Source organism: Streptomyces sp. NPDC055749 (genome assembly GCF_053617235.1).
The window spans coordinates 151715-208690 of the sequence record NZ_JBSHFH010000006.1; the positions used below are offsets into that span (position 1 = coordinate 151715).

At 68.1% G+C, this 56976-nt stretch carries 49 protein-coding genes and 7 pseudogenes (2 of these 56 only partly in view); 25 read left to right on the forward strand and 31 right to left on the reverse strand.

Going from position 1 to position 56976, the window contains the following annotated elements:
• The 11 genes from ACWGO0_RS06725 to ACWGO0_RS06775 all read left to right on the forward strand — a co-directional run.
• On the forward strand, nt 1-98 hold the 3' portion of the coding sequence (locus ACWGO0_RS06725; protein WP_453529061.1) for an FG-GAP-like repeat-containing protein. 2794 nt of this gene lie to the left of the window's left edge; only the last 98 of its 2892 coding nucleotides appear in the window; the start codon falls outside the window, past its left edge; the stop codon is at nt 96-98.
• 174 nt (nt 99-272) lie between these two features.
• Nucleotides 273-1196, forward strand: coding sequence for a TauD/TfdA dioxygenase family protein (locus ACWGO0_RS06730; protein ID WP_453529063.1), 924 nt, complete (start codon nt 273-275; stop codon nt 1194-1196).
• A 47-nt stretch (nt 1197-1243) separates the two neighbouring features.
• On the forward strand, nt 1244-2593 hold the full coding sequence (locus tag ACWGO0_RS06735) for an MFS transporter (RefSeq protein ID WP_453529066.1): 1350 nt from the start codon (nt 1244-1246) through the stop codon (nt 2591-2593).
• A gap of 54 nt (nt 2594-2647) precedes the next feature.
• On the forward strand, nt 2648-4366 hold the full coding sequence (locus tag ACWGO0_RS06740; RefSeq protein ID WP_453529069.1) for an aldehyde dehydrogenase family protein: 1719 nt from the start codon (nt 2648-2650) through the stop codon (nt 4364-4366).
• A gap of 54 nt (nt 4367-4420) precedes the next feature.
• Complete coding sequence (locus ACWGO0_RS06745; protein ID WP_453529072.1) at nt 4421-5905, forward strand: long-chain-fatty-acid--CoA ligase; 1485 nt, start codon at nt 4421-4423, stop codon at nt 5903-5905.
• Nucleotides 5906-5981: 76 nt separating this feature from the next.
• Entirely contained in the window at nt 5982-6584 is a 603-nt protein-coding gene (locus ACWGO0_RS06750; RefSeq protein WP_453529075.1) for a TetR/AcrR family transcriptional regulator, read from the forward strand.
• A gap of 27 nt (nt 6585-6611) precedes the next feature.
• Complete coding sequence (locus ACWGO0_RS06755; RefSeq protein WP_453529078.1) at nt 6612-8270, forward strand: acyl-CoA dehydrogenase family protein; 1659 nt, start codon at nt 6612-6614, stop codon at nt 8268-8270.
• A 40-nt stretch (nt 8271-8310) separates the two neighbouring features.
• Entirely contained in the window at nt 8311-8448 is a 138-nt protein-coding gene (locus ACWGO0_RS06760; protein WP_453529081.1) for a hypothetical protein, read from the forward strand.
• 186 nt (nt 8449-8634) lie between these two features.
• Nucleotides 8635-9348 carry an RNA polymerase sigma factor gene (locus tag ACWGO0_RS06765; protein WP_453529084.1) on the forward strand — a complete coding sequence of 238 codons (714 nt, stop codon included), beginning with the start codon at nt 8635-8637 and terminating at the stop codon, nt 9346-9348.
• A 1-nt stretch (nt 9349) separates the two neighbouring features.
• Complete coding sequence (locus ACWGO0_RS06770; RefSeq protein ID WP_453529087.1) at nt 9350-9970, forward strand: hypothetical protein; 621 nt, start codon at nt 9350-9352, stop codon at nt 9968-9970.
• Nucleotides 9971-10275: 305 nt separating this feature from the next.
• Nucleotides 10276-11034 carry a hypothetical protein gene (locus ACWGO0_RS06775; protein WP_453529090.1) on the forward strand — a complete coding sequence of 253 codons (759 nt, stop codon included), beginning with the start codon at nt 10276-10278 and terminating at the stop codon, nt 11032-11034.
• 1166 nt (nt 11035-12200) lie between these two features.
• Here the strand turns inward: ACWGO0_RS06775 and ACWGO0_RS06780 are convergent.
• Both ACWGO0_RS06780 and ACWGO0_RS06785 read right to left on the reverse strand, forming a co-directional pair.
• Nucleotides 12201-13178: an ATP-grasp domain-containing protein gene (locus ACWGO0_RS06780; RefSeq protein ID WP_453529093.1), complete on the reverse strand. Its 978-nt coding sequence runs from the start codon at nt 13176-13178 to the stop codon at nt 12201-12203.
• A gap of 93 nt (nt 13179-13271) precedes the next feature.
• On the reverse strand, nt 13272-14546 hold the full coding sequence (locus ACWGO0_RS06785) for an MFS transporter (RefSeq protein ID WP_453529096.1): 1275 nt from the start codon (nt 14544-14546) through the stop codon (nt 13272-13274).
• Between the two features lie 789 nt (nt 14547-15335).
• On the opposite strand from ACWGO0_RS06785, the gene ACWGO0_RS06790 reads away from it, so the two are divergent.
• The gene (locus ACWGO0_RS06790; protein ID WP_453529099.1) at nt 15336-16544 is read left to right on the forward strand and encodes a GNAT family N-acetyltransferase; all 1209 of its coding nucleotides are present in this window, start codon (nt 15336-15338) and stop codon (nt 16542-16544) included.
• Between the two features lie 298 nt (nt 16545-16842).
• On the opposite strand, the gene lepB is transcribed toward ACWGO0_RS06790, so the two are convergent.
• Entirely contained in the window at nt 16843-17538 is a 696-nt protein-coding gene (lepB, locus tag ACWGO0_RS06795; RefSeq protein WP_453529102.1) for a signal peptidase I, read from the reverse strand.
• A 158-nt stretch (nt 17539-17696) separates the two neighbouring features.
• Between lepB and ACWGO0_RS06800 the strand changes: the two genes are divergently transcribed.
• Nucleotides 17697-18317, forward strand: coding sequence for a hypothetical protein (locus ACWGO0_RS06800; protein ID WP_453529104.1), 621 nt, complete (start codon nt 17697-17699; stop codon nt 18315-18317).
• Between the two features lie 84 nt (nt 18318-18401).
• Here the strand turns inward: ACWGO0_RS06800 and ACWGO0_RS06805 are convergent, their stop codons facing one another.
• The gene (locus tag ACWGO0_RS06805; protein WP_453529107.1) at nt 18402-18671 is read right to left on the reverse strand and encodes a hypothetical protein; all 270 of its coding nucleotides are present in this window, start codon (nt 18669-18671) and stop codon (nt 18402-18404) included.
• 551 nt (nt 18672-19222) lie between these two features.
• Between ACWGO0_RS06805 and ACWGO0_RS06810 the strand changes: the two are divergent.
• Nucleotides 19223-19513 (forward strand): annotated as a pseudogene (locus ACWGO0_RS06810) (GmrSD restriction endonuclease domain-containing protein); the annotation flags it as partial.
• 45 nt (nt 19514-19558) lie between these two features.
• Nucleotides 19559-19906: a hypothetical protein gene (locus tag ACWGO0_RS06815; protein ID WP_453529110.1), complete on the forward strand. Its 348-nt coding sequence runs from the start codon at nt 19559-19561 to the stop codon at nt 19904-19906.
• Nucleotides 19907-19981: 75 nt separating this feature from the next.
• On the opposite strand, the gene ACWGO0_RS06820 is transcribed toward ACWGO0_RS06815, so the two are convergent.
• The 4 genes from ACWGO0_RS06820 to ACWGO0_RS06835 are packed head-to-tail and all read right to left on the reverse strand — an operon-like array spanning nt 19982 to nt 24343.
• Nucleotides 19982-20314 carry a hypothetical protein gene (locus ACWGO0_RS06820; protein WP_453529113.1) on the reverse strand — a complete coding sequence of 111 codons (333 nt, stop codon included), beginning with the start codon at nt 20312-20314 and terminating at the stop codon, nt 19982-19984.
• A 26-nt stretch (nt 20315-20340) separates the two neighbouring features.
• Nucleotides 20341-21189 (reverse strand): glycoside hydrolase family 16 protein, encoded by an 849-nt coding sequence (locus ACWGO0_RS06825; protein ID WP_453529116.1) that lies wholly within the window; start codon nt 21187-21189, stop codon nt 20341-20343.
• On the reverse strand, nt 21186-23012 hold the full coding sequence (locus ACWGO0_RS06830; protein ID WP_453529119.1) for a chondroitinase family polysaccharide lyase: 1827 nt from the start codon (nt 23010-23012) through the stop codon (nt 21186-21188). The genes ACWGO0_RS06825 and ACWGO0_RS06830 overlap by 4 nt, the downstream gene beginning before the upstream one ends.
• On the reverse strand, nt 23000-24343 hold the full coding sequence (locus tag ACWGO0_RS06835) for a chondroitinase family protein (protein ID WP_453529122.1): 1344 nt from the start codon (nt 24341-24343) through the stop codon (nt 23000-23002). The genes ACWGO0_RS06830 and ACWGO0_RS06835 overlap by 13 nt, the downstream gene beginning before the upstream one ends.
• 166 nt (nt 24344-24509) lie before the next feature.
• Between ACWGO0_RS06835 and ACWGO0_RS06840 the strand changes: the two genes are divergently transcribed.
• Nucleotides 24510-25595, forward strand: a complete 1086-nt coding sequence (locus ACWGO0_RS06840) for a GntR family transcriptional regulator (RefSeq protein ID WP_453529125.1) — start codon at nt 24510-24512, stop codon at nt 25593-25595.
• 105 nt (nt 25596-25700) lie between these two features.
• Here the strand turns inward: ACWGO0_RS06840 and ACWGO0_RS06845 are convergent, their stop codons facing one another.
• The 4 genes from ACWGO0_RS06845 to ACWGO0_RS06860 form a co-directional block, all read right to left on the reverse strand.
• Nucleotides 25701-26672 carry a hydroxyacid dehydrogenase gene (locus tag ACWGO0_RS06845; protein ID WP_453529127.1) on the reverse strand — a complete coding sequence of 324 codons (972 nt, stop codon included), beginning with the start codon at nt 26670-26672 and terminating at the stop codon, nt 25701-25703.
• Nucleotides 26673-26748: 76 nt separating this feature from the next.
• Nucleotides 26749-27600: a carbohydrate ABC transporter permease gene (locus ACWGO0_RS06850; RefSeq protein ID WP_453529130.1), complete on the reverse strand. Its 852-nt coding sequence runs from the start codon at nt 27598-27600 to the stop codon at nt 26749-26751.
• Nucleotides 27601-27612: 12 nt separating this feature from the next.
• Nucleotides 27613-28575, reverse strand: a complete 963-nt coding sequence (locus ACWGO0_RS06855) for a carbohydrate ABC transporter permease (protein WP_453529133.1) — start codon at nt 28573-28575, stop codon at nt 27613-27615.
• The gene (locus ACWGO0_RS06860) at nt 28575-29894 is read right to left on the reverse strand and encodes an ABC transporter substrate-binding protein (RefSeq protein WP_453529136.1); all 1320 of its coding nucleotides are present in this window, start codon (nt 29892-29894) and stop codon (nt 28575-28577) included. The genes ACWGO0_RS06855 and ACWGO0_RS06860 overlap by 1 nt, the downstream gene beginning before the upstream one ends.
• A 386-nt stretch (nt 29895-30280) precedes the next feature.
• Between ACWGO0_RS06860 and ACWGO0_RS06865 the strand changes: the two are divergent.
• The 4 genes and pseudogenes from ACWGO0_RS06865 to ACWGO0_RS06880 form a co-directional block, all read left to right on the forward strand.
• Nucleotides 30281-30477, forward strand: a pseudogene (locus ACWGO0_RS06865) (alkaline phosphatase); the annotation flags it as partial.
• Between the two features lie 79 nt (nt 30478-30556).
• Complete coding sequence (locus ACWGO0_RS06870; protein ID WP_453529139.1) at nt 30557-30802, forward strand: hypothetical protein; 246 nt, start codon at nt 30557-30559, stop codon at nt 30800-30802.
• 854 nt (nt 30803-31656) lie between these two features.
• Nucleotides 31657-31845 carry a hypothetical protein gene (locus ACWGO0_RS06875; RefSeq protein WP_453529142.1) on the forward strand — a complete coding sequence of 63 codons (189 nt, stop codon included), beginning with the start codon at nt 31657-31659 and terminating at the stop codon, nt 31843-31845.
• A 354-nt stretch (nt 31846-32199) separates the two neighbouring features.
• Nucleotides 32200-32721 (forward strand): SMI1/KNR4 family protein, encoded by a 522-nt coding sequence (locus tag ACWGO0_RS06880; protein ID WP_453529145.1) that lies wholly within the window; start codon nt 32200-32202, stop codon nt 32719-32721.
• Between the two features lie 26 nt (nt 32722-32747).
• Here ACWGO0_RS06880 and ACWGO0_RS06885 read toward each other — a convergent pair.
• From ACWGO0_RS06885 to ACWGO0_RS06920, 8 genes and pseudogenes are all read right to left on the reverse strand, one after another.
• Nucleotides 32748-33177: pseudogene (locus tag ACWGO0_RS06885) on the reverse strand (transposase); the annotation flags it as partial.
• A gap of 369 nt (nt 33178-33546) precedes the next feature.
• A pseudogene (locus ACWGO0_RS06890) lies at nt 33547-33645 on the reverse strand (IS5/IS1182 family transposase); the annotation flags it as partial.
• Between the two features lie 117 nt (nt 33646-33762).
• Nucleotides 33763-35907 (reverse strand): alpha-galactosidase, encoded by a 2145-nt coding sequence (locus tag ACWGO0_RS06895; RefSeq protein WP_453529148.1) that lies wholly within the window; start codon nt 35905-35907, stop codon nt 33763-33765.
• Complete coding sequence (locus tag ACWGO0_RS06900) at nt 35907-37952, reverse strand: beta-galactosidase (protein WP_453529204.1); 2046 nt, start codon at nt 37950-37952, stop codon at nt 35907-35909. The genes ACWGO0_RS06895 and ACWGO0_RS06900 overlap by 1 nt, the downstream gene beginning before the upstream one ends.
• Before the next feature lie 8 nt (nt 37953-37960).
• Nucleotides 37961-38857: a carbohydrate ABC transporter permease gene (locus ACWGO0_RS06905; protein ID WP_453529151.1), complete on the reverse strand. Its 897-nt coding sequence runs from the start codon at nt 38855-38857 to the stop codon at nt 37961-37963.
• Nucleotides 38854-39765 (reverse strand): carbohydrate ABC transporter permease, encoded by a 912-nt coding sequence (locus ACWGO0_RS06910; RefSeq protein ID WP_453529154.1) that lies wholly within the window; start codon nt 39763-39765, stop codon nt 38854-38856. The genes ACWGO0_RS06905 and ACWGO0_RS06910 overlap by 4 nt, the downstream gene beginning before the upstream one ends.
• Before the next feature lie 61 nt (nt 39766-39826).
• Nucleotides 39827-41209, reverse strand: coding sequence for an extracellular solute-binding protein (locus ACWGO0_RS06915; RefSeq protein WP_453529157.1), 1383 nt, complete (start codon nt 41207-41209; stop codon nt 39827-39829).
• Between the two features lie 360 nt (nt 41210-41569).
• A complete protein-coding gene (locus tag ACWGO0_RS06920; RefSeq protein WP_453529160.1) occupies nt 41570-42562 on the reverse strand; it encodes a LacI family DNA-binding transcriptional regulator in 993 nt (330 codons plus the stop codon).
• Nucleotides 42563-42879: 317 nt separating this feature from the next.
• Between ACWGO0_RS06920 and ACWGO0_RS06925 the strand changes: the two genes are divergently transcribed.
• The gene (locus tag ACWGO0_RS06925; RefSeq protein WP_453529163.1) at nt 42880-43674 is read left to right on the forward strand and encodes an SGNH/GDSL hydrolase family protein; all 795 of its coding nucleotides are present in this window, start codon (nt 42880-42882) and stop codon (nt 43672-43674) included.
• 423 nt (nt 43675-44097) lie between these two features.
• Here the strand turns inward: ACWGO0_RS06925 and ACWGO0_RS06930 are convergent, their stop codons facing one another.
• Nucleotides 44098-44271, reverse strand: coding sequence for a hypothetical protein (locus ACWGO0_RS06930; RefSeq protein WP_453529207.1), 174 nt, complete (start codon nt 44269-44271; stop codon nt 44098-44100).
• Here ACWGO0_RS06930 and ACWGO0_RS06935 point away from each other — a divergent pair.
• Nucleotides 44254-44531: pseudogene (locus ACWGO0_RS06935) on the forward strand (transposase family protein); the annotation flags it as partial. The gene ACWGO0_RS06930 and the pseudogene ACWGO0_RS06935 overlap by 18 nt on opposite strands.
• 72 nt (nt 44532-44603) lie before the next feature.
• Here the strand turns inward: ACWGO0_RS06935 and ACWGO0_RS06940 are convergent.
• From ACWGO0_RS06940 to ACWGO0_RS06950, 3 genes are all read right to left on the reverse strand, one after another.
• Nucleotides 44604-45092 (reverse strand): hypothetical protein, encoded by a 489-nt coding sequence (locus ACWGO0_RS06940; protein ID WP_453529166.1) that lies wholly within the window; start codon nt 45090-45092, stop codon nt 44604-44606.
• The gene (locus tag ACWGO0_RS06945) at nt 45092-45643 is read right to left on the reverse strand and encodes a hypothetical protein (protein ID WP_453529168.1); all 552 of its coding nucleotides are present in this window, start codon (nt 45641-45643) and stop codon (nt 45092-45094) included. Before ACWGO0_RS06945 ends, ACWGO0_RS06940 begins: the two co-directional genes overlap by 1 nt.
• Before the next feature lie 343 nt (nt 45644-45986).
• Nucleotides 45987-46499 (reverse strand): hypothetical protein, encoded by a 513-nt coding sequence (locus tag ACWGO0_RS06950; RefSeq protein ID WP_453529171.1) that lies wholly within the window; start codon nt 46497-46499, stop codon nt 45987-45989.
• A gap of 282 nt (nt 46500-46781) precedes the next feature.
• On the opposite strand from ACWGO0_RS06950, the gene ACWGO0_RS06955 reads away from it, so the two are divergent.
• The 3 genes and pseudogenes from ACWGO0_RS06955 (at nt 46782) to ACWGO0_RS06965 (ending at nt 50118) form a co-directional block, all read left to right on the forward strand.
• Nucleotides 46782-47201, forward strand: coding sequence for a hypothetical protein (locus ACWGO0_RS06955; protein ID WP_453529174.1), 420 nt, complete (start codon nt 46782-46784; stop codon nt 47199-47201).
• Nucleotides 47202-48163: 962 nt separating this feature from the next.
• Nucleotides 48164-48917, forward strand: a pseudogene (locus tag ACWGO0_RS06960) (transposase family protein).
• 790 nt (nt 48918-49707) lie between these two features.
• Nucleotides 49708-50118 (forward strand): ankyrin repeat domain-containing protein, encoded by a 411-nt coding sequence (locus tag ACWGO0_RS06965; RefSeq protein WP_453529177.1) that lies wholly within the window; start codon nt 49708-49710, stop codon nt 50116-50118.
• On the opposite strand, the pseudogene ACWGO0_RS06970 reads toward ACWGO0_RS06965, so the two are convergent.
• The 7 genes and pseudogenes from ACWGO0_RS06970 to ACWGO0_RS07000 all read right to left on the reverse strand — a co-directional run.
• Nucleotides 50115-51325, reverse strand: a pseudogene (locus tag ACWGO0_RS06970) (IS110 family transposase). The gene ACWGO0_RS06965 and the pseudogene ACWGO0_RS06970 sit on opposite strands and share 4 nt — an antisense overlap.
• 383 nt (nt 51326-51708) lie before the next feature.
• Entirely contained in the window at nt 51709-52374 is a 666-nt protein-coding gene (cas6e, locus tag ACWGO0_RS06975) for a type I-E CRISPR-associated protein Cas6/Cse3/CasE (RefSeq protein ID WP_453529180.1), read from the reverse strand.
• Nucleotides 52371-53195: a type I-E CRISPR-associated protein Cas5/CasD gene (gene cas5e / locus ACWGO0_RS06980; RefSeq protein ID WP_453529182.1), complete on the reverse strand. Its 825-nt coding sequence runs from the start codon at nt 53193-53195 to the stop codon at nt 52371-52373. Before cas5e ends, cas6e begins: the two co-directional genes overlap by 4 nt.
• Nucleotides 53192-54367: a type I-E CRISPR-associated protein Cas7/Cse4/CasC gene (gene cas7e, locus ACWGO0_RS06985; RefSeq protein ID WP_453529185.1), complete on the reverse strand. Its 1176-nt coding sequence runs from the start codon at nt 54365-54367 to the stop codon at nt 53192-53194. Before cas7e ends, cas5e begins: the two co-directional genes overlap by 4 nt.
• A gap of 25 nt (nt 54368-54392) precedes the next feature.
• On the reverse strand, nt 54393-55067 hold the full coding sequence (gene casB / locus ACWGO0_RS06990; RefSeq protein ID WP_453529188.1) for a type I-E CRISPR-associated protein Cse2/CasB: 675 nt from the start codon (nt 55065-55067) through the stop codon (nt 54393-54395).
• 27 nt (nt 55068-55094) lie between these two features.
• Nucleotides 55095-56705 carry a type I-E CRISPR-associated protein Cse1/CasA gene (gene casA, locus ACWGO0_RS06995; RefSeq protein WP_453529191.1) on the reverse strand — a complete coding sequence of 537 codons (1611 nt, stop codon included), beginning with the start codon at nt 56703-56705 and terminating at the stop codon, nt 55095-55097.
• A gap of 65 nt (nt 56706-56770) precedes the next feature.
• Nucleotides 56771-56976, reverse strand: the end of a protein-coding gene (locus ACWGO0_RS07000; protein WP_453529193.1) for a CRISPR-associated endonuclease Cas3''. It continues 2521 nt past the right edge of the window; only the last 206 of its 2727 coding nucleotides appear in the window; the start codon falls outside the window, past its right edge — the gene reads right to left on this strand; its stop codon occupies nt 56771-56773.

Here is a 56976-nt window from a genome sequence, read left to right on the forward strand (position 1 = left end):
ACCGCACCGGCTACGACCGGATGGCGCAGGAGCTGGGCTCGCGCGTCCTCGGTCCGGACAACGGCATCCACCAGATGACCACGTACAAGCTCTCCTGACGCAGGAGCCGTCGACGACCCCCCGGGCCCTGCCCGGGGGGTCGTCTGCGTGTCACGCCACCTCCCGTCCGGTGCCTCGAAATTGATGGGCTCAGACCCCTTGCCCCCGCCTGGCTGAATATCGATACTTCCGGTAACGAATTCCAGGACGTCACGTCACCGCGGAGGAACTTCATGGCCACGCCCGTCACCAAGCCCCAGCCGGTCCTCGACAAGCCCCTGCTGCACTACGGGCGCAGGGTCCTGGAACGCACCGCCCCGGGCACCCCTCAGGCCGAGTACCGCACCCTGGAGATCTCGCCGCTCACCCCGCACATCGGCGCCGAGGTCAGCGGCGTCGACCTCACGCGGCCGATCAGCAAGGAACTCGTCACCGAGCTGCGCCAGGCGCTGCTGGAGTGGAAGGTGATCTTCTTCCGCGACCAGCACAGCTTCACCCCGGACCACCACCTCGCGCTCGCCGGCGTGTGGGGCGAGCCCGAGGTGAACCCCTTCTTCCCCCAGGGCGAGACCGTCGGCGTCTCCCGGCTGGCCAAGGACGCCATGGCCGTCGGCAACGAGAACATCTGGCACAGCGACCACTCCTTCATGGCGGCTCCGGCCCTCGGCTCGGTCCTGCGCGCCGTCGAGGTGCCGCCCGCGGGCGGCGACACCATGTGGGCGGACATGGGCGCCGCGTACGACAACCTCTCCGAGGACATGAAGGCGCGCATCGACGGGCTCACGGCGGTGCACGACTGGGTTCCCAGCTGGGGCGCGACCATGACCGAGGAGCAGATCGCTCGCTTCCGGCAGACGCTTCCGCCGGTGGAGCATCCGGTCGTCGTCCGCCACCCCGTCTCCGGCCGCAAGGTCCTCTACGTCAACGAGCCCTTCACCACGCGGATCGTCGGCCTCTCGGACGAGGAGAACCGAGAACTGCTCGACGAGCTCGTGCTCCAGGCCCGCGTACCCGAGTACCAGGTGCGCTTCCGCTGGCAGCCGGACTCCATCGCGATCTGGGACAACATCGCGGTCCAGCACTACGCGATCAACGACTACTACCCGCAGCGCCGTGTCATGGAGCGCATCGCCATCGCGGGCGAGCCGATTTCCTGACCGACAGGTTCCACCCGCCCCCGACGTCCCTCTTTCCGGAGGTCCCCGTGACTGCCGCTGACGCTTCGCCCAGACCACCGCTCGCCAAGGCAGTACAGGCAGTTCACGACCCCGGCGCCCGCGCCTGGATCGTCACCGGACTGCTCGTGGTCTTCATGATGATCAACTTTGCCGACAAAGCGGTGTTCGGTCTCGCGGCCGACGAGATCCGGGCCGACCTGAACCTCTCCGCGACCGAGTTCGGGCTGGCGAACAGTGCTTTCTTCCTGCTGTTCTCGGTGGCCGGTGCCACGGTGGGCATCCTGGCCGACCGCGTGTCCCTGAAGTGGCTCCTGCTGGTGATGGCGCTCCTGTGGTCGGTGGCCCAGGTGCCCGCCGCCCTCGGCGGTGGCCTGGCCGTGCTGGTCGCCACCCGGGTGGTGCTCGGAGCCGCCGAGGGACCCGCGTTCCCCGTCGCCCAGCAGGCCGCGCTGTCGTGGTTCCCCAACCACCGGCGCAATCTGCCGGGGGCACTGGTCACCCTCGGCATCACCCTCGGCGTGATCACGGCGGCGCCCGGGCTGACCTGGGTCATCGCCCACCACGGCTGGCGGTCCGCCCTCTGGGTGCTCGCCGCCATCGGCCTGGTGTGGGCGGTGGCGTGGTTCGTGTTCGGCGCCGACGGCCGGTACCGCGACGAGGACGCGACTTCGCAGGCCGTCGGCCCCGGGACCCAGGCCGCCGACGCCGGAACCCTGCCCGCCGCGTCCGGTAAGGCATCCGCCTGGCCCGCCTACCGGCGCATCTTCGGCAGCCGCACCTGGATCGGCACCACCGTCGCGTACTTCACCAGCTACTGGGGTGTGGCGCTGATGCTGGTCTGGCTGCCGTCCTACCTGAAGAACGGCCTCGGCCATTCATCCGCCACCGCCGGACAACTCGTGGCCGCGCCGTGGGCGCTCGGGGCCGTCGTACTCCTCGGTCAGGCGGCGCTCACCGGGTGGCTCATGCGCCGCGGGGTGGGCAGCCGCTGGGCCCGCGGCAGGGTCGGCGCCGGACTGCTGTTCCTCGGCGCCATCTGCTTCCTCGCACTTCCCCTGGCCGACGGCGCCGGGGCGAAAACGGCCCTGCTCGTCGCCGGTTTCGGGCTCGGCGGGTCCTTCGCGACCATCGCGATCACCACCGTCGCCGAACTCGCACCGACCGCACGACGCGGCGGCGCACTCGGCACGATGAACGCCGTGGTGACCACCGCGGGCCTCATCGCCCCGACCGTGGTCGGCCGCATGGTCGACAGCCAGGGCGTCGCGGGCTACCAGAACGCCGCCACGGTGTCGGCGGTCCTGCTCCTGCTGGGCGCCGCCGCCGCCTTCACTCTGATCGACCCCGCGCGCGACGCCGCCCGTTCCGGCGCCTGACCCATCACATCCGCACAGGCGGATCCCCGCCGACCGCCGCCCAAGGAGCCGACCATGACCCCGCTCGTCCTCGACATCGAGGCACTCGACCACGCCGTCGACGAACTGCGCGCAGGAGCCCCCACGTGGACCGCCACGCCCCTCACCGAGCGCATCGCACTGCTTGAGCGGCTGCTGCCCCGTATCGCCGAAGGAGCCGAGGACATGGTCGCCGCCTGCGCCCGTGCCAAGGGATACGGCCCCGACTCCCCCTGGGCGGCGGAGGACTGGACCGGCGCACCGTGGGCGCTGGCCCAGACCACGAGCGCCTACCTGGAGGTATTGCGCCGGATCGCGGCCGGCAAGGAGCCGGTCCGGGCACGCGCCGTGCACGAGCGGGACGGGCGGGCCGTCGTCGACGTCTTCCCCGCCACGGGCTGGGACAGCGTGCTGCTCAACGGGTTTACGGCCCAGGTGTGGACGCGGCCCGGCACGACCGCGAAGCGGGTACGGGAGCGGGCAGCCGACGCGTATCGCGGCAGGCCGGCCGGATCCGGCGGTGTCGCCCTGGTCCTGGGAGCCGGCAACGTGGCCGCCATCACCGCGCTCGACATTCTGCACAAGCTGTACGTCGAGGACCAGGTCGTCATCGCGAAGATGAACCCGGTCAACGCCTATCTCCGTACCCCCTTCGAGCGCGTATTCGGCGAGTTCATCCAGCGGGGCTGGGTGCGGTTCGTCGACGGCGGCAGCGCCGAGGGCGCCCATCTCGCCACGCACGAGGGGGTGGACACCATCCATGTCACCGGCAGTGAGCGCACCCATGACGCCATCGTGTGGGGCACGGACGACCTTGCCGGGGAGCGCCGCCGCGCGGACACTCCGCTGAACACCAAACCGTTCAGCACCGAACTGGGCGGCGTCAGCCCGTGTGTCGTCGTGCCCGGCCCCTGGAGCGAGGCGGACTTCCGCTTCCAGGCCGAGCACATCGTCACCAGCAAGATGAATAACTCCGGTCACAACTGTGTCGCCAGCCAGATTCTCGTGCTGCCGCGCGACTGGGACGGTACGGAGCGGCTGCTGACCGAGATCCGCCGGGTCCTGCGCGAACTGCCCGCCCGCACCGACTACTACCCGGGCGCCGACGGGCGTCTGGCCGCCGTGCGGACAGCGCACCCGGAGGCCGAGACCTACGGGGACGGCGACTGCCGGATCCTGGTCCCCGAGATCGCCGCCGACGACGACATGATGCTGACGCACGAGGTCTTCGGAAGTGCGCTGGGCGTCGTACGGCTCCCCGCCGCAACCCCGGACGCCTTCCTGGCCGAGGCTGTGGCCTTCGCCAACGACCGCCTTCCCGGCACCCTCGGCGCGACGCTGCTCGTGCACCCGAGGACCGAGAAGACCCACCGTGCCGCGGTGGACGCGGCCGTCGCCGGGCTGCGCTACGGAACCGTGGGCGTCAACTGCTGGTCGGCCATCGGCTTCCTGCTCGGCTACACCCCTTGGGGCGCCTATCCCGGCCACACCCGCCAGGACATCGGCAGCGGCGTCGGCTTCGTCCACAACGCGTTCATGCTCGCCGAGGAGCAGATCGAGAAGACCGTCCTGCGCGCACCCTTCGCTCCCGCCCCGCGCGGCCTGTTCAGCGGCTCGCCGTCCCTGTCGCCGCGACCGCCCTACTTCGTCACCAACCGCACCGGCGCGACCACCCTGGAGCGGCTCACCCGCTTCACCGCGGCCCCTCGTCTCGCGAAACTCCCGGCGATCTTCTCCTCGGCACTGCGCGGCTGATCCGTACCCGTCACCCCGCTCCCGCCCTCCGCTCCCCCTCGTAAGGACACCCTCGTGAACATCGCCGACTTCCTCAGTCGCAGCGCGGCAACGCACGCCGCACGTACCGCAGTCGAGCTGGGCGACGAGGCGCTGACCTTCGCCGAACTCGACGTACTCGCCGGCCGGACGGCGGCGCTCCTCACCGCCCGCGGCGTCGAGCCCGGTGACCGGGTCGGCATCATGCTCCCCAATCTGCTCGACTTCCCGGTCCTCTATTACGGCGCGCTGCGCGCCGGCGCCGTCGTCGTCCCGATGAACCCGCTGCTGAAGTCACGCGAGATCGCCCACTACCTCAGGGACTCGGACGCGGTCCTGCTCTTCGCCCACGAGTCCGTCGTCGAAGAGGTGGTCGCGGGCAAGGACACCGCGAGTGCGCGCGTCGCGATCGTGCCCATCGCGCCCGGTTCGCTCACCGAACTGCTCGCCGGCCACCCCGAGCCCGTCACCACGTCCGTGGGCGAGGGCGAGGACACCGCGGTCATCCTCTACACCTCCGGCACCACCGGCCTGCCCAAGGGCGCGGAGCTCACCCACACCAACCTCGTCAGCAACTCCGAGATCGCCGGCCGCTCCCTGTTCGGCCTCACCGCACAGGACGTCGTGCTGGGCTGCCTGCCGCTGTTCCACGCCTTCGGCCAGGCCGTCGCCATGAACACCGCGATCAGCGTCGGGGCCCGCTTCACCCTCCTCCCCCGGTTCGAGCCCGTGCTCGCACTGCGGACCGTCGAGGACCGCGGCGTCACGATGTTCGCCGGCGTGCCGACGATGTACGCGGCCCTGCTCGGCGCCCGCGCCCAGCAGCCCGACGCGTACGACACCTCCACCCTGCGGCTGTGCGTGTCGGGCGGCGCCTCACTGCCCGTAGAGGTCCTGCACGGCTTCGAGAAGGCCTTCGGCTGCCCGGTCCTGGAGGGATTCGGCATGTCCGAGACCTCACCCATCGCCTCGTTCAACCACCCGGACCGCCCGCGCAAGGCCGGGTCGATCGGCACTCCCATCGAGGGCGTCGACATGCGGCTGACCGACCTGGCCGACGGGGTCGGGGAACTGTGTGTACGCGGGCACAACGTCATGAAGGGCTACTGGGGCCGCCCGGAAGCGACCGCCGAGACCGTCAGGGACGGCTGGCTGCACACCGGCGACCTGGCCCGCGTCGACGAGGAGGGCTACTACTTCATCGTCGACCGGAAGAAGGACCTCATCATCCGCGGCGGCTACAACGTCTACCCCCGCGAGATCGAGGAGGTCCTCTACGAACACCCGGCCGTCGCCGAGGCCGCCGTGATCGGGCTGCCCGACGACGTACTCGGCGAGGAGGTCGCCGCCGCGGTCGCGCTGCACCCCGGTGCGGACACCACCGCGGAGGAACTGCGGGAGTTCGTACGCGGCCAGGTCGCCGCGTACAAGTACCCCCGCGTGCTCTGGCTGCTCGACACCCTCCCGAAGGGCGCCACCGGCAAGATCCTCAAGCGCGACATCGCGGCCGGCCGCCCCTGAACCCGGCGCTCACAGTCATCAGGCCGACCGGCGGGCTGCCATGGCCTTATGTTCTGAATGATGGTTCACTTCTTCCATGGCGTACCGAAAGACCCCGGCCGAACTCCGTCGCCTCGCAGCGGCGCGCGAGCATCTCGTCGACTGTGCGACCGCCGTGGTCGCCGAAGTGGGCTGGTCGCAGGCGTCGGTGAACGCTGTCGCCGACTCGGCCGGGATGGCGGCGGGCTCCGTCTACCAGCACTTCCCGTCCAAGTCGGCACTCGCCGTCGAGGTGTTCAGGCGGGCCGCGGGACGGGAGGTCGACGTACTCGCAGAGGTGCTGCACAGCCCCGACGGCTCGCCGGTCGAGCACCTCACCCGCGGCATCGAGGTCTTCGCCCGCCGCGCACTGGAGAACCGTGGCCTCGCCCACGCCCTGCTCGCCGCTCCGGCGGAACCCGCCGTCGGAGCCGAGCGCCTCGACTTCCGGCGCCGCTACCGGACACTCTTCGCCGAAGTGGTCCGCGAAGGCATGGCGGCGGGCCTGCTGCCCGCGCAGAACTGTGAGATCACCGCTGCCGCGCTCACCGGCGCGGTCGGCGAGGTCCTGGTGGACCCGCTCGGCCCCCATGACGACGGTGACACCGACGAACTCGTCGCCGAGCTCACCGCGATGGCGCTGCGGTGCGCAGGCGGCTGACCACACCCGCCCACCAGGAGGACACCCATGCACACGACCACCACACCCCTCAGCCACCCCACCGCCGTCACCCACGAGGTGACCAACCAGACTCCGCCGCTGACCGGCCACGACATCGCCGACGACCCGGTAGTCCTCGAAGGCGTACGCCGCGAGGGCGCCGAATGGTGCCTCGACGACCTGCACCGCATAGGCAGGCGCGCGGGCAGCGAGGAGGTGCAGCGCTGGGCCGATGAGGCCAACCGGTACGAGCCGGTGCTGCGCACGCACGACCGGTACGGCAACCGCGTCGACGAGGTCGACTTCCACCCCTCGTACCACGCCCTCATGGACGTGGCGGTCGGCGAGGGGCTCGCCGGCAGCGCCTGGGCCGACGAGCGGCCGGGCGCCCACGTGGCCCGCGCCGCCTCTTTCATGGTCTGGAGCAGTACCGAGGCCGGGCACGGCTGTCCCGTCTCGATGACGTACGCGGTGGTTCCCGCCCTGCGCAACTCCCCCGAGCTCGCGAAGACGTATGAGCCCCTGCTCGCGAGCCGTGTCTACGATCCCGGTCTGCGCACCCCCGCCGACAAGGGCGGACTCCTCGCCGGGATGGGCATGACGGAGAAGCAGGGCGGCACCGACGTCCGTGCCAACACGACCTCCGCCACCGAGCACCCCGACGGCACCTGGCGGCTGCGCGGGCACAAGTGGTTCACCAGCGCGCCGATGAACGACCTGTTCCTCGTACTTGCCCAGGCCCCCGGCGGCCTGTCCTGCTTCCTGGTCCCCCGCGTCCTGCCGGACGGCAGCCGCAACACGTTCCGCATCCAGCGCCTCAAGGACAAGCTCGGCAACCGCTCCAACGCCAGCAGCGAGCCCGAGTTCGACAACACCGTGGCCTGGCTGGTGGGAACCGAGGGCAAGGGCGTGCGCACGATCATCGACATGGTGACCATGACGCGCCTGGACTGCGTCCTCGGCTCGGCGGCGGGAATGCGTGCCGCCCTGGCACAGGCCGCCCACCATGTACGCCACCGGTCGGTCTTCGGCGCCAAGCTCGTCGACCAGCCGCTCATGCGCAACGTGATCGGGGACCTGGCCGTGGAGTCGGAGGCCGCCACCACGCTCGGGCTGCGCCTGGCCGGGGCCGCGGACCGGGCCCAGCGCGGCGACTCCGGCGAGCGGGCCTTCCTTCGTCTGGCCACGGCCGTCGGCAAGTACTGGGTGTGCAAGCGGCAGCCCGCCGTGGTCGCCGAAGCCCTGGAGTGTCTCGGCGGCAACGGTTATGACGAGGCATCGGGCATGCCCCGGCTGTACCGGGACGCTCCGCTGAACGGGATCTGGGAGGGTTCGGGCAACGTCAACGCGCTCGACCTGCTCCGCGCCCTGGCGCGGGAGCCCGAGGCACTGGAAGCCTTCCACGCGGAGATCGGCAAGGCGGAAGGAGCCGACCGCCGGCTCGACACCGCCTGGCGGGAACTCCGGGGTGAACTCGTCCTCACCGAGGACGCTCAGCTCCGCGCCCGCCGCATCATCGAACGCGCGGCACTCGTCCTGCAGGGCTCGCTCCTGGTACGGCACGCCCCGGCCGCCGTCGCCGACGCGTTCTGCGCGTCACGCCTGGCCGGGGACGGGGGTCTGGCCTTCGGCACACTGCCGTCCGGGGCAGACTTCGCGGGACTGCTGCGCCGGCTTCCGGCCTGAGGCCGGTCCGCAGGACGTTACGCGCGGGCGGACCTCGGCCATGGACGGGACGAACCGCCAGATGCGGGAGGACCGTCAGGCCGAGTACGACGATGCCGTTACGGGCCTCCACGGACGCGATCTGCCACTTGCCGGCGGCCGCCCGTCGCTCGCACGCTCGACCGCCGAGCACTCCTGACGAAGAGTCGGCAAACTCAGCATCGAGTCGGCATCAGCCCCGCCGAACACCGCCTGCCCCAGCCACCGACCGCCACGCGTCACGAACCCCTGCAGACCCCTTGACCCGGTAATACCCTGCTCCAGGGCCCAGCTGGAAACCTAGCCGGGAGGAACCGTTGAGAATACTCATCAACGTGCCCTAGTCTTGGGCGCCAAACTCATCCGTGGGATGGGCGGTTTCTTCAAGACCTGCCCCTGCACCAGGCAGAACCGCTGCCCCCATCCCCATGGGATCCGCTTCCGCGATGCCGCCGGTCAGCAGCGGGAGGAGGGTGGGTACGCAACGCAGCAGGATGCCCTGGACCGACTGACCAAGCTCTACAACGAAAAACATGCCACCGTTCCGCAGCAGGCCGTGCTCAAGCGGGAAACGGGCAAGCAGCGCTTCGGCGAGTACTCATCGTCATGGCTCGCGCGTCAGCGGCATTACGCGCCGGGGCAAGTCATCATCCCGACGCTGGACGAACTCCATGCGCTCAAGGCAGTCGCAAGTGACGGGCTGCGACTCGTGATCGACCTCATGTCGGGGTGCGGCTTGCGCAATGGCGAAGCCTACGATGTCTACCGCATAACCGAGCAGAAGCGGGACACGGCGCTTCGCGAGCGGCTGGCAAACCGCTGGTCGCGCTGGCCGCCGAAGCATCCACAGGAAGACCGAATGTTGGCTCTGGCGGTGGCCGATGCCTTGGAGAAGCTGCCGCCCGGCCAACGTCAGGTACTGACCCTGCGCTTCTACGCCGACCTGACCGTCCGCGACATCGCCGGCCTGCTCGATATCCCTGAGGGCACGGTCAAGAGCCGGCTGCACACCGCCATGGGCGCCATGCGCGCCCGGCTGAGCACCCAGGAGGTGATCTGAGATGACGCAGCCGACCGACAACGACGAAGCACGACTCCGACGCGCCTTTCAGATGATGGGCGAGGAAGCGGGACAGGCCGACACCCCCCAACAACTGCACGCTGCCAACCGGCACAGGCGCGCCCTGGTCGGAGGGCTGGTCACCGTTGCCGTGGTGGCAACCGTTTTGGTGGCGACCCTCTCCACCGACCGTCCCAACGGTTCTGGCGAAGGGTCACAGTCGCTGAGCGTCGCCGAGTCGATCGCCTGCGCCGAGACCATTGTCGAAGGAGACGTTCTCGCGATCCGCGACACGCGCCCTCCCGAGCCCAAACCCGACGACTGGCTCCCGCACATCACGGTGACCTTGGCCATCAAGGACTGGATCAAGCCGGAGGAGGGACCCCAGCGGCTGGACGTAGACATCGCCGCGCCGGAGGAAGGATATTCTCCGATCGCGATGGGGGAACGCTTGCTGATCAAGGTCTGGAACCATCCAGGGATCTCCAACCGGTACTACCGCACCGGCGAACTGGAGCTGACCCGCGAGAGAATCGCCCAGTGGCTGCCCACCGGCATGAAGACCAGCTGCCCCGACTTCTGGACGCACCCCAAGGACAGAAGCGTCCCCGGAGACAGCTGAGCACGCGTCCGAGCGTCGGCGCCCTGTCAACCGCACAGCGAGATCATCCTCTCTTGCGTGAGCCGTGCGTGAGCGGACTGAATGGCACCGGCCGTCATGGAGCAGACCGCGCATCACCCCGCACCTGCCCTGACCAGGCGGTCCCGGACACTGAAGAACTGTCAGGAACCACCCAACACGCCCGCACCGGGACTTTTAATCCGTTGCTCTATAGATCACGGTGAGCGTTGGTTCGAGTACGGCGACTCGGTTGGGTAAATTGCGGCCGTGGCGGGCTGAAAACAGGGTCTCCGGAGTCTGCTTGGATGTCGGAGATGACGAAGAGTTCGCCGGTTCCCCATACAGACGACGCCGATTCCGACCGCCTGACTACCCTGCTGGACCGAGCCGCCACTGGTCGGGACGGTCAGGCATGGAGCGACCTGTGGACAGAGCTATACCACAACGGTTCCCTCGAAGTCTCTCATCCGCTGGTTCTGCCCGCCCTTAAGGACATGGCCGAGGGTGACCACGCCGACACGGCGGCTGCGGCCCTCCACCTGGCCGGCGCCCTCCTTGTTCAGGCCGACCAGCGATACGAGACCCGGAAACTACGGCATCAGCACGCGCCCGAAGTCGGCCGCCTGCTGGCCGCTTCGAACCGGTGGCGGCAGGCCACCGCCGACCGTAACGACTATTGCCATCTGCTCGAGGCGGTCCTGAATCTGGAGGGCGAAATCCACTGGGCAGAGGACCTGATCTGGGGCATCGTCAGCGAGGAGTACGAGCTCGAGTGCCCTGATCCAGACGGCTGCGCGACGGTATGGGTGATCATTGGTGAGCGGGGCTTCTTCAGCACGTCGGAGGACTACGCCCTCTCCGACGATGCCGCCGAAACCCTCCCTCTCCATCCGGCCGCCCCCTCCGCCCTCGACGGCCTCGGCCACCGCCTCTACGAGCTGGCCCTGTCGGACGGCCACGAGGATGTGGCGAACGCCCTCACCCATGCCTTCGGAGAGGCAAGCTGCCCACAGTGCGAGAGGCGCTTCTCCGTCGTCGGACAGGTCGTTGCTCGCTCGAGCTGACAAGCCGTTGGCTTTCTCGCGCACGCGGTCGTTCACGATCGAACAGGCAGCAGGCGGCGCACTTCACCGATTGCGGGTGTGGTCGTGGAGGAGTCGACGTGGAGGAAGACCGCGCCCAGATCGTCCAGTCCACCGGTATCCCCGCCGCTCCGCCAGAGTGCCAACTGAATTGCTAACCGACCCAGTTCACCAACGCGGTGGAGTTGAAGCGGAACTCCACCACGTCGCCGACCGGGGCTGATCCGCTCTCAGGTCGTGACATGAAGTAGCTCTCGCGCGTGGGCGTAGCGTACCGCTAGCGGGTCGGTGGCTGCTAAGAGGTTCGCCCAGTCGGCTGCCGCATGAGAGAGATGGTGACGCTGCCAGGATCAGATCGCCTTCTTGCCGGTCCTGCCCGTTCGGTGGTTGGTTCGGCGGCGCTTGACCTCTATGACCAGCACGGCATGAGGGAGCGTGACTCGCACGTCCCCATACACGGACCTGCTCGAATCGGCCGGCCAAGGCGCGCGAATCATCCTGTTCGGTGGGACGAAGGGGCTGGCGGCCGGGCGGTGGAGTTCCACGGCCCGGGAAACGCGGTGGGCGAGTTAGACGGGGGCGGCGGTCGGACGGACGTGGCCGGGATCGACCAGCCCGACTGAGGCGGCAAAATCATGGTCAGCGAGAGCATCGGCGCAGACGGCTCGGTCGAGAGCACGTCCACGGCCCTCACCGCCGACGGCATGGCCGCAGGCGACTACTCAAGACACGCGGCGTCGTCATCCCACCCGCGACGACCCCACCCGACGCCCTCTCCGTCCTCCAGGCCCGGGTTCACACCCAAACCAGCACACCCAACAGCAAGATCAAGACGACGCGTTAATGATCTGCAAGCTCTTAGGTGAAGTGCCTCGCCAGACACAGACCTCCCTAGTCCTGCACGGCGACGACGGCATTGACGTGCAGGTCTCGACTGACGCAGTCATGCCCATCTTCCACCTGACGTACCAGCCCGATGGCTTCCCCGCCTCGGCCAAAAGCCGGAGAAGCGCCATCAAACAGTCCTTCGCCAGGGCGATGAAGCACCAACCTGTCGAGTGGACGCTCGCCTCCCCTGCACACTGACAGCAGGTCGCGCTGAGGTCGTCCGGGGCGAACCGCCATGGGTGCGCCCCGGACGGGGCGCGTCAGGAGCCCGCGGTGATCCGGTCCCGTACATACGTGACGAGCGCTGCCGCCACCCGGGAGCGGTCCGGCTCCGGCAGGTCCTCGTAGGCCGCTGAGACCGTCATCCACTCGTTGAACACCGGTCCCTCGCGGGTGAGGAGCCAGTCCACGCACAGGTAGTCCGCGTCCACCCCCGCGGCCAGCCGTTTGCTGAGCGTGCGCACCTCGTCGTCGCCGTCGAAGGACACGCCGGAGCCGCCCTCACTCACGTTGGCGAGGTAGGAGCCCTCCTTCGGGCGGCGCAGCATCACGGCGACCGCCTGCCCCCGGTGTACGTACACCCGCACGTCGCCGTCGTTCTCCTGGAACGGCTGCACCACCGCGCCCAGCGCCGCCGGGGTGAGAAGGTCGACCGCGGCGGTCAGTTGCTCTGGGCCCTCGGCCTTCAGCACCCCGAAGCCCATGGCCATGGCCCGGGGTTTGACCACGTAGGGACCGGTGCCCAGCTCCCGGCTGACCACCGGCAGCACCCGGCGGGCGTACCGCCCGAAGGGCACCGCGACCGTCGGCGGGACCGGAATCCCGAGCGCCGCCGCCTCGTGGCACATCGCGAGTTTGTCCGATCCCAGCGACTCGGCGTCACGGATGCCGTCGTTGAGGAGCACCCGGCCGGCCGCTTTGATGGTCCGCGTGATCGCCTGGATGTGACGGCCGATGCCGGCGTCCCACGTCCAGTCCGACAGCAGGAAGGCATGACCGCCGCCGAGCAGGTCCTCCTCGTCCAGGTACAGGCGCGGCGTCCCGCCGGACCAAGCCGGCACGAGATCCCCGGAGTGCACCACCCGCACGGGCAGACCGTTGCGCTCGAAGAGGTTCACGCGGTCGGAGCCCTCCTTCTGCAGCAGGAGGTGGCGTCGGGGGTCGTAGTTGTCAGGGTTGGTGATCCACACGATCGCAGGGGCGCCGGTCGCGTCGGTCGGGGGGAGTGCGTCGGTCACGGTAGGGCTTCCGTTCGTCGGGCGGACGGGGGCGGGGCCGAGCGACGCGGCTCGGACCCGGTGGTGCGGTGGGGCGGGCAAGGCCGGTCCCGGTCAGGTGACTGCCAGGGGTTCGCCGGAGGGCGGGCCGGCCGGCAGGGTTCGCATCCGGCGCAACGGGGAGAGGAATAGCCAGAGGAAGGCGAGCGAGGTGCCGACCGCCCCCGTGAGCACTGCACCCCGGGCACCGAACAGTTCGGCCAGCACACCACCGCAGAGGCTGCCGATGGGGCGTGCCCCCCAGGCGAAGAACCGCACGGTGGCGTTGACCCGGCCCAGGAGGTCGGGCGGCACGGTCCGCTGGCGGAAACTGACCTGGGACACGTTGTAGACGACGAGCGCCGCGCCCAGCCCGAACAGCGAGACGCTGACCAAAGCAAGCCGCCACCCTGGCTGGACGAGCGCGGCGAGCAGGGTGAGCGGGGCGCCGCACGCGACGCTGTACTTCACCGCCGTCGCGTCCCCCAGCCTCTCGATGAGGCGGCGCACCACGAACGTGGCGAGGACGCCTCCGAGGCTCCCCGCCGTCAGCAGCAGACCCACCGTGGTCGCGGGCACCGCGAGATCGCGGGCGAGCAGGACCAGGAGCATCGCGTAGGACATGCTCCAGAACAGGGTCATCGTCGTGGAGCACAGCACGATGGGCCGCAGCAGCGCGTCCCGCGTCACCACTCGCACGCCCTCGGCGACACCCCGGAGCAGCCTGGGGCGGTCCTTGCGGGGCGGAAGCGGTTCCGGCCGACGGATCAGGGCGACGCACAGGGCGGACCACACGTAGCCCACTGCCGTCGCGACGATCGCAAGGGGCGCGGTCACCAGTTGGATGAGCAGACCGCCGGCACTGGGGCCGACCACGCCCGCCACCTCCTCGACGCCGATCAGCCGGGCGTTGGCGGCGACGAGGCGGTCACCGCCGACCACATGCGGCAGGTAGCTCTGCTCGGCGACGTCGAAGAAGACTGTGAGGATGCCGGTGACGAGGGAGACCGCGCACAGGTGGAGCACGTCAAGGGTTCCCAGGCTCCACGCCACCGGAATGCTGCCCAGGGCCACGGCGCGGCCGAGGTCGGAAGCGATCATCACCGTCCGCTTGCGCATACGATCCACCCACACCCCCGCGGGCAGCCCGATGACGAGGAACGCCGCCGTCTGGCAGGCCGCGACGGCGCTGACCTCAAAGGCGGAAGCGTGCAGGGTAGTGGTCGCAAGGAGTGGCATCGCCAATCCCAGCAGACGGAAACCGAGCTGGCTCAGCGCCTGGGCGGCCAGCAGCAGGCGCAGGGCGCCCACCTCGCCTCCGCCGGCGGTGGAACGGGGTGGTCCGACCATCACCAGTGCCTTTCAGGGGGCGCGGCCCCGTGACGGCACGGGACCGTGGTGCGGCGCACACCCACGACGGGGCCCTGTGGGCGGCGGTCTCCGAGGTGCGGGACGACGCCGCCCGGGTCCTGCCGGGAGCGCGACGATGCTAGAGGCGGCACGGGAGCGCCGCAAGCGGGCGAGAGGGGACGGAGAGCGGGTGAAGAGACACGAAAAGTCTGGAGGTGTACGGGAGTTGGGGAAACATCAGGAATCTCCCGGCAAAGCGGCAGGTCACCTCTCCCATCGGTTTGCTGCTGATATCCGCCGACGCGCGACGACAGCGGCGTGACGTCCCTTTCCTGGCATACGGGCGCTTGCGTCGCCGCACGGCACTGCCCTACGTTGTCCTCGCCACCGCGCCGCAGGTGACGACACGACCACGTTCGCTGCGGTTCGTCCCGCCCCGCGCCCCTGATCCCGGCCCTCCCGCCGTGTGCCGGTGCGGTACCCCTTCCTCTGCGCCCCGCGGGGCGCTACGCCCGCTCCGCCCACGTTCTGCGCTCTGCCCCATGACGGCTCCGCCCGCCCAGGTACGCCTCGTACGGCGACCCCATCCCGTCGGGGCATGCGGTACCTGCGCGGACCTGCGGCACGCCGTCACGGGAAGAGCCTCACGGCACGGCGCCATCGCCCAACAGAAACGGCTCAACCGGCACAGACCGGCCGACGGGACACGCCGACGGCTCCGGGGGCCGACCGGCCGACGGGCCCGTACGCGACGTCACCGGCCGCCATGGCGCTGATGAGGAGACCACCATGCACACACCGGACGTGGACATCCGGACCGCCGAACGCGACGACCGAAGACCCCCGTCACCTGGCCTGACGCACGAACAGCCCACCCCGGGCGGCGTATCCGCCCTTCCCCCCGCGCTCGGCGTCGTCCGGCGGGCCGCGCACCTTCCCCGCACGTCCTGGGACCGTCTCGCCGGTCCCGACAACGCCTATCTGACGACCCGTTGGCTCGACGTGGTGGAGGACACCTCCGGCGCGGCCATGCGTTATCTCACCCTCACCGACGGCGAGGGCCTGGCCGGTGCACTGGCCACCGCGGTCGCCGACGCGGATGCCCCGTGGCTCGCAGGCCGGCCCGACACCGTACTGCGGCTGTGCGCGGAAGAGGGATGGCAGGGAGCACAGGAACTGGCCGCGGACCTTCCCGGCGACCTCACCGACGCCCTGCTGCCCGGCCTCGTCTGCGGAGGGCGGCACCTCGGCCGCACCACCTTCTTGAGCCGCGACGGCCGCGACGGCCACGACGCTCACGATGCCACCGGCGTACGCCTGCTGGGCGCCGCCGAGCGTATGGCGGACGAGGAGGGACTGCGCAGCGTCGCCTTCCTTCACGTCGACGAACACGACGCCGCGCTGCGGACCCTGCTGACCCGCCGCGGCTACCGCTCCTTCCACTCCGAGGGCTACCACTGGCTGCTGGTGCCGCAGGGCGGCTTCGCGGAGTACCTCGCCGGGTTCTCCGCGCACCGCCGCCGCCGGATCGGCGCCGAACGCCGGGCGGTGCGCGATGCCGGCGTCCAGATCGCCATAGCCCCGCTCGAACCCGCCGACATCCCCCGCTTCGCGGAGCTGGAGGCCACCCTCCTCGGCAAATACGGAATGAGTGCCTGGACCCCCGCACGCTCCACGGCCATCCTGGAGCGCGCGCTCGGCGCCTGCGGACCGGACGCGCTGGCGGCCACTGCCCGCCTCGACGGCGAGATCATCGGCTTCGCGCTGATCGTGGTCCACCAGGACCGCTGGTTCGCGCACCGCGCCGGGTTCGACTATGCCGCCCAGCGCAGGCTGCCGCTCTACTTCGAGCTGCTCTTCTACCACCTGGTCGAGGCCGCAGCCCGGGCCGGCGCCACCGTCATCCACTACGGCACGGGCAGCGGCGCCGCCAAAACCTCACGGGGCTGTCTCGGCTCGGAGCAGTACGCCTACCTCCGTACGGCGGCCTTCGGCTGAGGTGTGGGGCCACATCGCGTGCCCGTATCCCACACCGCGACCACGTCTTCGTCCCGCTCCATGGAAGACGACATCAGCGATCCACGCACCTGACTGCCCGGGCACGGCAAAGGTAAGAACGCACCAGGTAAAGGCCGACCGTGCCGCTGACGCCAAGCAGTCGCCCGCCGCTGTCAATACCTGCGGCGTTGCCGCACGATCGAGGGGCGGTCTCCGAGAGACCGCCCCTCGCACGATCGAAGTCCCCTTACACCCCCGGCACCGAACGTAGGTCAACCAGCGACCTTCTGCTGGACTGCTAAGCCACAGGCCACGTCGGCACCACCACACTCTCCCTTCGAGAGCGCCCCCTGGTCACGTATCCCCCGATGCCCAGGCCGGCCCCGACCACAATCAACAGTGTTCCCAAAGCGCCCAGGGACAACAGCACCAGCGGCGTGGCCTGCTCTTCCTGTACCCGGCCGCGCACCCCGGAGGCCGCGACGCTGCCCGACTGTTCGTCGAGGAAGTAGCGCGAATCATTCGAGTTGGGCCGGTTGTCGCCGAGGAGGAACAGCCGCCCGTCCGGCACAGTCACGTCATAGGGCGTGCGCGTGCCCATCACACCAAACTCGTCCCGCTTCACGTACGGCTCGTCGAGCCGCTTGCCGTTCACCATGACCCGCGCACCCTCGCGGGACTCCACATGGTCACCGCCCAGGCCGATCACCCGCTGCAGGACCGGTGCGCCCCCGTACCTGCCTGGCACATGGACGAGGACGACATCGCCCCGACGTATCTCGCCCTCATCGATCCGCCCAATGGTGAGCTGGTCGCCCGGACCGTATGTGGGCCGCATGGCGTCGTTCGTGACGGTGATCCGTTCGCGGTCCAGGCCACCACCGGTGCGCCCGATCCCTCCGATGGCGCCCAGAAACAACATCAACCCCAGCGGGACCAGCACCCAGGCCGTGACAACCAGCCCGTGGCCCTCACTTCGCTGCTGCACCAACACCCTCCCCTTGTCCACCTCTTGAATCACCCGTGGGTGGGCACGAACCCGCCCGGGCGCCAAACTACTGCCGTCGACCTAGGGCATGTCGTTTGGATCTTGCCGGACCTGCGGTAGAAAACGGAAGGCCTCCTCGTCTGAGGTCGTGGCAGAGTTTTCCCATGTCGAACGGCGTTGCTTACCCCGTCTTCCGGACACCCGACCTTGATCTGGCCCTGCGTGTGGCTCGCCAGATGGTGGCCTTCGGTGCCCAGCCTTACTCCGAGGTGTCGGTGGAGGCCGAGGTGCCTACCGTGGCGGAGGTGAGGCGGCTGCGTGACGCTCTGCCGGACTCGTGGTTCACGTGCTGGAACATGGACGCGCCTGTCGTTCCGCCGCCCGGCATCCCGGACCTGACCTGCTCGGCTCCCGCCCGTGAGCTTCCCGACAACCTGGCTGACACACAGGCGTATCTTCCCTTGACCGTCTCGATGCTTGACCAGACCCTAGGGAGCATCGAGGATCATTTCGCCGCGGTGATAGGCCCCCACCCGGCTGCGATCCACTGGTCCTCACTGTCGTGGCCCGAGGCACCCGAGCGTGACTTGTACGGCGAGAACAAGCACGCCGAGGTCACGCTCCTACTGAACTGTGACTCTCGTGAACTCGACGCCCGCGCCGACACGCACCTGGTGCTCGTCCACGTTCGGCGCCACAGCGGCGATGGCTACGAGGGCCGCTTCGCGGAATGGCTTGCCGAACAGATCGGACAGAAGGTCATCGGAGCCCTGCAGCACTCATGAGGCCAGCGAGTCTCCTTCTCGCCATCTGTTCGTTGCTCTGTACATGTCGCTGACTGCTGCCCAGTGGGCTCGAGCAGCATGGTGCTAGCGCAGGACTGGGCAGTTGGCAGCCTCATACTCGTCCGCGATAGTGAGGACGCTGGCACACCTCGGACACTCGGCCTTTCCGAAGAGATGCGCGATTCCTTTAGCGAGTGCGACTTCCCCATCGCGGACAGCAATCTCGTACATCCACCGGCCGACGCCCGTGAACTCCTCGCCGGGCCTCGGCCGCAGATCACGCCGGTCCGCATCGCCCAGGCTCCAGTCCCGGATCGCCGAGCAGCGCCCGTAGTCGCCGATGGCAACGGTCACCTCACCGCAGTGAGGGCACTGCAAGTCGTAGAAGTCGTCCGCGAAGTCCCCCAGGACGTTCGCCCAGTAGTACTGCTCCTCGACCGCGAGCAGTGCGCGGAAGGTAACCAGGTAGTCGGATGGCCGCGACTGCAGGTGCCGGTCCAGGCGCGCCGAACTTGGCGATCACGCCGGCGCTCTCAACCAGCAGTTCGTCGCAGCCATGGTGGCTCGCCGCACGCTCCATGATCTCTCCGGCCAGGTGGCGTGCCTCCCTGCTCCCCGATGCGAGGCGCACCGGCCGGGGCAGGGCAGCGATGCTGGCGGGCGACACCAGGTCATGCTCAAGGATCAGCCGGTATCCCAGCTCCGTCCACGCGCCCAGGCATTGAACCGTCCCGCGAGCTTCGAGTCGACTTCGGACCCCAACGCCTTCCCGAGAGACATTGATAACCCGATGCCTGGCTTCGTGGCGTGTGCGCTCCCGGCCCTCCCAGGCACCGAGATCGCAGCCCAGGGGGGCGTACCGCCATCAGGGGAATACCGCACGCTTCGAATGACGCTCCCCGCCGGCTGGGGCCTCGAACTGGAATGCAAAGCGCCGTGAGGCATACGCGAACGACCAGGATGCGGCGACCTCACTGGTAGCCGTGACCGCACGTACGAACCGTCAGAAATCCGATCAGGACCCCTCGACCTGGATGCCACCGCGCACCGAGGCGCACTGCCTCTACCTCGCCGAGTGGACCGCCACCAAGCTCCGCTGGGAGCTGGCCATCGACCAGACCGAGGCCGACGCACTCGCGGTGTACGCCGACGGCCCCTGCGAAACCACCGTCGTCCACTACACGCCCGCACCGTAACCACCCCTGTGACCCCACGCCGAGAGGCGTGAAGGAGACATGAGCATGCCCCGCTTCACGAAGATCCTCGCCACCACGGCAATGAGCGGCGTCCTCGCTCCTGGCCTCATCGCCGCCGCTACGCCGGCGAGCGCCGCGACCTGTCCCACGACCCGGTCCCCCCGAATCGACGGGGCAAGCGCCCAATGGACATTGAGATGCACCAATGGTGAGCTGAAGGTCTACGACTGGGTCGACGACACCCGCGCCGACACCAAATGCGCCGTCGTCCGCATCGACCCCTGGGTCGACTCCATCCGCGAGTTCAAAACCTGCGGCTCCGGCACCAGGAAAACCTTCGACGAAAGCTTCTACAGCACCGACAGTGCGGACATCACGTTGTTCCTGCGCTGACACACCACCCGGTCCCCGGTCGCCGCTCCGCGCACACGCAGAAGCGGCCGGAATCCCGGTCCTGCCCTTTGACAATCAACGTGGCGGAGTTACGTGGTGAACGAGAGCCCGAGGCGCCCGGCCCACGATGGTGGCGCTGATCCGGCGGCCCGTCGTGCCGAACAGTCCCGGCTCGTCGTCGACGGTCGGCGCGATCGTGGCACTGCTTTCCCCGGAGGCGTGTGCGCTGGTCACCGTCACGCGGGACCGGTTGCCGTGGCCGGCGATGTTCAACGCCTGGCCGATCTGCTCGGGGGCAGGCAGGTTGCTGTCGTCGGGGGCCATCGTGTCGCGCAGCTCACCCATGAGGTCGGCCAGCGCCGTCTCGTCTCCGACGCCCACGCCGAGTGGGGCGCACGGCAGAGACATCCTGCTCGCACCCGGCCGCCCGATGTTCACTGCCAGACGCGGATCCAGTCAACGTACATCGTCGATCGGTAGTCAAGTGGCGCCGCGGTGACGTCACCCTCGGCCCAGTCCAGAACCTCGTGGGAGAGGATCGGATACTCCTTGACCTGACTGATCAGTTTGGGGTCGGTGACGGTACGCACGACCGTGCCGTCGTACGTGAACTCCATGCGTGACGGGGACCAGTTGAGGCCGATGGTGTGGTAGTGCGTGCTGTGCAGGGCAGACGCCGGGACGACCAGGGCGGACTGCTGGTGGTCGGCGCCATAGCCGTCGTAGTGGATGGTCGCGGCGTACTTGTCAGCCTTGTACGCGCTCTCGATCAAGTCGATCTCCGCGCCGTCCTCGGCGCTGCCCTTGATGGTGCCCCAGCTGTGGGTCTGGAGCCAGACGGCACCCAAGTGCCCCTCTGTGGGCGGGACATGGACCCGCGCTTCGAGTGTGCCGTGGGTGTAGTCGAAGATGCCGTCGGTGTCGACGCGCCCTCCTGCGTACTGGTTCGCGGCAAGGTTGCGCAGGTCGATGGCGAGGTTGCCGCCGTTCTCGGGGATCACCCGGACGTTGGCGGGCTTGTACCACCAGCGGATGCCGTCGGTTCGGCCGGTCTCCGTGCGTTCCTGGTCGCGCACCTTCCACTTCGCGGTGTCGAGTGCCGAGCCGGTGAACTCGTCGCTGAACACAAGTGTTCCAGTGGGCCCGGCGGCGGGCTGGGCCGACGGCGGGGTCGCGGTGTCCACCTGCGCGGGTGCGGTGGACGGGCCCGCTTGTGCGGTCCCGCCGAGCAGGCCCATGGTCAGCACGGCAGCCGCCAGCGAGCGGAGGGTTCCGATCATCATGACTCCCTTGTCAGACGACATTGGACGGGGCGGCCGTCGACGGTACGGAAGGAAACGACGGTGCGGCCGTCCTCGATGGACGTGGTGCAGGGCTGGTCCGCAGCCGGGTGCCAGCGGCCGTCGAGCGTGACGCGCAGCGTGTGCGGGGTGCTCGGACTGATCAGCCAGGGGCGGGAGAACGGGGTGAAGCGGCCGGTGTATTGGCCGTTTTCGTACTGGGCCTGGTCGCGGCCCTCGTAGAGGCGCAGGTCCGGGTCGCACACCGACAGGATGAGCGACGCGTCGTCGGGGTCGGTGCGGGTGAGCAGCATGGCGGGGGTGTCGACGCCCCGGACCGGCCCCTCGGCGTCGAGTTTGTGGGCCGTGTCGAAGACGGCGTACCCGGTGATGCCGGTGGCCCGGTCGGTGACGATGTGCGCGGTGTCGTCGGCTCGCAGGACCGTGTACGGCGCGTGCGCCTCGTCGGCCATCGCCTCGGTGAAGTCTGCCATCGACTCGGCGCTCGCGCCGACGAGCATGGCGTAGGCATACGACGCACCGCGTGGCGCGGTCCCGTGGCGTAGCCAGGCGGTGGCGAAGTCGCCGCGCGTCTCGGCGTCCGTGCCGTGGTGGCGCGAGCGCTGGCCGGCGCGGGTGAGCGCGAGGTGCTGGCCGGGCGGGAGGTAATAGCCCAGGCCCTTGTCGTCGAGCAGCCACTGGGCGGAGGTGAGTTCGCGGTGGTGCTCGTAGGGGAACGCGGTGACCGGCTCCGCGCCCACGTGGGTGGGTGCGGTGGTGGTGGCGAGGCGGGTCTGGAAGAGGGTGGTTTCCGTCTCGTGGACCTCGTCGTCGTTCTCGATGCCGGTGCCCAGGGCGACGACGCGGTTGTCGAAGAGGAAGACGGACGTACGGGCGCGATGGCTGCCGTCGTACTTGGGGTGCTCGCGCAGCCGCATCGCGAACATGCCGTTGTGGCCGTCGATGGTGTGGGCACCCGCGAACCGCTCCTCTGTGAGCAGGACTTCCTCGATGGTGCCGGTGAGGTCGCCCTTCAGCTGCGCCCACGGCTTGTGCAGGGTGGTCGTGCCGGGGCGGCGGTTCCAGTCGTATCCGTCGTGGCTGTAGCCGCTGTCCAGGTTGGTGACGGGGCTGCCGCGGTGCAGGACCTGGATCTGGCCGTAGGTGTTGTAGCGGCCGTACCAGTTGGATCCTTCGTAGATCTCGGTGGACCACAGGTAGCGGTTGTGTCCGCGTACGGTCACCTGCCAGGTGTCGCGGCGCTGCACGGCGAGTGCGGCGTAGTTGTAGGCCCAGGCGCCGGTGGGTGCGCTCTCCGCGGTGACATCGGCGGCGGCGAGCCTGGTCGCGATCTTCTTCTGAGCGGTGGTGGGGGCGGCGGGCAGCAGGCGCAGGAAGGCGGCACCGAGCTCCGGGTCGAGGTCCTTGGAGCCGTCGGGGGCGCCGGCGATGGTGAGCCATTGGAAGGGTGAGACGACGAGGCCGGTGGTGCCGATGGGGTTTCGGCCGCTGAGCGAGATGGGCCAGTGGTTGGTGTTGGCGACGATGCGCATGGTGAGGACGGCCTGCTTGAGGAAGTCGTGGGCCTCGGTCGAGATCCGGAAGAGGCCGCCGCTCATCACGTACACGATCGGTGCGAGGCCGACGAATCCGTCGCGCGCGTAGTCGGGGAAGAACCCGACGTGGTGGAAGGTGGTGCCGTCGGTCTTGAGGCCGTCCTGGATGCCGTCGGTGGGCAGCAGATAGGCGCTGAGCCAGTCGCGCAGCGCCTTCAGATACGCGACCTGGCGGGGCTCGTCGTCCTGGAGGAGGGCTACGGCGAGCATGCCTCGTACGGTGGTGTTGATGATGTCCGATGTGGAGCCGTGGGCGTTGCGGTGTTCGAGGCCGCGGAGCCGGTGAGCCAGGTCAGGTCGGTGCGCACGGCTTCGAACAGGCCCGCCTCGCGCAGCACTTCGCGCATCAGGTACACGGAGTCGTAGTAGCCGCGGATGTCGTAGCCGAGGTGGTGGATCGTGCCGAGACAGCTCCCGTACGTCCAGCCCTGTTCGCGTAGCCGCTCCACGAGCCGGACGTAGAGCGTGCCGAGGGCCGGCCTGTGGGCGGCGCCCGCCGCGTCGTGCGCCTGCGCGGTCTTGTGCATGAGGTCGGTGACGCTGCGAAGGGTGACGGCGCCGACGAAGGTCTTGAGTTCGGCGCTGATCTGGGGCGGGTAGATCTGCGACTGGTACGAGAACACGGGGCGGCCGGTGAGGAGTGCGTTCGCCTGGCCGGTGAGGGTGGCGACGTACGCGTCGTCGACCTTGGGTGCGGCGGCGAGGTAGTCGGCGTGGTACCGGGTCCTCAGGGCGTGCAGCGCGTCACTTTCGGCCCCGGACGGGTTGGGGGTGGGGATCGTGGTGCGGGTGAGGATGCTGTCGAAGAGCTGGAGCGCCTGCCAGTGCTGTTGGTCCCAGTCGTCTCCCTCGATGCAGATCTCGGGGACCTGTGTGTCGCGGGTCGGGGCGTCGGGCCGGAGCGCCACGTTAAGCAGCAACTGGTCGATCCAGAGCGTGCCGGGCCTGCGGGGCGCGATGATGCGGACGGTGTCCATGGCAGGGTGCGGGCGGCCGTGCATGTCGTACGCGTAGCGCACCCACGCTGTGCGCCAGCCGGTGAAGTCCAGCCGGAACTCGAACCAGCAGTCGGTGCGGCTCCCCCGCCCGAACTCGAAGCGCACGGCGTCCTTGGTGGGCTTCTCGTTGTGGATCCACACCGAGAAGGTGTCGACGGTGCCCTGCCACGCCTGGTCGGCGAGCGGCTTCGGGTCGTACGGGTCGGCGGCCCAGGCGAGCTCGGCGTCGACGGTGATCACGGAGCGCGGACCGTGGTCCCAGCGCATGGAGTGCGTGCCGCAGACAGAGCGCACGTCGCTGATGCGAAGCCCGGCATCCGGGCTCGCGGTGATCTGATGCGGTACGGCGGATTCAAGGAGGAATGCGGGTGGCCGCAAGGCCAGGGCCCGCTCCTCCAGTTCGGTGAATACGGGTGACTCTGTGGCGACCGCGGCGCCGGCGGCCGGGGCCGTGACAAAGGGCAGAGCCACTGCGCCGGTGGCAGCCGCACCGTAGGCCAGCAGTCTGCGGCGGGAGACGGGCGAAGCGGGGAGTGCGTTCATGAGCATCCTTCGGGGAGCTGAACTGGGCCCTCGACCGAGACGTGAGCCGGCGCTGAACCTGATGCTGAATTGCTTGCGGACATTAGAGAGGTCCGGGGATAGGATTCAAGGAGCATTCCGCCGTCGCTAGGGAATTGCTCGTTCATTTGGATGTCCAGGGGGGACCGTGTCGGCCCGAGAGCTCAAATTTCGCAAACTCACCGCCGATCTGCGGCGCGGCATCAATGACGGCACCTGGCCGCCGGGCAGCAAGCTGCCCACCGAGCGGGCGCTCGCCACCGAGACCGGTCTGTCCCTCACCACGGTCCGCAGGGCGTACGAGGACCTGGTCGTCCAGGGTCTGGTGGAGAGACGGCAGGGCTCGGGCACCTTCGCGCGCGGGCTCCCGCCGCGCGTACCCGGCCGGCGCAGGGTCGTCGGCGTGCTCGTGCCGGACACCGCGCTCTACTACCCGCGCGTCATCCAAGGCATCCAGGAGGTGCTGGCCGAGGCAGGTGCCCAGTTCGTGCTGGCCTGCTCGCACTACGACCCGAAGGCGGAGGACGCGGCGATCGCCGAGCTGCTCGCGGCGGGTGTGCACGGGCTGCTGCTGGTGCCCGGGCTGCATGCCTCCGACGACCCGGCGCGGCGCACGGACGAGCTGCTCCATCTGCCCGTCCCCGCGGTGCTGGTGGAGCGGCGGCTGACGGCGGCGGGCCCCGGGGACTCCACGGAGCATGTCTGCACGGACCACGAGGGCGGCGCGTACGACGCTGTGCGGCATCTGCGCGGCCTCGGTCATGATCGTCTCGCGCTGGTCGTCCGGGTCGACGCGCCGACCGCCGCGCCCATCCGGGCCGGATTCGCCCGCGCCGTCGCCGACTTCGCGCTGCCCGATGCGGTGTACGACAGTGCGGTGATGGATGCCTGGAGTCCGGACCGCGCCGACGCCACCGTGGCGAAGTTCGTGGCGGCGGGGGTCACGGGCGCCTTGTGTTTCGGCGATCGCGAGGCCGCTCTGGTGCAGTCGGCGGCCCGGCGGGCGGGGCTGCGCGTCCCCCAGGACCTTGCCATGGTCAGTTACGACAACGAGTTCGCGGACGTGGCCGAGATTCCGCTGACCGCCGTCTCGCCGCCAAAGTTCCAGGTGGGCCGACTGGCCGCGCAAATTCTCCTGCGCCGTCTCGCCGACGGCGACGCGTCGCCGCTGCACCAAGTGCACTTGCGTCCGAACCTGGTGGTCCGCGCGTCCTGCGGCGGGCGCACCGGCTGATCGGCCGATCGGCGGGGCGCAGCCCCGGACCCCGCTTCTCAATCGCCGGACGGTTTGAATGTCCCGTCCGGCGATTGAGGTCACGCCCGGAGGGCGCTTGGGCCGTCAGGCGATGCGGGACAGGTCCGCGGCCCGTACCTCTCCCAGCAGCCGATCGCCCGCCGCGAATCGCTCCGTCTCGGCGACCGCGAACGCGCCGAGCAGGCGTACCTCCGTGCCCATGGCTCCCGCGATGTGCGGGGTGACCAGCACATGGGGCAGGGTGAGCAGCAGATGTCCCGGCGGGAGCGGTTCCGGTTCGGTCACGTCGAGGACCGCTTCGATGCGGCCCGCCGCGCAGTGCGCTGTCAGTGCCTCGGTGTCGACGAGTCCGCCGCGTGCGGTGTTGATGAGCACCGCACCGTCCCGTAGCAGGCTGAGTGCTCGCGCGTCGATCAGATGCCTCGTCTCGGGCAGCAGCGGGGCGTGCAGCGAGACGATGTCCGAGCCTGCTAGCAGCTCGTCCAGGCTCACGAGTCGGGCCCCGAGTGCGTCGGCATCCGCGGCCCCCAGATATGGGTCGTGCACCAGCAGCGCCACGCCCGTGCCGGCGAGCCGTTCCATGACGAGCCGCCCGATCTTCGAGGCGCCGACGATGCCGACCGTGCGGTCGAGCAGGCCGGTGGCCGGGGAGACCGTCAGGTCCTGGGGCCGGCCCGCCCGGTACTCCCCCGCCGTTCGGAACGCCCGCTTGGCCGACAGGTGGATGGCGGCGAGTGTGTAGTCGGCGACCGGCGCCGCGTTGGCGGGCGCGGCCGACGAGACGGTGATCCCCCGCTCCCAGACCGCCGGCGTGAGCACTTGCTTGACGGAGCCGGCCGCGTGCATGACGGCCCGCAGCCGCGGCGCGTCCGCGAGGACACTCGCGTCGACCGCCGGGCAGCCCCACCCTGAGATCAGCACATCGGTGCGGGACAGCGCCTGGCGCGCCTCGGGCCGCCCGAAGTCGTCGACCACTAGGTCCGGTACGTCGCAGACAGCGCTCAGTCGCGCCCGTACGTCGTCGGGGAGTGCCAGGGCTGCCACATCCTGCCGCATGGCGATGAGAGCTGTAAGTCGGGGTGACACAGTGCGTTTTGCCTTTCCATGACCGGCAACCAGATGCTTGTACGTGCTACTTGCCGGAGCCGAGGGTCATACCCTCGATGATGCGGCGGCCGAGCCAGATGTAGAGCCCGACCAGTGGCAGGACAACCACCGCGATGCCCGCGAACAGCCCGCCCCAGTCCGCGCCGTTGAACTGCATCTGCTGCATGAAGCCGAGCAGCGCCAAAGGCAGTGTCTGGAGTTGCTGATCCTGGATGAAGACCAGTGCGAAGAAGGTCTCCCCCCAGTGATTGATGACATTGAGCAGCAGCAGGGTGACCAGCCCGGAGCGCGCCAGGGGCAGCATGATGCGCCAGAAGGTGTACGACGGAGACGCGCCGTCCAGGGCCGCCGCCTCCTCCAGTTCGGCGGGCAGCGACCGGAAGAACCCCGTCAGGAAGAAGACCGCGAACGGCATCGAGGTCGCGGTGTAGAGCAGCCACAGCCCCCAGAGATTGTTGACGAGCCCCAGCGGCGCCATCACCTGATACAGCGGCAGGAACACGGCGTGCGCCGGGATACCGAGTCCGATGGCGAACAACGAGGTGGTCGCGCCCGCGCTCCGCGCCCCCAGCCTGCTGAGCGCGTACGAGGCGGGGGCGGCGAGGAGCACCGTTGCAAGTGCTGTGCCTCCCACCAGAACAAGGGAGTTGAGGGCCGCCGGGCCGAAGTTCCCCGCGTTCCAAGCCCGTTCGAAGTTGTCCCACTGCAAGGCGTCTGGCACCGCCCAGGGAGAGGCAATGATGTCCCTGGTCGCCTTCATCGAGGAGGCCAGGATCCACACCAGCACAAGAAGATTGAAGGCGACGAACGCCCAGACCAGCGGCGCGCCGAGCAGGCGCTGCGCCCGGCCGGCACGCAGAGTCGATGCAGTGCTCACAGTGTTCCCCGTTCAGAATTCGAGCGCTTCGCGCCGCATCAGCTGTCGGATCAGCACCACCAGGACGCCGACGAGCGCGAGCGTGACGATGGCGGAGGCCGCGGCGATGCCGTACTGCGGAACACCCGTCGGTGCGAAGACGGAGGTGTACGCGTACAGCGATGCGGTCCAGGTGGACGTGGAGGGCATCGAGCTGGCCGAGCCGGCCATGGCCAGGATGAACTCGAAGGCCTTCATCGCATTGATGGTCCACAGCACCGCGCAGATCCCGATGACGTCCCAGGACAGCGGCAGAGTGACGTGGCGGAAGCGCTGCCAGGCGTTGGCCCCGGCCAAGGCGCAGTCCTCGTAGAGATAGGGCGGAATGCGGTCCACCGCGGCCATGATGATCGTGGTGTAGTAGCCGGTGCTCATCCAGATGATGCCCAGCATGATGATCTTGAACTGGTTCTCTTCGGCGAGCCATGCGGGCGGATGCGCGATGCCGATGGAGCGCAGCGCTGTGTTGAGCAGCCCGTCGGCCTGGAAGAGAAATCCCCAGAGGATCGAGATCACCAGCGCGGGCACAATGTTGGGGAAGAAGATCACCGAGCGGGCGGTGGACCGTCCGGCAAGGTCGCGCAGCAGCATCGTCAGGACGAAGCTGAGCAGGAAGGTGACGGCGCCGCCGCCGAAGAGCAGCAGCAGCGTGTTGCCGAAGGACGTCTGGAAGGCGGGGTCCTGGAACATCCGGGTGTAGTTGTCCGCGCCCACCCATTCCATGGGTCCGGCGCCCGCCCATGTGTGCAGGCTGATCCAGCCGGTGGCGACGACGGGTGCCAGCAGGAACGCGGCGTACAGCAGGAAGGCGGGCAGTACGAAGGGCAGGTACAGGCGCTTGCGATGGGCGGCGAACGGGCCCACGGCGCCCCGACCCGCCACCGTGCGGCGGGCCGGGGTGGTGGAACGCGCGCCGTCGGCGACGGCAGTGGTCATCAGCCTGCCCGCTTCCAGAAGTCGGCGCTCTGCGCGGCGAGCTTGTCGCTGAAGTCCTCCGCGGAGATCTTGCCGGTCACCAGCTTGGTGTTCAGCGGGTGGAAGGTCTTCGTCCACCATTCGGCGAAGTCCATGTCTACGCCGTCAAAGGTGCTGTACGGGGTGCCCTCCTTCAGAGCCGCGGCGGCGTCGGCCATGGCCGGGGCGACCTTGATGTCCTCACGTGCGACGATGCCTTGAGCGTCGTCGGCGTACGCCTGCATCTGCTTCTTGCTGTAGAGGAAGGCGACGAACTTGCGGGCCGCTTCGCTTTGCCTGGCCTTGCTCGGGACGACCCAGCCGAAGGTGGTCGCCTCTATGGGTGCGTCGGAGCCCGGTGCACCGTCGTTGGGGAACGGGAGCATCTTGAAGTCGAAGCCGGACGTGGCGTACGGCTTGGTCTCGCCCGCGATCCATGAGCCCATCAGCAGAAAACCGGCTTTGCCCGTGGCCCATTTCTGCTGGATCGCTGGGAACTTGCTGGCGGCGTAGCCGTCGGCGAAGTACCCGCCCTTGGCGAGGGTGGACACGCGCTGGGCCGCCTTGACGTATCCGGGCTCCTTCCACAGCTTCCCGCTCTTGTCGGCCGCCGCTTCGTGGAAGGAGCCGGGGCCCATCGCGCCGACCACGAAGTTGCTGTACCAGTAGGCGCCGTAGTCGGGGATGTCCGCGTCGAGGGCGAGCGGGGCGCGTCCCGCCTTCTTCTCGGCGGCGAGTGTCGCCTGGAAGGCGTCCCAGTCCTTGAGGGGCTTCTGACCGAGGCCGGGGAAAGAGTTCCCGTCGTACCAGAGGCCGTTGGCGACGATCGCGTAGGGCAGGACGACCTGCTTGCCATCGGCCTTGCCCAGCTCGAGATACTTCGCCGGCACCACGTCGCCGACAGTCTTTCCGGGCTCGCCGGGGATCGGTTCCTTCAGTACGCCGGCCAGGTCGGCGGCCGTGTTGGTGGACACCATCATCGACTTGACCTGGGGAAGGTTGCGGTCGATGAGGTCGGCAGCCGGCACGCCGTGGAGAGTCGGCTGCAGCTTCTTCAGTACGTCGCGGCCCTGCCACTGCACCTTGACCTTGATGCCGGTCTCGGCGGTGAAGTCGTCGATAGCGGCGGACAGCGCCTTCTGCTGCGGCTCGCCATCCTTCCACATCGACCAGTACGTAAGCTCCTTGCCGCTGCCCGCGGAGGCACCACCCGTCGAGCCGCCGCCGCATGCGGTCAGCCCGAAGGCGAGCGCGCCGGCCACACTCATGGCCGCGGTCCGTCGGATCAATCCTCTGTTCATCGCCCTGCTCCTCAACACGTGTCGGCCTGTTGAGAGGCAGGTCTACTCACCCTTCATGTACGCAATCAATAAGCAATCGCCCAAGCGATGCCCAACCGTGACGGTGATTGCTCGCCTATTGCTCACTGCAATGGTGTGCGGACGGGGCTAAACCTGACTCGCAGACGACCCGGCAGAGCAAGCAGAGAGGCCCCATGAGCGCCGCCGCACATGTCACCGCGGAGATCGCAAGCCAGCCGGAGCAATGGACGAGGGCGGCGGAACTGGCCGTCTCCGTCACCGACCGGCTGCCACATCCGGGCGAGCGGTCGTCGGGTGCGGTACGTCGTAATCCACGGCCCGCGCCCGTGCCGCGCTGCGGGAGTCGACGGGCCTCGGCGACCGTGACCAACGAGCGGGACCTCGACGAGCTCACGGAACAACAAGTGCTCGTCGGGACGCGCGGGGAGCCATCGCGCACGGCGTCTCGTTCGAACTGCCCCTGCGGTAGAAGTCCTCCCGGCATGCCTCCAAGAAGCAGCGGCTCGCTGCAGCGGTCGCCGAACTGATCGGCAAGGGGGACGGCGTTGAGCTCAACGGGGGGTGCCCCAATGTGTTCGGTCAAGGGGCGACGGCCAGTAGGTTCGTGTGGTCGAAGGTGAGTGCCAAGGGGTTGGGGGCGCATGAGCGAGAGCCAGATTACGATCAAGCTCACGAGCGATCAGGCATTGGTGTTGTCGGACTGGCTGGAGAAGCTCCAGATGACGGACCTCAGTCGCGTCATCGACGATCCGGCCGTGTGGTCACCGATCCATCGAATCGCCGGGACGTTGGACAAGACACTTCCTGAGTTGTTCGCGGCGGACTATGCCCAGCGGCTTGAGGCTGCTCGTCAGCGGCTTCGGGCGGAGAACGACTGGGCGATTTGAACTCCTCAGCTGATCACGGAGTCCCTACGACTTTGGTCAAGAGGTTGGGGTGGGTTGAGGTTCGTAGAAGGTGCCGTCGCGGAGCATTGCGAACAGGACGTCGGGCCGTCGGCGGGCGAGGCAGAGCAGAGCCTGAGTGAGGGCTGCTGGTGCACCGGCTCGCCGAGCTCAGAGATGCCCTCCACCACTTCGGCCCCGGGCTCCTCTTGCAAGCACCGCGAACGCTATTTCAGCGGCCCGGGAGCGCGGCGGCTGACAGGTTGCGGGCTCCTCGGAAGCGTGTGGACCGCGACCGCCGCGCAATCACGGTCCGGGCCAAGGGGAGCGTTGGGCGAGGATCGTCCACTGCTCATCCGCGCAGCCTGACACCAGGCGGCCGTCGCTTGCCCATTGGAGGGCTAGAGTGGCGAAGATCGGCTCCGTCTCGGCGTGCGAAGCAGTTTCGCTGCTGGCGCGTTAGCCGCCGCGGACGGGGACGATCCGCAACTTCGTGGTCACGACCTCTCAACTGCGCCGGGGGTGTCAGGGTTACCCACACACCAGCCCGGAGACCCGAATGGCGGCGCGAGCCGGTCGGCATCGATTAGGAGGCCGAACTCGCGCCGGTGGTGCGACCCCGCAGTGGCGTTCGGCCCCAATGCTCCCCAACACCCGAGGCTCAAAGCCAAGGGCCACAGACTTCGACGTCTTCGCTCTCGGGACCCCAGTAGCGGAGGCCACCGGACTAGGCACTGTCCGGCGGATCACAGGAGAAGCCACTTTCGTTAGCTGACCGCGACGGCGCCAAGCGTCTGCTGGAGATGAGGCCCGCCTGAGAGGATGGCGCGAACCATCCTGCGAATTAGGGGTAAAGCATGCTCGTGCTCATATTGTCGGTCGTCGTTCTGTTCGCAGTTGGCGGTTGCGCCTGCGTCTTCTGGGCGGCCCGGGGCGACGCCCCTCGCTGGGCACGTGGTCTGGCCAAGGCGACGCTGCTCGGCAGCGATCTGGCCCGCAGCGCGAGCCGGAATTCCCGCTCACAGCGGAGCGGCGGGGACGAGTAGTCAGTGTTCGGCGCATCGCGGCCGAAGCCATAACCGTGAAGGCGGTCCGCGGCCAGGCCACCGCCCGGAACGCCGCACGAAACACACCCGACAACGCCCTGCCCGTCTCACCTAACGACCTCGTGCATGGTTAGCGTGACCGTGGTCGAAAGGGCCTGTCTCCTTGAACGGTCAGTGATTCGTCGTGCGGGCTGGTTAGGTCGTGCTCGTGTACGGCGACCCTCACTCGGCCCTTCCTGCCACCGTTCAGGTGGGGTGACCATGTGCGGACCCCAGGGGGCCGAGGAGACTTTCTCCTGTACTACGGTCAGCTCCAATACAGGCATCGGCTCGACGTCCTAGAAGGACCTAGTGGTGGCAACGCTTCCAGAGATCACAGCCCTGTTGGGCGAACCCCGGTTCAACTGGTCGGATCCGGCGCCATGGATCGAACTGGAGCAGGAACTCGGCATCGATTTTCCTGCGGACTTCCGTGAGATCGTGAACGCCTATGGTTCGGTCGTGATCAACGGGCAGTTGTATCTGGAGCATCCCGCCGGTCATCTTCTGCATAGTCTGGGAGGAACCATCAGGGAGGATCTTGAGTTCTGGCGCGCCGGGGACATGGCAGGGTTCCTGCCCGCTCCGGTAGGGGCGAGTCCCGGTGAGTTGATGCCGGTGGCGTCGGCCATGACGGGGGAATGGGTATTCCTTCGCGTTCCCGATGCCCCCTCATCGCCCTGGCGCGTCGTGGTTCAGGAGCTCGACAGTCCGGCCAACACTCTCTATGAGATGACGTTCGGCGAGTGGTTGCTGGCTTATCTCAAGGGTAGGGACGTGACGGTGTGTTCTCGCAACTTCGCGCCTGACCGCCCGTTCTTCGAATTCCTGCCCTGAAAATGACCCCCCTTCGAACGCCATGCTCAGCGCCGAGTCCAGATGAGGATGGCGGCAGGTGGAGGGCGGCCTGGTAAGTGATGGTGAGTTTGTCTGTCCGCATTGCGAGGCCGCGCCACTCCTTGAGTCGGGCGATGCACCGCTCGGCGGCATTGCGCTCCTTGTCTCAGCGGCGAAGCCGGGCGGGCGGCCTCGCCGCAGACGGTGGCTGATCTGGTCGGCGGACTGCTGGATGACGGCACGGATGCCGCGTCGCCGGAGGTGGCCACGGATCGCGCGGGAAGAGTAGGCGCGATCCGCAAGGACGACCGCAGGGCGGGTTCTTGGCCTGCCGAGTCCGCTTCGCAGGATCCGGATTCCGGCCATGACCGCCTCGAAGCCTGGCGCGTCACCGGCCTGGCCCGCGGTGACGTGGGTGGACAGAGGCCGCGCCCGGCTGTCACTGGCCAGGTGGACCAAGGCTGCCTGGATGAGCCGGTCGGACCCGACGTGCCCTACCGAATGCCCGCTCGCGATGTGACTGTGTTGCTTGAGCGCGTCATCGCGAGTCATCAGAGTCTCGGTCGGCGTCTGAGACCGGAAGGCTCGCACATCCGCCGACGTCGCGGCATCGTGTTTCTCTTCAACCCAACCGTGCTGGCGGATGATCTTCTCCGTAGACGACCCCCGCCCACGGCCAGCACGAATACCCCGAGGACCGATCGAACCAGCCTTTTAACCTGGGACTTCAAGTTGGCAGCAAACTCATCGAAGTGGCTGTTCAGCGGCCTGTCCCGGCAGGGCTTTTACGGAGTCCGCAACCCGGGTCGCGGTTCGGGTCCTGCGGCCTCCACCCTGCGGCCGCACCTTCGACGGGGGGATCAGCTGCTCCGCAATTTCCCACAGTCCGTCCGGAACCGTCCAACTCCACGTACCCCGCCCAATGCACAGACCCGGCAAAGGTGTCACCGCACCGTAGGTCGGCCAGGGCGAGCAGATCCTGTCGCGAGGCGGGAAGGCGTCGCCCCGGTCCCGATCTCCTGCCGCCTGGCCGGCTCGCTGTCACCCCATCCGGCGCAGCGTCAGCATCCGGCTTGCGTAGCCTCCGGGTGGCAGCTCGGCAGGTATCCCGTGCGCGGCCAGTACGGCGCCTGAGCGTTCTGTTCCCGTCGGCAGCTCCGCGCTGTCGTCGTCGACGCGGTACTGGGCCTCCGGGTCGAGGCCGCGCAGTCGCAGCCGTGGTAGGGCCGTGCGTTCCGCGGGCCCGGCCCGCCACTGGAGGACCACGCATTCGCAGCCGTCGCGTGCCACGTACTGCAGGGCATGCGAACCGTTTTCCGGGGTGCCCAGGCGGTACAGGTCGCCGGTCTGGATGGTGGATCGCACCTCTTTGTAGCGGGCGACGTACACGGCTGTCTCGTTCAGTTCTGCCTCCGTCCAACGTGTCAGGTCGCCGCCGATGCCAAGTGCCCCGGCCATCGCGCAGTGCAGGCGGAACCGCAGGGGAACGGCTCGCTGCGTGAACGGGTTGGGGCTGTCCGTCACCCAGGCGCCCATCACCTGGGCGGGGTAGAGCTGCGAGAATCCGTACTGGATGCTCAGCCGGTCGACCGCGTCCGTGTTGTCCGAGGCCCACGCCTGGTCGGTACGGGCCAGGCTTGCCAGGTCGACGCGTCCGCCTCCGCCCGAGCAGGTTTCGATCCGCAGGGCGGGCCGGGCGGCGCGCAGCCGGTCCAGGACGCGGTGGGCGCCGAGGGCGTGCTCGACGAAGACCCTGCGCCCGTCGGGGCGGCCGCCGGTGGAACCTGCCTCCGTGAAGGACCGGTTGAAGTCCCACTTGAGGAAGTCCACGCCGAAGGTGTCGACCGTGCGGAGCAGCCAGCCGAGGGCCCAGTCGGTGACTTCGGGCCGCGAGAAGTCGAGGACCAGTTGGTTGCGCAGGGGGTGGGCCGTGCGGTCGGGGAGGTGAAGCACCCAGTGCGGCCGTTCGCGGAAGAGATCGCTGTCCGGGTTGACCATCTCCGGTTCCACCCACAGGCCGAACTGCATGCCGAGTCCGTGGACGTGGTCCGACAGGGGGCGGAGGCCCTCGGGGAAGGCGGACGATCGAGGGGTCCAGTCGCCGAGTCCCGCGCGGTCGCTGTCGCGGGCTCCGAACCAGCCGTCGTCGACGACGAAGAGTTCGGCGCCGGCGCGCGCGGCCAGCTCGGCAAGTTCTCGTTGTCCGTCGAAGCTGACGTCGAAGGCCGTCGCCTCCCAGGAGTTGTAGAGAACCGGCCGCAGTTCCCCGGGCGTGGGCAGGACATGCTCGCGAATGTAGGAGTGGGATGCCCGGGATGCCTCGCCGAATCCGCCGGGTGTGTACTGTCCCGTGCTGACGGGGGTGGTCCAGGTCTCGCCCGGTGCGAGGGTGATCTCCACACCTTCGTGGCCGCTGCCGCCCATCACGCTGCACCTGCCCTCGGCGGAGCGTACGGCCGTCATGCGCCAGCTTCCCGCGGTGGCGAGGGCGAGGGTCCAGACCTCGCCGCTCTCCTCGGTCGCGTCGCCTGCGTCGAGGGCGAGCCAGGGGTTGCTCTGGTGGCCGGTGTGGCCGCGCCTGCTGGTGAGGGTGGTCTCACCGATGGCGAGCGGGGTCCGGCGCAGCTGGAACTCGCCCGCCCACTGCCCGTGGACGGAGCTCAGCCGGTAGGCCGGGAGGACGGGCAGATTCCACTGTGCGGCCGAGTGCCGTAGCAGTGAGAGTGGTGGCTCCCGGTGTGTCCCGGTGTGGCGCAGCACGGTCCAGCGTTCGATCACGGGGCTGTCCCGGCGGACCTTGTAGTGCAGGTGCCAACCGAGTGGGCGGTCGGTGTCGCTGAGGCTCACCGAGAGCTCCCCTGCGGCAGCGTCCTCCCGGATGTCGTAACCGTTCACAACGGGCTCGGTCGCGCTGGTGCCGTCCGCGTACCGTACGTCCAGTGCGGGTGGGGCGAAGCGGACCTGACCGTCGACGGACAGCTCTTCCGTACCGTCGAGCGGGCTGTGGAAGCTGCTCCCCTCCGAATCCGGTTCCCGCAGCGCGAGGGCGTCCTCCAAGGTGAGGGGCGCTCCCCAGTGCAGCAGGCGTACGGTCCCGGCGGCAGCGGCGATGCGAAGCACGTAGCCGGTGCCGGCGGCGCGCAGGAGCACGGTTCCCGAGGGACGGTCGATCTCGATGAGGGGCATCAGCGGTTCTCTTCCCGGTGTCGTAGGCCCGGTTGTGGCACCGCCTGCTCCCGAAGGACCATGACATCCCCCGCCGGGAGGCTCACGTATCCCTGCAGCGCCGATCCGTCGAGCTGGGTGTGGCCGTCGACGGGGACGCTCACCTCGCTGTCCGTGTGGTTGACGAGGAAGAGGTAGGAGCGGTCGCCCGCGCTGCGGCGTACGGCCTCGACGCCGGGAGGGACGATCGCCGCCGGGGCGGCTCCGGCCTCCCGGCACACAGCGTCGAGGAGGTCGTGCAGAGACTGGGCGGGCAGAGCCGCCGCGGCGTACCAGCCGGCGCCGTCGCCGTAGGAGTGCCGGGTCACGGCGGGGCCGCCGCGGGCGGGTCCTCCGTCGGGGCCGTCGGCGAACCGCAGCCTTGCGGTGCAGCCGCGGGACTCGACCCGCTCGGTCCACAGCCGCGCGTGGGAGCCGTCGGACAGGAGCGCCGATTCTCCCTCTCGCAGGGGAAGGTACTCGTCGACGACCAGGCCCAGGAGGTCGCGGAACGCGCCGGGGTACCCGCCGGTGCGCACCCGGTCGTGGGTGTCGACGGTCCCGCTGAACGGGCCGAGGACGGCGTGACCGCCGCTGCGCACATAGGAGTGCAGGGCATCCGCGTCCGCGTCGGTCACCAGGTAGAGGCTGGGTGCGAGGACGGCCCGGTAGGGGGTCAGGTCGGTGTCGGGAGCGACCAGGTCGCAGGTGACGCCGAGATCCCACAGGGCCCCGTACCAGTCCCTGATCGTGTCCAGGTAGCGCAGGTGCTCCGATGGGCGGGCCTCCAGTTCCAGTGCCCACCAGGCGTTCCAGTCGAACAGCAGCGCCACGTCCGCCCGGACTCGGGTGCCGAGCACTTCGGACAGGGTGGCGAGTTCGGCGCCGAGGGCGGTGACCTCGGCCCAGGTGCGGGTATCGGTGCCACCGTGCGGCAGCATCGCGGAGTGCCACTTCTCGGCGCCCGATCGGGACTGCCGCCACTGGAAGAAGAGGATGCCGTCGGAGCCTCGGGCCAGGTGGGTGAGGCTGTTGCGGCGCATCTCCCCAGGCGCCTTGGGCACGTTGACGGGCTGCCAGTTGACCGCGGACGTGGAGTGCTCCATGAGGAGCCAGGGGCGGCCGCCGGCCATGCCGCGGGCGAGATCGGCGTTGAGGGCGAGGTCGATGTGGTTTCCGGGGTCGGCCGCGACGAGGTAGTGGTCCACGGAGACGATGTCGGAGTGCCGGGCGAAGGCGTGCCCGTCGACTTTCTTCTCCAGGGTGCCGAGCAGGTTGGTCGTGATCGGGATACCGGGCGCACCCTCACGCAGCAGTTCACTCTCGGCGCGGTGCCGGGCGAGCAGTGCGTCGGAGGAGAAGCGGCGGTAGTCGAGGTCCTGACCTGGGTTGCGGAAGGCGGTGGTGTCGCGCGGCGGGTCGATCTCCGCCCAGGTGCCATAGCGCTGTCCCCAGAAGTCGGTGCCCCACACGTCGTTGAGCTGTTCGAGGGTCCGATACCGTTCGCGCAGCCAGACGCGGAAGGCCGCGGCGCTGGTGTCGCAGTAGCAGAGGGCGTTGTGGTTGCCCCATTCGTTGTGCACGTGCCACATGGCGACCGCCGGGTGGTTGCCATACCGTCTGGCCAGTTCCCCCACGAGGGCGTCTGCGGCCCGGGCGTAGTCCGGACTGCTGGGGCAGAAAGCCTGCCTGCTGCCGTGGGTGAGCCTGGTGCCCGAGGCGGTCAGCGGGAGCGAGTCCGGGTGAGCCTTGCTGAACCAGGGTGGTGGGGCGGCGGTGGGGGTGGCGAGGTCGACGGCGATGCCTGCGCTGTGCAGCAAGTCGAGGACGGTGTCGAGCAGCGACCAGTCGTAGACGCCGGGGCGGGGTTGGAGTCGGGACCAGGAGAAAACCCCGACAGTGACGAAGTTGACTCCCGCCTCGCGCATGAGACGTACGTCCTTTGGCCAGACGTCCTTGGGCCACTGCTCCGGGTTGTAGTCGCCCCCGTAGGCAATCCCGCCGAGCCGATCGGTGAGGGCGAGCATCGGGTCGTTCACGACTTCACCGCCCCGGCGGCCAGGCCCGCTCGCCAGTAGCGCTGGAGCAGCAGGAAGGTGATCACGATCGGAACGACCGAGACGAGCGCGCCGACGAGGGTCAGCGTCTGGAGCTCCGGCGCCCGGCTGGTCTGGGACTGCCAAGTGAACAGACCCAGGGTGACCGGGTAGAGCCGCTCGTCCTGGAGCATGATCAGGGGGAGTAGAAAGTTGTTCCAGATGACGACGAACTGGAACAGGAAGACGGTCACGAGGGCCGGGGACATCATGCGCAGGGCGATCGTGCGGAAGATGGTCCACTCGGCGGCCCCGTCGATACGGGCCGCCTCGATCACCTCCTCGGGTATGGAGGCGGCGGCGAAGATGCGTGCCAGGTAGACGCCGAACGGGCTGACGACGCTGGGCAGGAACACCGACCAGAACGAGTTGGTGGCGTCGACCTCGGCGAACAGCAGGAACAGCGGCAGCGCAAGAGCGGTTGCGGGCACCAGAACGCCGCCCAGAATCATGGAGAAGATCGCTTCACGGCCCTTGAACCGGTAGACGGCCAGGGCGTATCCGGCCATCGCGGCGAGCAGCGTACCGACTGCCGCACCGGCCCCGGCGTAGGCGAGGCTGTTGCCGAGCCAGCGCAGGTAGACGCCGTCCTGCTGAGTGAAGAGCGCGGTGAGGTTCTCGCCCAGGTGCCAGTCTGCGGGGAGCAGACCGGGTGTGGTGACCAGGTCGCTCTGGCTCTTGGTCGCAGAGATCAGCAGCCAGTAGACGGGCAGCAGCATGTAGCCGGCGACCAGCGTCATGAACACGAGCACCGGCACGCTCGACAGTGCGAGGCCGCGAGGCGGGCGGGCGGGCGCGGGGGCGTGTGCGCCCTCGGTACGGGTGAGGAGGGTCATCCCTGCCTCCTGGCAGTGAAGCGGAGGAACAGGAAGGACAGCAGGAAGGTGGCCACGGCGAGGAGTACCGACAGGGCTGCGGCCTCGCTGTAGCGGTCACCCGCCGCGAGTGAGTAGGCGGCGAGGTTGGGGGTGTACGTGCTGGTCACGCTGGTGGAGATGGCGCGGAACACCTGTGGTTCGGTGAACAGTTGGAAGGTACCGATGAGGGAGAAGACCCCGGTCAGCACGAGCGCCGGACGGATGACGGGCACCTTGATGCGCAGCGCGATCGTCCACGCTCCCGCCCCATCGACCCGTGCGGCCTCACTGAGGTCGGCGGGTACGGCTTGGAGCGCCGCGTACATGATCAACATGTTGTAGCCGGTGTACGTCCATGTGACGACGTTGCCGATGGACCACAGGATGGCGTCGGGGCCCAGCAGATCGGCGTCGACGTCCACCGAGCGGAGCAGGCCGACGACCGGGGACAGCCGCGGGTCGTACAGGAACGCCCACATGAGGGCGGCCACGACGCCGGGGATCCCGTACGGCACGAAGTAGACGAGGCGGAAGAACCGCTTCAGGCGGGCTACGGCGGAGTCGAGCAGCAGCGCGAGGGCCAGGGCGAGGGCGAGCATCACGGGTATCTGGACCAGGGCGAAGAGCGCCACGCGCAGCAGGCTGTCCGCGAAGAAGGGCTCGGACACGACGTCAACGTACTGCTGGAATCCGGCGAAGACCGTCTCGGTGCGGCCGAAGGTGCCGCCGGTGCGCTCGGTTCTGTGCAGGCTCTGCCAGAACGCGTAGCCGACCGGGACGAGAGTGAAGAGCACGAAAGGAATCAGGAAGGGGGCAAGGAACGCGAACGGCGCGAGGGTGCGGTGGCGGCGGGGGGCCGCCGCCACCGGGGTGCGGGTGGGCGTCACGGGTGACTTTCGGGTTGGGACATGCCGGCGGGGCAGGGCGGGAGATGACCGGTCCAAGGGGTCAGTCCGTGACGTCCAGCGACTGCTTGCGCAGCGAATCGGCGCTCTGTGAGTCGGTGTCCTTCAGCACGTCGGCCAGCGTGCTGTTGCCGGCGGTGGCCTTGGCGGTGCCGTCGCTGAGGAAGCGGTAGGTGTCAGTCATCGTCGGCCCCCAGGTGAAGTCGGTGTCCACGTTCGCCGACGCCTTCGCGAACACGTCGAAGATCGGCTGATTGCCGTAGAAGTCGACCGGCTGCTTCAGTGCGGGCAGTTCCAGACCGGCCACGGCCGCGGGGTAGAGGCCGCCCTCCTTGTTGAGGATCTCCAGCGCCTTCGCGTCGGTGTTCAGCCACAGCGCGAACTTCGCCGCCTCCGCCGGGTGCTCGCTGCCCTTGAGTACGGCGGTGGTCGAACCACCCCAGTTACCCGCCTGTGCCTGGCCCTTCTCCCACTGCGGCATCGGGGCCACGGCCCACTTGCCGGCGGTGGACTTGGCGTTGTCGCGGATGGTGCTGTACCCCCAGGCCGCGCTGATCCAGGTGACGACCTCACCGTCGTTCCACGACTTGTACAGGGCGGGCGAGAAGCCCTGGAGGTCCGTGGCGACGAGCTTGTCGTCGATGAGCCTCTGCCAGTAGTCGGCCACCTCGCGGCTCTCGTTCCGGTCGACGGTGACCTTCCACTTGTCACCGTCACGCTCGAACATCGGGGCCTTGTTCTGCCACAGCAACCCGGTGAACCAGTTCGGGTCCGTCTGTGAGAAGTGGGTGATGTACTGCCCCTTCTTCGCCGCCTTGATCTTCCGGGCGGCTGCCTCGTACTCCTCCCAGGTCGTCGGCGCGGCCAGGCCGAGCTTGTCGAAGACGTCCTTGCGGTAGAAGAGCGCCATCGGACCCGTGTCCTGGGGCACTGCCCACACGCCGTCCTTGCCGCCGGCGCCGAAATCGACCTGCGACCAGGTCCAGTCGACGAACTTCGAGCCCGCTTGCTCGACCCCGTCGCACTTCGCGATGTCGGTGAGCCCGCCCTTCAGGCGGAAGCTGGCGAGTGAGTCGTACTCGATCTGCCCGAGGTCGGGGGCCTTGTCGGCCTTCAGCGCGTTGGACAGGTTCTGGTACGTGCCGGCGTTTCCGGACGGTGTCGTCTTGAGCTTGACCTGGACGTCGGCGTTCTGGCTGTTCCAGAGGTCGACGGCCTTCTGCATGCCGGGCACCCACGACCAGTAGTCGAGGGTGACCTTGCCCGAGGCCGGCTCACAGGCGGAGCCTGTTGCGGAGTCGGCCTTGTCGTCCGAGCCGCCACCGCACGCGGTCAACGTCATGAGGGTGAGAACCACGCTCCCGGCCAAGCCGCGCCGGACGACGGAGCCGCGCCGGGTGACCGAACGGCGCTTGCGAACTGCCATGAGGTTGCTCTCCTCTGAGCCGGGGCGTCACGTCTGAGTGAGGCGACAGCGGTTACCCTCACAACAGAGATCAACAGAAGTCAACAGTTCTGACGAACTTCAACGTGCACTGCGGCCGATTCGTGATGCGTTGCAGCGAGGCAACCGAGCCACCAGAAGCGCTTTGACCTGCAAATACAGGCACTTCGTCTACTTCTGCGGTCCGGCTTGGCGGACATGACGTAATCGATTACGTCAAAGCTTCGCGCCAGACGCCGACATGCCGTTCGGCAGAGAGGTGGGGAGGGTGCAATCCGCAGCTCTCCTGCGCGTCGAGAGCGGGCGGGCGCGTCGACGAACGGGCGAGTCGAGCAGGTCGGGTCAGACCGTTCCGCGCGAGACGAACTCCGTCTTGATGTGCACGGTTCTCCGCGCGACGCGGCCGTTGATGCGCTCGATGAGCAGCCGCGCCGCGGCCTTTCCCACGTCGACGGCCGGATATCTGACCGTGGTCAGACGCGGACGCACAAGCGACGCGAACGACGCGTCATCGTGGCCGATGAGCGCCACGTCTCCGGGAATGTCGATACCCAGTTCCTCGGCCTTGCCCATCGCGCCGATCGCGACGACGTCGTTCGCACAGAAGACCGCGTCCGGCCGGTGCTTCACCCCCATCAGATGCTCGAAGCCCGCTGCTCCCGCCTCCCGGGTGTGCTCACCGCGCACGACCAGCCGGCCAGGGAGCGCGATGCCGAACTGAACGGCCAGCGCTCGCAGCAGTTCCAGCCGGGGGTCGCCGCCGGTGGCGTCGCGAGGGCCGGCGATCATGGCGACGCGACGGCGCCCGGCTCCCGCCACCTCCGTCAGCGCCGCGCGCATGGCGGCCCGCCCGTCCGGCGTCACCAGGTCCGTCTCCCCGAAGGCCAGGTCTGCACTGACCACAGCCGGGATACCCGCCTCCGACAGGGTCAAAAAGTCCTTGGCCACGAGCCGGAACGGAGTGATCACCACACCTGCGAACCGCTGCTGGACAGCCTCGCGCAGGTACGCCCGCTCCTCGTTCCGGTCCGCCTTCGTGTCGCAGACCATGACATGGAGACCGAGCGTCCGCAGTTCCTCCTGAAGCGAGGCCGCGAGCTGAGCGTAGAAGGGGTTGGCCAGGTCGGGCACGACCAGCGCCACGATGCTCGAACGACCGGTCCGCAGACTCCGAGCCACCGTGTTGACGGAGAATCCCAGCTCGGCGATGGCGGACTCGACCACCCGCCGGGTCTCCTCCGCGACGGCCCGCTTGCCGGACAGGACATACGACACCGTCGCCGTCGACACCCCGGCCGTACGGGCGACATCGGCCATGGTGACCCGAACTGCCAACGCACACGCTCCCTCTGTACGGGGCGTCACCCTACTGCACGCCGCGACACCGCAGGTCACGCGCCTGTTTCAGGCACCGGTCCGGGCCCATGGGGCTGCACTCACAGGGTGCGGGCGCCGGGCCATTCCGTGCCAAGGCCCGCGAAGTCGACAAACGCGGGCGAGTCTACGCGCGGAGAAATAAACATGGGCCCAAAACGGACGACCTCCGCCCGCAGGGCTACTCGCTGGTACATGAGCGCTGCTACAAGTGACCCGCGTCACTGAACTTCCTTCCTGAACACCCTTCCCTGACAACAGACATGGGGTTGATCGGCATGCTCTGGCGAAGAATTCTTCTCTCCGCGACCACTGCGCTCGCCGCGACAGCGACAGCGCTCGGAGTCGCTCAACCGGCAGCCGCGGCGGGAGACAACTACGTGGCTCTCGGCGACTCGTACTCCTCGGGAGTCGGCGCGGGCAGTTACCTCTCCGACAGCGGGGACTGCCGCCGCAGCAGTCAGGCGTACCCGTCGTTGTGGGCTGCGGCGAACGCCCCGGCTTCGTTCGCCTTCAAGGCGTGCTCCGGTGCCACAACCGGCTCCGTTCGCAGTGGTCAGCTCAGCGCTCTGAGCGCGTCCACAACGCTCGTCAGTGTCACGGCAGGCGGCAACGACGTCGGGTTCGCGGACGTGATGCAGACCTGCGTCCTGAACAGCGAGGCGACGTGTGTGGCGGCCGTGAACACCGCCGTGTCGAAGATGAACGGCAGTCTGCCGGCCAGCCTGGCGGCGCTCTACTCCGACATCAGGAGTCGCGCCTCGCGTGCGCACGTCGTCGTGCTCGGTTACCCCCGCTTCTACAAGCTCGGCGGGTCCTGCATAGCAGGTCTCAGCGAGACCGAACGCGGGGCGATCAACAGGGGTTCCGACACGCTCAACTCAGTCCTCGCCAAGCAGGCGGCGAACGCGGGATTCACGTTCTCGAGCGTCGTGGACGAGTTCGCCGGTCACGAGATCTGCTCGTCCGACGCCTGGCTTCACAGCGTGGCGGTCCCGGTGTACAACTCCTACCACCCCAAGGCGGCCGGCCAGTCGGGCGGATACCTGCCGGCCTTCCGCTCGGTGGCGTAGCGTGCGGCGCCCTGTCGCCCGCCGAAGCCGTGCGGGCCACAGGGCGTCTGAAGCGGGATCGTCACCGAGACCTTGTGCGGGGTATCCGTGGACCAGGGTGAGTTGATCGCCCCGCGGAAGGATCCACGGCCCCACCGCACGACGGCACTGGCACGGTGCTGGGCACAGCGGCCCCGGGACAGGCATCGGACGGCGAAGCCATCGTCACCGCGGTTTTCAGCCTGCCAGAAAGGGACAGCGAGTGCCGCACCGGGATCCCACCACCTACCACTTCACCGGAGCCGGAGGCCGACGAGCGGGCTTCTTCCCCATGGCCCTGCATTGACACCACGAGAGTGTCCTGGCGGCTTGGGCTCGGGCTGCTGGGCAGCGTAACCGAATGGGGGCTGAGAGCCCCACCACGGGCCAGCCATCGGCGGGGGGCTAGACCGGGCTGATCGGCGTCTGCTCGGCCTTGGCGACGGTGGCGTTGCCACAGCTGACGTTGGCCAGGTGGACGTACTTGCCAGGCGGGAACTCTGCGAGCTCCTGGTCGACGACGTCAGGGTAGGAGTTCGCGGTGCAGTCGCAGCGTCCGTCGACTACTCGGGGAAACATAAGCGCCAGGGCATGCACGTGCAGGTCCTCACCGATCCCTTGGACGGTTGCTCTGGGCTTCTCCTGCTCTGCCCGGATCGACCCACGACCTCACTGTCGCCCGACAGCACGGGATCATCGAAGCCCTCGCCGAGGCGGGGCTCAAATGCTGGGCGGACAAGGCATACCCGGGAGCCAGCGGGCCCGTCCGAGTGCCGTTCCGGGGCCGCCGCCTGAAGAGATGGAAGCGCCGCCACAACAGCAGTCACACCAAGATCCGCTGCAGCACCAACCGCATCTCGTGAAGGCCGTGCTCATCCTGCACCACGCCTCAGCCTGAGGTTGGACAAGGCTCAATAGTGATCCACGGAGTCGATGTAGACCTTCGGGTCATCTGGCAGATCGCCGGCGAAGGAGGCACCCATGACTGTGGATTCCGAAGCCGACTGGCCTGCGGGCACGCTCTTGAAGTCGAAGTTATTGGTCGTCACCCAGTCTTTGCCGTCACCGATGCTGACCTTGACCCTGATGTTTCTCGTCTCGTCCGTGGTGTTGGTGACGTTGCATGCAACGTTGATGCCGATCTCGTTGCGTGTGGCTCGGATTTCCACATCGCCAGCGGTGACGATTTTTGTCTTCCCCAGGTAGCTGATAGCCGGTGACGGTTCCGGACTGACTTCTTCCGGTTCCGGAGGACTCGGTGTGGTGTTCTTCGTGACAGAAGGTGTGGGAGAAGGATCAGGAGGAGGGTTGTCGCTGTCCGAGCATCCGGTTATCAGCGTGAGGGCGAGTAGTGCTGCGCCCCACGATGCGAGGCGCAGCAGGCTGAGGGATGTGGACATCAGTTGCAGGCGCCGATTTTGAGGTAGTTGTCGACTACGACCTGGGTGCCGACCTTCATGTAGGAGTAAGCGGTGCCGCAGTACCCGCGGTTCTGGTAGACGGGCCCGGCGTACGTTCCGTAGGAGCCGAAGTCCTCGGTGTCAGCGGTGGCGGTGTAGTTGTCCTTCAGCCGGATTCCCATGTAGCGGGTGTAGCCGGTGTCGTTGAAGAAGACTGCACAGATCGGCTTGTCGTAGTACGAGCCGCCTGTTGTGGTGCCATTGGTCCAGGTGTAAGTGCTGCCGTAGGTGCTGTAACGGGCGGCACCCGTGGAGATGGTGTAGCCGGATCCGCACACGTTGGCAGTGGCGGCGGCAACCTCGAGGTTGGACTCGACCAGGGAGCGGCCCTCGGCATTCGCCTCGATCTTCAGACCCTTCCCACCCTTGAGCTCAACGAGCTTCGGCCCCGACTCGGCAGCCGGAGCCGCGCTAGCACTGGTAGCAGTGACAGCAGTCAGCCCAAGAGCAAGGGCGGCGACAAGGCTGCGTATAGCGGTGCGCGTCTGCATGGATTTTCTCCATTACTGATGGCGTGAACTCAACAGGCATGGCGTATAGAACCATATCTCAGACGTCAGCAATAGTAAGATTTGCGAATACTTATGGAACACCGACCAGGAAAGTCCATCGAGAGGACATACGCAGGGCGGACATAAACGCATTCAAAACCGACCCCAGCAGTCCTGGAGGGAACCTCCCTGGCGAATTTGGCCATTTCAGACCGTCGGCGACGGCACAACAGCTTGCTCCTTAGAGCGACCCGTCACCCACTTCCGAATGCTGGAGAGGGGCCGGGTGTCGGCGACGACCGAGAAGCGAACCCAGCGCGCCATGACGTGACAGAGCCCGGAGTCACTGACCACCTTCATGAGATGCAGGCGCTTCACTTCTGGCGGACTCGGTGGTGCAGGTACTGCGCCCGAAGGCCCCTGACGCGGTGGCGCGTTGGACGTGCCTGCCGCCGACGGCGAGGGTGCAGCTGGCCTCGCCACCCCTTTCGCCGAGGGTGATGTCGACGACGGGGGAGGTGCCGAGCGGCGCGTTCACTGTCTCCTTCCACGGCAGTTCGGCGTTCTTTACGACAGTCGCCCGGTCGCCCTTGCCCCCGCGGTAGGAGATGTCGGCTGCGCCGTCGCCGAGGACCTCGTAGGTCACGGCGGCGATGGGCACCGCGGACTCCTTGTCGGCCTGTTCGTTGCCGGTGCCGAGGATTCCGTAGGTGACGAGTGCACCGCAGGCGAGCAGCAGTGCCGCGGCGACGGCGACGCCGCGGCGGTTGGGGCTCCGGGACACCTTCCCGTCGGCTTCAGGGGTTTCGGACTGTTCCAGCTGGTCCAGGTCGACTGGTTCTTGCGTTGTGGGCATGGCCGCGCTTTCGGTCGAAGCGAGTTCGCCAGGGTTATACACCATCGGAATCCGTGTGTGCCAGGCCAGGGAGGAAGCGTCCGAATTGGGACACCTATTTCACTCGGGGGAACCGAATTCCCGAATTATGAATTCTCTTGACCGGGGTTCAAGGAATCCGTTAGACAGCGTGCAACCTTGCCATCGCGTAGGGAGTGTTGAATGGGCTATTGGGGTTCCCTCATCCTTGTCAATCACGGCCAGCCGCTGAACGAGACGGCCGCCTTCGCCGGAGGGGAGCATATGCAACTCCTCCAGAAGCGCGCCGGGGACTGGCGGATCTGGTCGCTGGAAGGTCAGGACTCTCTCGGCGAGGAGGATCTCGCAGGGCTCGTGGAGATCACCGGCGGACCGGTCCTGGTCGGGTTCGTGATGGACAGCGACTCCATTGTGCTGGAGGGCCGCGCCAAGGACCAGGCCACTTGGCGCACCTGCCTCGACCGTCAGGCCATGTCCGCCTACATGGCGGAAAACGGTCAGTCCGTCGACGAATGGTTCCTGAGCACGGAAGAGGCTGCGGACCACGCGGTGGCATGGGCACGGGAGGCCCGGCTGACGCCCGCCCGCGAGGCGGTCGTTGACGTCCTCGCGAAGCGGTCCGACCCGTATGTCGAGGACCTGTTCCAGGAGCTCCTGGACGGGCTGGGGATCTCTCGGGGTTAGCTCGCGTCCCGCACCTGCGAGACGGCGTGCCAGGCCGACTGGCGGGCCGTCTGCTTGAGGCACCTGCTGCGGGGGAACACCGTTCGCCCGTGATCTCCCGTGTGCCGGCCGGGCGGCGACTCGCACACGGACAGTAAGAGGCGTCCGGGGTCCGCGGCATTGCGATGTCCTTGTCGGACGCCTTCGAACCCGTTCCATTGGGTACGCACCGTGATACCGACGCGCGAAGAAAGTGTGACTGACGTGGCAGCACTGGAGGCACTTCGGCAGCTGATGCCGCCCACGGCCGAAAGCGACACATCGGTCGACTGGAGGCGGATGAGCGAGTCATGGGGACGAGAGTTCCCGTCGGATTTTCGGCACTTCATCGAAGTATATGGAGCGGGAGCGATCGAAAACTTCTTGGAAGTCCTCAAGCCCGAGCCAAGAGGGACTGAGCCTGGTCCTGACGCAATGCTCATGGAGACAGTGAACGCCGAGAGCGCCTGGGCCAGAGAACCGAAGTCGGATGAACTGCTAGACACAGCACCTGCGTTGGTCGCAGGGGGGGGTGGACTCCAGTTCGGACCTCCTTTGCTGGGATGCCTCAGATGAGAATCCGGAGCTGTGGCCGGTCCTGGTTCGCAGCAGGGACGACGATCTGTGGAGTCGCTACGGCTGCGGGATGGTGGAGTTCCTCGTGCGCGTGCTGCGAGCAGACTTCGCCCGCTGCCCCTTGAGTGACGTGTCTCTTTGGGGCGTAGACCAAGCGACCTTCCTGAACCATCGTGAGGAACAACGGCTATTGAAGGCCGGCCTGGATCCATGGACCGGCGAACCAGACCCATTTGCCGGCATGTTCGGGGACTGAGCCCTTTCCAACCTGACGGCGTGGCCTGGTGGTTGGCGGGCTGTACGAACCGATGAAGCTCCTGGTAGACGGGTTCACGGCCAAGATCACCCGTGCCGACCAGGAGCTTCGTGTGCTTGTCTATCCATCGGCGATCGATCTGTCCAGTGCCCACCTGCGCCACCTCGCTGGGCATCTCGCGGTTCGCCGTCGCGAAATCGGCACCCGGTGGCGCCGCGTCACGCCGGGCCGTCAGGCTCTGCTGGTCCTGGCCCACCTGCGATGCGGCGACACCTATGCCCAGCTCGCCGCCGCGTTCGGCATCGGGATCGCGACAGTCTACCGCTACGTCCGCGAGGCGATAGAGGTCCTGGCCGCGCTGGCTCCCAGCCTGGCCGAGGCGATGCGGACCGCGAGCCGCCTGGCCTTCGTGATCCTCGACGGGACGCTGCTGCCGATCGACCGGATCGCCGCCGACACCCCGTACTACTCAGGCAAACACAAGCGTCACGGCATGAACGTCCAGGTCCTTACCGACCCTTTCGGGCGGCTGCTGTGGGCCTCACCCGCGCTGCCCGGCTCCACCCACGACCTGACCGCCGCCCGCACCACGGAATCGTCGACGCGCTCGCCGAGCCCGGCCTCAAGTGCTGGGCCGACAAGGCGTATCAGGGCGCCAGCGGCTCCATCCGAGTCCCTTCCGCGGCGGTCGCCTCAGGCGGTGGCAGCGCCAGCACAACAGCACACACGCCAAGATCCGCTGCCTCGGCGAGCAGGCCATGGCCACCCTCAAGGGCTGGCGCCTCCTGCGGAAGCTCCGCTGCAGCACGAACCGCATCACCAACTTCGTGAAGGCCGTCCTCGTCCTTCACCAGGCATCAGCGTGAGGTTGGAAAAGGCTCACCGCCAGACGGACCGCCATCCAAGCACCAGCCTCTGACAACACGGGCCATTCCGTCCGGCTGGGTAAGGTGGCAACGTGCGACGCGACACGCAGCCGCTCAGAGCACCCAGCTCGGCAAAGGAAGAGCAAAGGGTCCTTTAAGCGCCAGGTCAGAGAGTGTCTTCCCCGCCGACGCGGGGGGTGTTCCGCGCAGCTTCGACCATGCGCATCACCTCGTACAGTCTTCCCCGCCGACGCGGGGGTGTTCCGCCCGGTCTCCTCGCGTGGATGGACCAGGTCGAGTCTTCCCCGCCGACGCGGGGGTGTTCCGGCATGTGGGAGCCCTGGGTCCTGGCCCTCGTGGTCTTCCCCGCGACGCGGGGGTGTTCCGTACCTTCGGCCCTTCACGACCCTCGCGGTCGGGTCTTCCCAGCCGACGCGGGGGTGTTCCTCCAACCCGCCCCTCACCAGGCCGGTCCTAGTCGTCTTCCTCGCCGACGCGGGGGTGTTCCGCAGGGCGCCGGGTATGCCGACCTGATCGCCGCGTCTTCCCCGCCGACGCGGGGGTGTTCCGCGGCTGAACCTGGTCCGCGGCATCATCACCGTGTCTTCCCCGCCAATGCGGGGGTGTTCCGCGCTGGCACGCCCACGCCCGGGACAAGCACTGGTCTTCCCCGCCGACGCGTGGGTGTTCCGCCGCAGACCTCGTACGTGTCGAACGCGCGGGCATCTTCCCCGCCGACGCGGGGGGGGTGCCCCTATGTGTTTGGTCAAGCCGGGTGAGGATGGTCGGCATGACGGATCGGGATCGGTTGGGGCGGACAGCGGTGCACCATGCCGCTGTCGATGGGGACGTGGATGGCCTGAGGGTGCTGTTGGCCGAAGGTGCCGACCCGGGGGCTGCTGATGCCGATGGCTGGACGCCCCTGCATTTTGCTGCGCAGGCCAGGGCTCCCTTGGCCATTGGGATCCTCCTGGCCGCGGGTGCGGCTGTCGATGCCGCGGACCGTCACGGCAATACGCCGTTGTGGAGGGCGGTGTTCTGTTCGCAGGGCGAGGGGACCGTGATTCGGCTATTGATGGAAGCCGGTGCCGATCCCGACCGCGTGAACGCTCATGGCGCGAGCCCGCGGACACTGGCGGGACGGGTCGCCAACTACGACGTGGCTGTCGACCTTCCAGGCGGGGGCGGGGCTTCCGCCTAGGCTCCGCCGCCAGCCGTGATGGGTTGGGGTTCGTAGAAGGTCCCGTCGCGGAGCATCGCGAAGAGCACGTCGGCTCGTCGTCTGGCAAGGCAGAGGAGGGCTTGGGTGTGGTGCTTTCCCTGAGCGATCTTCTTGTCGTAGTAGGTCCGGGATGCCGGGTCGGCCAGGGCGGCGAAAGCCGAGAGGAAGAAGGCCCGTTTGAGCTGCTTGTTTCCGCGTCTGGAGGGTTGTTCGCCGCGGATCGACGAGCCTGAACTTCGGGTCGCAGGGGCGAGGCCGGCGTAGGCGGCGAGGTGAGCGGCGGACGGGAAACTGGATCCGTCGCCGACGTCGGTGAGGATCCGTGCTCCGGTCCTGACACCGATCCCCGGCATGGACGTCAGGACCTTGGAAAGAGGGTGGTTCTCCAGGAGTTCCCCGATCCGTGCGGCGAGGAGTTTGCGCTGGTCGAGGACGGCGGTCAGGGAACCGGCGAGGCTGGGGACGATCAGAGCGGCAGCGTCGGTGCCGGGAACGACGACGGTCTGCTCGTCGAGGGCGGTGAAGATCTCTTCGACCAGCGCTCGGCCGTCCTCGGGGCCTTTGGACGTATCAACGTCACGAGCCGTCGGCGTCCAGCCTTGCGGATCTGGGCCGGGGAGCCGAACCGTTCCAGCAGCATCAGGACGGCCGGGTGCTGGATCCGCGGGCCCAGGACTCGCTCCAGGTGCGGGTGGATCTGCGTCATTAGCCCGCGGAGCCGGTCGCTGATGCGGGTTGCTTCGCCGGCGAGGTCGTCGTCGAAGCCGACGATCATCTCCAGCTCGGCGATGGTCTCGTCTTCGAGGTCGACCGAGCGGAGTGTGTGGGGCATGACGCGGGCGGCGTCGGCGATGACGAACGCGTCGCGGGCGTCGGTCTTGGCCTCGCCGGGGTAGAGAGCGGCGATCCGCCGCATCGTCAGCCCCGGCAGATAGGCGACCAGGCAGCCCAGGTCCCTCGCGACGGCCAGCGGCAGGGTGCCGATGGAGGCCGGCTGATCGACCACGACGAGCACGGTCCCGTGCTTGGCCTGCAGTTTCCCGAACACCTCGCGGAGCTTGGGTTCGCTGTTGGGCAGCCGCTTGTCGAATGCCTTCTTCCCGGCCGGGGTGACGGCGGTGGCGTGGTGTTCGCCTTTGCCGACGTCCAGGCCGAGGAAGGCGCCGATGTCGCTGATGTCGATCACGTTCGTCCTCCGGTCGTTCCCGCCCGGCCATCCCACGGCACCGATCGCCACATCCACATTACGAAGAGCCTCCCGACCTGCGAAGAAGCCGGTGGTCATGCCCCTAATCAGCGGTCTGGCGATGCCTCCGGAGCCGGTGCCCCCCCCCCCCCCCCCCCAGGCCATACGTTCGACAGGGGGAGAAAGGTGATGCCAACTCCGGAGGCCGGGCGCCCCGTTGCGGGGCCACCAAGAAGGTAATGGGGGGTCCGTGGCCGTCCGGAGCCGAAGCCAAGCTGTTCGGGTCTTCCTCGCCGACGCGGGAGTGTTCCAGAGGTCCCCGCCGCGCGGGGACATCGCCGCTATGACTGCGGTAAGGCGCCGTTCGGCGCGCGCGGATGAACTTATCGAGCGGGAGCGATGCTGAGAAGCCCGCATCCGTATGCCTTGCCCCGCCCGATGCCCGTAGCGAGCTTCTCGCGAAGCAGTTCGGCGTCGAGGACTCGGGCCGTCCCATCGAATCGTGTGCGGGCATGCTGGATTCGCTGCTTTGCGGCGGGGCCTTTGGGGTCCCGGTGGCCGCGTACCGTGGCGAGCGGGTGGGCGTTGATGTGCAACGGTTCCAACCCGCCTGCGTTGGATTGCCGTTCCCACCATTCAACAGCGGCATTGCCGCTCAGGGCCACGACGGGCGGGAGCCTATAGATTTCCCGAGAGGTGGCGCCCGGCTTGCGCACGGGGTTGGCCACACAGCGGTAGTTGACGACCATGCCCTTGTGCAGGTTCGACAACAGGGCGTCGAGGGATCGCGTTTCGACGCTGCCGTAGGCGTCTGGCAGGCGTGAGGAGTCGGGTTCTATGTGGCTCTGCAGGAGGATCTGCGGTCCCTGTGGGGTCTCTTCGGCGCGGAACAAGACTCCGAATACGGCCCGGGCCGGGCCTTCGACGCCGTCGGGGAACATCTGCAGCATGCGTTGGTGCAGTCGGATGCCTTGGTCGTTGCCGCCGAGGTCCCTTCGGGCCTCGCGAGAACTGGGCGAGGGCACGATGCGGGTCAGCCACAAAGTCACCGGGTGCTCCTCTCCGGGTTGGTGAAATGGGTATCGATATAGTTTTGGAGCTTTTCCAGGTAGCAGGTGCCGAAGCCCTCGTACGTGGCATCCGGCAGGTGCACTGCACGCCGGTACAGCGGCCGGGGCCGATACTGGCGCTCCAGCGGTGCGAACGACAGCGGTTCGTCGGTGACTTCACCGCTGTGGTGATCACCATCACCCTTGCCTGGGGCGTCAGAGTCCACAGGAAGCACACCGAGCGGTCCGTCGCCGTAGAACTCGATCGGCTGCGGCCCGCTGCGTGGCCTCTTGACGGCCAGAGGCATCCGGACCAGGTGGCGCAGCGGATCTTCCACCATTCCCAGAAGGACTGGGCCCTCCGGCGGGCAGGACCGGCGTCCGAGAAAGAGAGGCCAGTGCGGGTCACGCAGGGCAGCAGCGCACGAGTGCAGCAGCCCTTCGTCGTCGGACGTGAGCGCGAGGGTGAAGGCTGCGTCGGCTAGGTACTGGCGCTTGGATACCAGAGTGCTCTTGCCCTTGTTCCGGCGTTCCCCATCGACGGTGATCACCGTCTCATCGGCGGGTAGCCCACCTCCTACGGTGTGGAAGTCGGACAGCACGACACCGGGTCGGTCGACTCGTACCGTCATCGAGAGCGCCGTGAGGTCGTCCAGGGGCGCCTCGCGCTTCCGCCCGAGACCGGCGGCGAGCATGCCCACGACGCCGGACCGGGTGGGGAATCGGGCCGTGTCACGTCGCAGGTACTTGCTGTGAGTGCCCCAGGACTGGAGTGGGCCTGCCAGGCGCAGCAGCAGCCCGTGGGAGGGTGTTTCGGTCACTGCGCGGCCTGTGGGAGAGCTGCGTCGATGGAGGTGGTGACGAGAGCTTCGAAGGATGTGCGGCGCTCGCCGAGGTGCTCCAGCTTGTCGAATTGGAGGGAAGCATGTGCAGTGTGCAGGACCCGCTCGGGGCCGAGAAGGGTGTTGGCGGCCTTGGAGTAGGCGTCGATGGCTGCCACGGAGCGCCCGACGTAGCCGCCGTGTTCGGCAGACCGTACGGGTTCCTCGAAGGCTGCGGCGAACGACAGTGGCCGGTCGGAGCGGACCGCCACGTGGACTAGGTGCGGGAGCGTGTGTGGGGCGGTGGAGTTCCTCTTCGCCTGTGGTAGCGATTCGATGAAGGAGAGCAGGAACTGGCCGGCGAGCTCGCGGGCTGCCTCGAGGCCGATGTCGTTGTCGTCGCTCAGATTCTTGCTGAGTTCCTTGAGATCGACTGTGGCGAACCGGTAGAAGGTGCCGGTGCTGAATTCGGCAGTGCCCATGTGGCCGCTGCCGGTTTCGTCGTCCTTCGCCGCGGTGACATCGTCGACGGCTGCGAAGTAGTCGAGTTCGATCTCGGTGGTGTGGGTCGTGAAGGCGTGCGCGACCTGGACGGCACCGTCGACACCGGCCTGGTCGACCTCGGCGAGCATGCGGCCGAAGAGGTTGATGACGCCGTTCCTCTTGAGGAAGACCTTGTCGATCTTCCCTTTCAGAGCGCTCTCGGGCTTGGTCCTACCCTTGCCGGTGAAGTCTGTCGTGAGCGCGTCCTTGTGGGCTTCGGCGATGTCAGCCAGTTCCTCGACAGCGTCTTCGGGGAGGTAGACGAGCGCGTTGGTCAGGACCTTGTTCGTGATGGGCTGCTTGTCTTTTCCCTTGGCCACCTCCCACTTGATGCTGCTTCCCGCCGCAACATGCGCACCGGCGCGTTCGGCAAGCGCCTCATCCCACCCGCGGTCGCGGAGCACTTCGGCGACCCGCTCGCCGATGCGGCGTGTGCGCAGCGCGTTGTCGCCGAGCGCGTCCTGGAAGTGCTCGCGGATGGCCCGCTTCCAGGACTGGCTGGAGATGCGGGTACGCAGGGCGTCGCCGTAGAGCATGGTTTTCACCGAGTTGGTGTCGTCCCGGTTCAGGTTCGCGTAGGGAACGGGTTGGACGACGTGGATGTCGATGAAGCGTGGCTTGAGGCCCATCGGGAATCTCCTGTGGGTGAGGGGTTCAGTCCTGGTCGGCGCGGGCGGTGATGCGGTAGAAGTCCTGCAGCCAGCGGCGGCTGATACGCCCGGACTGGTACGGCCAGTCGACGAGGTCTGCCAGCAATTGCCCCCAGTCGATGGTGGCGTCGGTGGTGCGTACCTGGTTCACCGCGGCAGGGAGGTGCAGGTGGATGCCGCGGAGGCTCTGCCGCGTCAGGAGGTTGATGCGGCTCTCTGCGGCGCTCATCCGCATGGAGGCGCCCTTCGCCGTGACGGCATGGCCCAGAGTGGCACCGAACGAAGGCCCGTAGGGGGTGGGCTCGGGCGGGGCGGCCTCCTCGTCCGGCTCTCCGTCCCTTTGAAGGACCTGACTCTTCACCGCCCCTTGTTCGTCTGCGGTGTCTTCGTCGTCTTCCTGGTCGGGCGCGAAGGTGTGTCGGGGCTGGGCCGCGATTAGGGCGGCCACTGTGTAGTGGGCCTGCGCTGTCTTGTCGTCGCACCCGTCCGGCAGTCGCGGCGTCAGCAGCCGGTGCATGGCGCGGGCGCGCGGGTGGTCCAGGTCGCGGCGCAGTCCCGCGCGCAGCGCCGCACGGGCCCCGGGGTCTGTGCGGCACAGGCGTTCAATGCGGAAGGTGAATGCGGCATACCTGGCGTGCTTGCTTGGGCGCTTGCTCGGTTCAGGGGCTTGGAAGGTCATGCCTGTCCTTGGGTCGGCGGGCGACGGTCACGACTTCTTGGACGCCCTTTTCGTCTTCGGTAGCTCCATCGCCTTGTGTGGGTCTTTCAGGGCGGCGAGGATGATCGCCTTCGCCCTGGTGACGGCCTTCGCTCCTCGCGGGGTGCGCGTGACGGAGTCGGTCACCGTCTCGTACGCGTCGAGCGCGTGCCGTCCGAAGGCCCTGCATGCGGCCTCGAAATCGAAGCCGGAATCCTCGGCGCCGTCAGAGCGGGTCAACTGCCGGAACCTGGACCAGAACTCGTCCTCCGCCGACGGCCAGTACCGTGCCATGACCGCGTCCAGCCAGGCCCCCGGATCGTTCTTCTTGTCACCTGTGTACTTCAGCCAGGCTTCCTTCGTGGCCTGCTCCAGCCGGTCCTCGAAGAGCTCGCCGAGTTCGCGGAGCTGGCGTACGGGCCGCTCGGTACTCACCGCGTCTTCCTCCGCTCGGGAAAGGAGTACCGGGGTCGTGGAGTCGACGTATTGGTGGTTGGCCGCCTGGCTGGCGTCCTGTTCGAAGCCGAGCGCACGTACTCGCAAGTACTCGCTGACGTCGAAGGCGTGGTCCATGACCTTCGGCTGGATGGGGCTTGAGTCGTCCAGCTGCTTGAGCAGGAGGGCGTCGATGTCCCGCCACAGGGAACGGGAGGAGCGTGCGGGCCGGGGGTAGGTCTTCCCGTCCTTGTCGATGTCCCAGATCAGGTAGTCGTCTTCCGGACGGATCCGCTCGGCGTTGTAGGCCCAGGTGATGTACGCGTCCGCGGTGTACTCGCCGTCCTGGGCGGGGACGAGATAGAGAGCGTGCTGTGAACAGGCGGTGAGCCGTGAGCAGGGGCCCTGTGGCTCGGGCATCGGCTTGAGCGGGTCCGGGAGGCCGTCGCGCTCCCAGGGGCACAGGTCGGTCTGCCGGCTGACGTCGCCATCCGGCGCTGTCAGACCCGCCAGCAGCGTCAGGAAGAGGTTGTCGCACTCCGGGTGATACGACAGCGCAGCCCGCAGTGGTGAAGCCTTCGCATAGTGGTGGCTCACATTGCCGACCGCACGCCTCGAGAGGCCGCCGGGGGCTCCCCAGTAATGCCAGGTCAGCAGCGACAATGCCGCCTGCGAAATCTTTGGGAGTACGAGCTTGTCATGGCTCCAGTGCCCGAACCAGGAGTGGTTGTTGCCCGCTGACCGGCTCATGACCAGCTTGTGGGTCCCGGCAGTTTGGTTCCTGTCGCACTGGGCGGGGAGGCGAGGGTCCTGGAGCCAGGGGTGACCGCGATCGAACAGGTCGAAACGGTGGGTCCACTGGTCGAAGTAGCCGGCGATGCCAGCCTTGCGGCCGTCGGGGAGTTCGATGCTCTGCTCAGGAAAACCCTGATCCAGGATTTCCTCCCGCCGGTCGCCCCAGCTTCCGGGACCGGCCTCGTCCAGAGCGGTGATCCGGGCGGTGAGCGCGTACAGCAAACGCAGCAGCGCCGAGTGAGCCGGAGCTTCCGGGACCAGCAGCGTGCGAATCTCTCGGGCATGCAGGAACAGACTCCTGAGGCCCACTTGCGGTGGGCCCGACTTCCCCTCCAGCCATGCGACCGGGATCCATGGCTGGTCGATCAGATTGGACGCAGGCGTGGCCACGCCCCTCCCCCCGTGGTCGGACTTCCACCGAATGTTAGAAGGAAGTACGGGGGCGGCGTGGACGGTTACGGCAACTGATCAATTTGCAGGCCGAGTTCATTCATGCAAAATCGGTGCTTCGGGCTGATGTACACCCACTTACCGTCTTCCTGTTTCAGGTCCAGCCGGAGGACATTCTTGAGGGCGGCCATGTTGCGCCAGGCAAGGTTGGCATCGCCCTCAACGGCCTCGACGAGTCGCTTCGGTACCGGTATCAGATAAGGGACGAGCT

Excerpts from the sequence above, each read along its gene's own strand:
- ACWGO0_RS06930 (WP_453529207.1), bottom strand. The coding sequence starts at position 44,271 with ATGTTTCCCCGAGTAGTCGACGGACGCTGCGACTGCACCGCGAACTCC.
- ACWGO0_RS06875 (WP_453529142.1), top strand. The coding sequence starts at position 31,657 with ATGCTCGTGCTCATATTGTCGGTCGTCGTTCTGTTCGCAGTTGGCGGT.
- ACWGO0_RS06965 (WP_453529177.1), top strand. The coding sequence starts at position 49,708 with ATGACGGATCGGGATCGGTTGGGGCGGACAGCGGTGCACCATGCCGCT.
- ACWGO0_RS06790 (WP_453529099.1), top strand. The coding sequence starts at position 15,336 with ATGCACACACCGGACGTGGACATCCGGACCGCCGAACGCGACGACCGA.
- ACWGO0_RS06845 (WP_453529127.1), bottom strand. The coding sequence starts at position 26,672 with ATGCGGCAGGATGTGGCAGCCCTGGCACTCCCCGACGACGTACGGGCG.
- ACWGO0_RS06925 (WP_453529163.1), top strand. The coding sequence starts at position 42,880 with ATGCTCTGGCGAAGAATTCTTCTCTCCGCGACCACTGCGCTCGCCGCG.
- ACWGO0_RS06955 (WP_453529174.1), top strand. The coding sequence starts at position 46,782 with ATGCAACTCCTCCAGAAGCGCGCCGGGGACTGGCGGATCTGGTCGCTG.
- ACWGO0_RS06775 (WP_453529090.1), top strand. The coding sequence starts at position 10,276 with ATGTCGGAGATGACGAAGAGTTCGCCGGTTCCCCATACAGACGACGCC.
- ACWGO0_RS06870 (WP_453529139.1), top strand. The coding sequence starts at position 30,557 with ATGAGCGAGAGCCAGATTACGATCAAGCTCACGAGCGATCAGGCATTG.
- ACWGO0_RS06905 (WP_453529151.1), bottom strand. The coding sequence starts at position 38,857 with ATGACCCTCCTCACCCGTACCGAGGGCGCACACGCCCCCGCGCCCGCC.
- casB (WP_453529188.1), bottom strand. The coding sequence starts at position 55,067 with ATGACCTTCCAAGCCCCTGAACCGAGCAAGCGCCCAAGCAAGCACGCC.
- ACWGO0_RS06895 (WP_453529148.1), bottom strand. The coding sequence starts at position 35,907 with ATGCCCCTCATCGAGATCGACCGTCCCTCGGGAACCGTGCTCCTGCGC.
- ACWGO0_RS06855 (WP_453529133.1), bottom strand. The coding sequence starts at position 28,575 with ATGACCACTGCCGTCGCCGACGGCGCGCGTTCCACCACCCCGGCCCGC.
- ACWGO0_RS06785 (WP_453529096.1), bottom strand. The coding sequence starts at position 14,546 with ATGGTCGGACCACCCCGTTCCACCGCCGGCGGAGGCGAGGTGGGCGCC.
- ACWGO0_RS06815 (WP_453529110.1), top strand. The coding sequence starts at position 19,559 with ATGCCCCGCTTCACGAAGATCCTCGCCACCACGGCAATGAGCGGCGTC.
- ACWGO0_RS06740 (WP_453529069.1), top strand. The coding sequence starts at position 2,648 with ATGACCCCGCTCGTCCTCGACATCGAGGCACTCGACCACGCCGTCGAC.
- ACWGO0_RS06860 (WP_453529136.1), bottom strand. The coding sequence starts at position 29,894 with ATGAACAGAGGATTGATCCGACGGACCGCGGCCATGAGTGTGGCCGGC.
- ACWGO0_RS06760 (WP_453529081.1), top strand. The coding sequence starts at position 8,311 with ATGGACGGGACGAACCGCCAGATGCGGGAGGACCGTCAGGCCGAGTAC.
- cas7e (WP_453529185.1), bottom strand. The coding sequence starts at position 54,367 with ATGGGCCTCAAGCCACGCTTCATCGACATCCACGTCGTCCAACCCGTT.
- ACWGO0_RS06945 (WP_453529168.1), bottom strand. The coding sequence starts at position 45,643 with ATGCAGACGCGCACCGCTATACGCAGCCTTGTCGCCGCCCTTGCTCTT.
- ACWGO0_RS06800 (WP_453529104.1), top strand. The coding sequence starts at position 17,697 with ATGTCGAACGGCGTTGCTTACCCCGTCTTCCGGACACCCGACCTTGAT.
- ACWGO0_RS06770 (WP_453529087.1), top strand. The coding sequence starts at position 9,350 with ATGACGCAGCCGACCGACAACGACGAAGCACGACTCCGACGCGCCTTT.
- ACWGO0_RS06835 (WP_453529122.1), bottom strand. The coding sequence starts at position 24,343 with ATGAACGCACTCCCCGCTTCGCCCGTCTCCCGCCGCAGACTGCTGGCC.
- ACWGO0_RS06825 (WP_453529116.1), bottom strand. The coding sequence starts at position 21,189 with ATGATGATCGGAACCCTCCGCTCGCTGGCGGCTGCCGTGCTGACCATG.
- ACWGO0_RS06730 (WP_453529063.1), top strand. The coding sequence starts at position 273 with ATGGCCACGCCCGTCACCAAGCCCCAGCCGGTCCTCGACAAGCCCCTG.
- ACWGO0_RS06755 (WP_453529078.1), top strand. The coding sequence starts at position 6,612 with ATGCACACGACCACCACACCCCTCAGCCACCCCACCGCCGTCACCCAC.
- ACWGO0_RS06820 (WP_453529113.1), bottom strand. The coding sequence starts at position 20,314 with ATGTCTCTGCCGTGCGCCCCACTCGGCGTGGGCGTCGGAGACGAGACG.
- ACWGO0_RS06900 (WP_453529204.1), bottom strand. The coding sequence starts at position 37,952 with ATGCTCGCCCTCACCGATCGGCTCGGCGGGATTGCCTACGGGGGCGAC.
- ACWGO0_RS06830 (WP_453529119.1), bottom strand. The coding sequence starts at position 23,012 with ATGCTCGCCGTAGCCCTCCTCCAGGACGACGAGCCCCGCCAGGTCGCG.
- ACWGO0_RS06915 (WP_453529157.1), bottom strand. The coding sequence starts at position 41,209 with ATGGCAGTTCGCAAGCGCCGTTCGGTCACCCGGCGCGGCTCCGTCGTC.
- ACWGO0_RS06940 (WP_453529166.1), bottom strand. The coding sequence starts at position 45,092 with ATGTCCACATCCCTCAGCCTGCTGCGCCTCGCATCGTGGGGCGCAGCA.
- ACWGO0_RS06950 (WP_453529171.1), bottom strand. The coding sequence starts at position 46,499 with ATGCCCACAACGCAAGAACCAGTCGACCTGGACCAGCTGGAACAGTCC.
- ACWGO0_RS06750 (WP_453529075.1), top strand. The coding sequence starts at position 5,982 with ATGGCGTACCGAAAGACCCCGGCCGAACTCCGTCGCCTCGCAGCGGCG.